Origin of the sequence: Colwellia hornerae, from assembly GCF_007954355.1 — a bacterium.
Classification (GTDB): Bacteria; Pseudomonadota; Gammaproteobacteria; order Enterobacterales; family Alteromonadaceae; genus Colwellia_A; species Colwellia_A hornerae.
This window is the reverse complement of the sequence record NZ_VOLR01000015.1, coordinates 57,672-115,342: the sequence shown is the minus strand read 5'-3', so window position 1 is coordinate 115,342 and position 57,671 is coordinate 57,672. Positions and strand designations below refer to the sequence as shown.

The window sequence follows — 57,671 nt, the reverse complement described above, 5'->3', positions numbered from 1 at the left end:
GCTTGGCTGAAAAAATGTTACCGCAAATATTCCGCACCGATTCCCCTGTATTTGAAGTAAAACTCTCCATTAATCATGTTAACGCCCTCGAAGAACTTATTGCAGCATTGCATCCTGATACCTTTCAGGCATCAGATTCCTTAGGTTGGTGTTACCAGTTTTGGCAAAATAAAAAGAAAAAACAGGTTAATGAATTAGGCGTGAAAATTGGCGCAAAAGAGTTAAGTCCGGTCACTCAGTTATTTACCGAACCTTATATGGTCAGCTTTTTACTCGACAACGCTCTAGGTGCTTGGTGGGCAAAACGTCGTTTAACATCAGATGATTTACAAACAGCAACAAGTGAGAAAGAGCTAAGAGAATTAGCCGCTATTCCTAGTGTGCCATTAGAGTACCTGAGATTTGTTCAGGACGAAAATACGAATGCATGGTCAAATGCTGCGGGTGATTTCGATAAGTGGCCAGAGCACTTAAGTGAGCTTAAAACACTCGATCCTTGTTGTGGATCGGGTCACTTTTTAGTGGCTAATTTTTTGATGCTGGTGCCAATGCGAATGCATCTTGAAGCATTAACCGCGAAACAAGCGATTGATAAAGTGTTATCAGAAAACATCCATGGTCTAGAACTTGACCAACGTTGTGTAGAGTTAGCCGCTTTTGCTTTAGCATTGGAAGCTTGGCGTTATCCTGGCGCTGGTGGCTATCGTCAATTACCTGAATTGCAATTAGCTTGCTCAGGTTTATCAATAAATGAAGCACAAAAAGAATGGAAAGGTTTAGCGAAAGATGATGAAGAGTTACAGGGTGCTGTTAACTGGGTGCATAAAACATTTAAAGATGCTCCTATATTAGGGAGTCTGATTGATCCTCTTAAATATGTTAAAGAGCTTGGGAATACACCTTGGACATTGTTGACAAAACATTTGAAAACTAAGGGACATATAAATTATGAGACTAGGACTACAGCACAAAGTATAGTGAAATCTGCTAGTATATTATCTCAAAAATTTAACTGGGTAATTACAAATGTTCCTTACTTAGCTAGCGGGAAGCAATCTAAAACTCTAATAGATTTTTCAACATCTTATTATCCTGAAGGACGAAGTGATTTAGCAACAGTCTTTTTAGAGCGTTGCTTGCAACTTTGTAACGGTGGTGGAACTTCAAGTATAGTTTTACCACAGAATTGGTTGTTTTTAAGTCGTTATAAAAAATTTCGTGAAAAATTGTTGAATGACAAATTATGGAATTTTGTTGTATTACTTGGAGGGGGAGCTGAAGCTTTTGAAAATGGACCTGGCAATATAACAAATATCTGTATGGTTATGCTGAGTCAAAAAGTGGATGTAGAGAAAAGTAATAGTAATTTAGAAAATATTATTCACGGCATTGATTCTAGTACATTTAGAAATCCAACGATAAAAAGTAAAGCTCTTGTATATATAGATATAAAAGCAGTTAGTCAAATGAAGCAATTAGATAATCCTGATTCAAGAATTACTTTTGAATTAAATGATTTAGCCGAACTTTTATCGACGAAAGCTATATGTCCTCGAGGCATTGTTTCTGGAGATAGCGAAAAGTGGCTGAACTATATATTTGAAATACCGCGAATATTAAATAGCCATAGGACATTTCAAGGCGCGACTAGTGCTAATCAATTTTACTCTGGTCTGAATAAAGTAATCGATTGGTCTACTTTTGGTAATGGGATGTTGCGTCCAGGAAAAGGTAATCTTGCTTTAAATAAAGCGGGCGTAAATATTAGTTTAATGGGGTCATTGACAGCTACTTTATATCAAGGTGATTTCTACGATCAGACCACAGCTTCTATAGTTCCCAAATCACCTAAGCATACTTCTGCTTTATACACTTACTGTGATAGTGATGAGTTTTCAAAAAACGTTCGGATTATTGACCAAAAGTTAAATGTAACTCCCGCCACTTTGATAAAAATACCATTTGATGAAGAAAAGTGGCTTAAAATAGCTAATGAAAAATACCCTAATGGCTTACCTAAGCCATTTTCAGATGACTTAACTCAATGGATTTTCCATGGACACCCTTGTGCATCAGTGATTTGGAATGAAGAAACCAAAACCACCGGAATTGGTGATTTACGCCAAGACGATACCGTTTTACAAGTGGCTGTTGCCCGTTTATTAGCTTATCGCTGGCCAGCAGAACTTGATGCCGATATGAAACTAGCCCCTGAAATGCGTGAAGTTTTGGCTAAATGCAAAGACTTTGATGGCTTGGTTGATGATGATGGCATTGTTTGTATTCCTGCCATTCGTGGAGAAAAACCAGCGAATGATAGATTAGAATCCATTTTACATGCCGCTTATGGTGCTGAGTGGTCTGCGACGGTATTAAACAATCTACTCAAATCAGTAAAAGCTACTAATCTAAACACTTGGTTACGTGATAAGTTTTTCGAACAACATTCAAAGCTGTTTCAACATCGCCCGTTTATTTGGCAAATATGGGATGGTTTAGCTGATGGATTCTCAGCGTTAGTTAATTACCACACGCTTGATTACAAAGGTTTAGAACGTTTGATTTATACCTACCTTGATGATTGGATCAGTACCCAAATACAACTTGAAAAAGATGGCGTTGAAGGTGCAGAACTACGTTTATCAGCAGCCCGTAATTTAAAGGAATCACTAGAAGCTATTCTTGTTGGTGAAAGTAATGGCAAAGAAGGTCTTGATATATTTGTTCGTTGGAAATCATTAGCAGAGCAATCTATAGGCTGGAACCCTGACTTAAACGATGGTGTACGCCTAAATATTCGCCCATTTATGCAAACCAAAGATGTAGGAAAAAAAGAAGCAGGTGTACTGCGCTTTAAACCAAACATTCATTGGAAAAAAGACAGGGGCACTGATGTCGCCACAGCTCCATGGTTTGACCTAGGCTTAGAATACGGCGGCAAACAAGGCGATAGAATAAATGATCATCACCTGTCTTTAGCTGATAAGATTGAAGCCAGAAACATAATAAAAGAGACTAATTAACATGAGTACTGTTAATCCAATAAATCAATTAAGTATTGAGGGATTTAAATCAATCCGTTCGATGAAAAATCTTAAACTGAATAGGCTTAATGTTTTAATTGGTGCTAATGGCGTTGGTAAAAGTAACTTTGTTTCTTACTTTAAATTACTAGGTGAAATGTTAGACAGCCGTTTGCAAGTTTGGAGTCAAAAACAGGGAAAGGCTGAGCGAGTATTAAGCTTTGGTGTTAAAGAGACATCAGAGTTTTCATCATTTGTTACTTTTGGTATTAATGGCTATAAATTTATTCTTGAACCAACTATTGATGGCGGGTTTACTTTTAGTCAAGAGTCTTTGTATTTCGATGGGCCTTACTACGGAGTAAAATGGATTTCATTAGGCTCTGGTCACAATGAAGCTAAATTAAAAAGTGAATTTGAGAAAAGAAATAAAGGAACAGAGGCAGATTATTGTTATAGCTCAATATCAAGCTGGCGTGTTTATCATTTTCACGATACTAGCGATACTGCTGGCGTAAAGCGTAACTGCTCAGTGCATGATAATGAATACTTAAGAACTGATGCGTCTAATTTAGCGGCTTACTTGTATCATTTAAAAACTGACTCCCCTGATGTATATAGTCAGATACGCAAGACAGTAAGATTAGCCATTCCTTTCTTTGATGATTTTGTATTAAAGCCAACCAAGCTCGAGAGTGAAGAAGAGCAAATTCGTTTGCTTTGGACGCAATTAGATAGTGATTATGCATTATGGCCAAGCCAACTGTCTGACGGATCTATTCGCTTTATATGTTTAGTAACGGCATTAATGCAGCCATCTGCACCATCTACGATTATTATTGATGAGCCAGAACTGGGTTTACACCCTTATGCAATTACATTGTTAGGTGCTTTATTACGCTCTGCTTCTCAACGCATGCAAGTAATTATTTCAACGCAATCGGTTCCGTTACTCAATGAATTTGAAATAGATGATTTAATTGTGGTGGAACGAGAAAAAGGTTCTTCAAGTTTTAAACGTTTAGATGAAACCGAATTTGAAAGTTGGTTAGAAGATTATTCTGTTGGTGAACTTTGGGAGAAGAACATTTTAGGCGGGAGACCGTCAAAATGATTAGAGTTCATGTTATATGTGAAGGTCAAAGTGAAGAAGCTTTTGTAAAAGAGTTATTACAAGAACCTTTTTTAGCTCAAGGGATAATTTTGTTGCCAGCTCTGATAGGAAAGCCAGGACACAAAGGTGGTAATTTTAAATTTGAGCGTTTATTACCCGAGATCAAAAATAGATTGCTTGGAGATAGCGACTGTTATTGCACAACTTTCTTTGATTTTTATGGTCTGCCAGCATCATTTCCAGGTAAGTGTGATGTAGTTGCTAATGAATCAATAACGCGAAAGTCTAGCAGGGTAAATGATGCCTTGGTGATCAAGTTGACTGAAAAATTAGGCGTTGATACTATGCGTCGATTTATTCCTTTTATTCAAATGTATGAATTTGAAGGGTTATTATTTAGTGACCCAGAGAAAATGGCATCAGGGATGGACAGGAATGATTTAGTTGAGAAGTTCCAACAAATAGCTAATAACTTTGAAACACCAGAGCATATAAACAATAGCGCTCAAACGGCTCCTAGCAAGAGAATACTGAACTTGATTAGAGGATATGAAAAACCTTTGATGGGTGCTTTAGCTGCGTTAGAAGTTGGTTTGGATTCAATGCGTGAGAACTGCGAATTATTTGACCAATGGCTTTCTAATATAGAAGCTGTTGCCGGAGATGGCCATTAAATGCAACTAATTGATTACCTAGCCGAGCAGCTAAGAAATTCCGCTAATTTTAATTCTGCGGTACAAATTGAACCTGCTGCCATTTTGTGGACTGATATTGAATGCCAGTGGCAGTCTGCTATGCCTGCTATTAAGCAATATCTCCCCGAACTTGTTGAGCTGGGTGAATATAAGCCAGAAGAACGAATAGGCCCTGCTATTTGGATTAAATGTGCCATAGCTGGCGTATTAGAAGAATGTGAACTGCCAAAAGGTAGAATACCGATAATATATTTGCCTGGGGTTGGCCGTAAAGATTTACGTGCGATAGAGCAATGCCCTGATCATTTAAGACCTTTAGCTGAATTACAATACAGAGGTTGCTGGTGGGCATATAACACGGCAGGTAGAGATTGGTCGGTTGGTTCCTTTTTAACTAACCCACGTGTTGGTTTAGCGCTTGATGTTGCTAAAGACAAAAAGACTCAAGCGGCTATTTTAAAAATATTACCTGACTTATTAGAAACACCTGATGAATCGTTACGAGGTAAAAAACTAGAAGCCCAAGATTTCATTAATATTGTAATGAATGATCCGGCTAAAGATATTCTAGGTTGGTTAAATAACCCGGCAGATAAAAAGGCTTTATGGAAAGACAGCAAGTGGCCTATTTTCAAACAAGCTTGCCTAGATAACTATGGTTTTGATCCCGACAAAACTCCGTTAGACGCTGTTTTGTTTAAATTGTGTGAGTCAGAAGGCGAATGGCAAGCAGTTTGGCAACGCTTTGAAGATACCGCACATAACTTACCGTTATTAGTAGAGTGTTTAACTACGATACAGCCAGATGGACTCGCCTTTAATGCCAGTCACTTTTTAGCTGAAAACGACAAAGATGAAAATGAACTAGCCACGGCATTACAAAATTTTAGTGATAAAGACGTCAACACGATTAAAAAGCAACTAGTAAGCTTATTTGAACTTCATGCGGATAGAAAGTCATGGCTATGGTACACATTAGATTTAGCCCCTTGGTTGACTATTTTAGAGCAGTTAACTTTAGTGGTAGAGCATACTAGTATTGCCTTTACCGGGCCGACTGTTGAAGTGATGGCAAATACGTATCAAGAACGTTTTTGGCAAGCTGATGCTGCTGCGATACAAGCGATGGCTGTTACCAAAGATATTAATCAGCAACAAGTTGTCGCTGATATTTTGGCAGTTATCTATTCCCCATGGTTAGAGCAGGTAACGTTGAATTTTCAAAACTTAGTAAGAGCAGAAGGGTACCCAGGTAAAACAAGTGGTAGTGGTGAAGTTCAAGAATCAACAGCACAATATAATGTTGGCAGTCAGGTGGTTTTCTTTGTTGATGGTTTACGTTTTGATACCGCAAAAACATTACAGCAAAAATTAAACAAGCTTTCAGTTTCTACCAATTTGAAAACCAATTGGTGTGCACTGCCTTCGTTAACGGCAACGGCAAAAGCGGCGGTTACCCCTGTGGCTGAATTACTCATCGGTGCACAAGAAAATGATAACTTTACGCCTATGGTTGCTAGCTCAGGTTCTGAATTTAGTTCTTATCATTTGAAAAAGTCGTTAGCTGATAAAGGCTGGCAATATTTAGAGGGCTTAGAAACAGGAGAGCCGACAGGTACAGCGTGGGTACAAACTGGCGACTTAGATAATATGGGCCATAAGCAACAAATGAAGATGCCGCTTAATATTGATGCTGTATTGGAAGATGTTGTTGCAAGAGTTGATGGGCTGTTAAAAGCAGGTTGGAAAAATATTCGTATCGTTACTGATCACGGTTGGTTATGGGTACCAAATAAATTAGCTGAAGCCAATATTTCAAAAAATATCGTGAAAAAACGATTAGCTCGCTGTGCTATTTTGAAAGATAATATTGATACCGCAGAATTAAAAGTACCATGGCATTGGAACGAAAATGTGTCTGTAGCCATGGCTCCGGGTATATCAGGTTATGTTGCTGGCGATTATTACAATCATGGTGGTTTAAGCTTGCAAGAGTGTTTAACGCCTGTGATTAATATTTGTAGTAAAGGTTAGGCGTTTTTTATGACCGATGATGAAATAACTGCGAAGGCAACAACTCATGCCAAAGCAATGAAAAAAAAGTTAGCTAAGGCGATGATTGACCACTTGCCCGAAGAAGAAAGTGCTGTTTCTGTGTTCATGGCTGGTTCGCCCGGTGCAGGTAAAACTGAAACAGCTAAAAGTATTATTTCTCAGTTTAAGCAAGAACATGGTGTTGAAGTCGTTCATATTGAAAATGATGAATTACGTAAAGAGTTTGAAGATTACCAAGGTTTGAATTCTCCTCTTTTTCAAAGGCCAGCTACACTTTTAGTAGAAGCAATACATGATAGGGCGTTGAGGAAAAAAGTAAGTTTCTTACTTGATTCAACACTTTCAAGCTTTGAAAAAGCTAAATCTAATATCGAACGATCATTGAAAAGAGATCGATATGTTTTAATCATATTTGTTTATCAAGACCCTGAACAAGCATGGTGTTTAGTAAAAGCACTGGAGATTGTTGAAGGTAGGCGTGTTCCTCCAGAGGTTTTTGTTAATCAATTTTTAGAGTCACAAAGAGTCGTAAGTGAACTTAAAAAATCATTTACTAATCAAATAGATATAATTTTTATGGAAAAAAACCTTGATGGCACAAGAGAAAAGCCTTACTTTAATGTATCAGATATTGACGTATTACTTGGCAAAAAGTATAATCGCGCCTCGCTTGAAACCATTGCTGGTATAGATCAGTTTACATAATTTAATAAGGAGTAAGACATGTTTAATTCACGTGAAAAAGTTAAGTCTACGCCCTTTTCTGAATTTGTTCGAAACAGCTCAGCTAAAGATAAACGTAAATTCTTTGATAAAGTAATTAAAGAAACGGTTGCTGTACAACGCGCTATGATTGAAGAGTCTAAAGTTTGTAATTAATTTTTATTACAGATATTGTAATTATAAGCCGCCTTTTTAGAGCGGCTTTTTTGATCTTAAAATATAGAGTTATTTCTAATTTTAGTCGATGCTATTTGAGATGATTCCTCTTGTTTGATTGAGGTTATCTCGCTTGAATAACTACCTCTCAAGTAAAGTAAAATTACAGTATCATCGAATTCACTATTCAGTAATTGGCAAAGATCTTCCATATCCTCTTCATCCATAGACCGCTTGAATGCATCCATTTTTTTTGAAAGATTATACATACTAAAAATACACGCCATTACTTGCTTGTCTTCAGTTGCTTCACCACCGCCAGGATTTACAATTTTGTTAAACTCAACGGTTTCGTTTTGAGTTAATTGTGATGTGAATTCTATAGCTCTACTCTTTGCACAGCTAGGGGTGTGATCATCATAAGTTACGCCGTTTACCCATTGAGCCTTGATCCAATTTTGATGTTCACCTTTTAAAGCTCGCCCTTGTTTGCGATGAGGGCCATCATCTTTAAGTAACTCTGCTCTAATAAGTTTAATGGCTGCAAGTAATATAGGATTCTGAGTATGTTGGCTATAATCGTATTCTGTTTGTTTTAACTTACCAGGCACAACTAAAAAACTATCGGTGAAGTACGTTTGACTATCATCCTTTTTCTTTGAAACTTTATATTCTACTTGCGGTGCTATAGTGGTTCCTCGGTCAAAACCTCTCACTTCATATTTTATGCAGATGTCTTCAAAAACTTGCTGGAGACCATCGAAGTTGTTGGTATCTGAATTACTTTCTAGGTGGTTTAGTAAATCACTGTACGCTTTAATGGCGTCTAAATTAGTATAGTGCTTGGCATTGGTGTTTGTATGGTAGCCACAAGCTCTACCTATGTTAGCTTGAACTATTGCGGCAATATTGGCTATGGTGCTGTCCCATGTGTTAATTAGCGTGTTCTTCATTTCATGACCAAAATTAATGCCAGCCCTAAATCCGGCAACAGTTATGGCAATTAACTTATCGTCAAACATGGCTGCTGTTTGATATTCACGTTTAAAGTCATCAATACTAGCCAGATCAGCTTCATCAACGCCTACCAATTTCTGACCGATAATTATTATTTGTTCCTCAGCAATACCATTCTCTAATAGTATGTTTTTAGCTATCTTGGCTTGGCTACTTGGTACTCGGATTAAAGACCAACCAGATGAATCATGCTCTTTGAATTGACGAATGAACCGTCTTCTTAATAATGAATCATCACAAAAACTCCGTTGATCTTCGGCTAGTTTTACTATTTGGTTGTTGCGGTGCATTTCTCTAATACCATGATATTCACTACTGGTTTCATGAAAGACAAGGCTAGTTTTAAAATTATGACGCAATATGGAATCAGAGCCTGCTGAATACAAGGCACTAAAAGGTGTCGCTGATATAAAAGCTACTTTACACAGGGTATTTTCTTTTTCTAGGTACTCAAATATTTTGGAGTACCGAACCGCCTCTGAACTTCCACCGTAATGACATTCATCAATGATAATAAGTTTTGGTGGTTGGTGCTTAAAATGGCTAGCCAATGCTGATGCATAATTAGTGAAATTACTAACTACAACATTATTGCATGAGGCTAAGTCTTGTTTAGCTTGCTCTAATAAAGACAGATCAGCCATGGTTACTAAATAAAGCGTATCTTTTAACTGCTTACGGTCACATATTGCGATATCGTTTAACTTTTGTCGTTGTAGACCTGAAAGGGCGAGAGCAATACCTGATTTGCCAGATTGCATTTCAGCAGCGATGACAACAGCTCTGCTATCTTTGTCGAAATGTGTAAAAGCTCTATGAGCTGCTTTACGCTGATGTTCAAAGGTATTTTGTGATAATACCTTTGCTATTGCATCTCGGTGTTTATTTGCGATATTTGTCATAAACTATTGCTTCATTGAAAACTGTGATTCATCTCTTAAATCACCTGTTTTTTCTGGCAGTTTATTATGTTCTTTTTTCGCTAAAGTTTTATCTATATCGTACTCGCCACGTTTATAAAGAATAAACATGGTATCGTCGTGAGCAATATTGAAATGGTCACACATATCCCAAACGTCATGCTCTGTCATCATTGTTTTGATGACTTTACGGCGTGAAATGTTGTAAATACTGAATACGGTCGCAGTGATAAGCTTATTTTCTGATAACTCACCAGAGCCAGGTGCGACAACCCGATTAAATTCAACAAACTCTTTATTATTAAGCATATCCGTGAGCATGATAGTTCTGTCTTTTTGTGGACCATCTACACCTGCTTTTTCACGGTTGTCGTAACTATCTCCGTTGACCCACTGAGCTTTGATCCAGTTTTTCTTTTTGCCTCGCATAGCTCTATTGCCTTTAACCGAGGGTGCTCCCTTTTTAGTGAACTCTTCTCTTAAAATAGTAATGGCTGCAAGCATATGCTTGTCTTGGGTGAATAGATTAAAATCGAATTCGTGATCCAATAATTTTGCAGGTACTGCTACGTAGCTATCGGTAGCGTATGTTTCAACATCACCAATAGGTCTGCGTCTTTTATATTTAATCGTTAAGCCCACGTCTAAACCATTTACTTGATATTCCTGGCAGATATCGTCAAAAAACTCTTTTAGACCTTCGAAATCAGAAGCTGCTTGATCAGAGCATGTTCGCTCTAGGTAATCGAGAATTGCTCCATATGCTTCGGCTGCATTACTATTGGTATAATGCATTGATGTGTTGTTGTCATGATAGCCACAAGCTCGACCGACATTTGCTTGTACTACGGCAGCAACACTCGCTACGGTACTATCCCATGTTGATATAAGATTATTTTTCATCATGGCACCGAAGTTGATACCTGCTCGGCAACCTGCAACGGTTATAGCAACAAGCTTGTCACCAAATAACTGAGCGTCTTCAAATTCTTTCTTGAATCGATCTATTGTTGAAAGTTCATCTTCAGGTACACCGGATAAAGAATTACCTAAAATGAATATGTTATGCTCTTCGATGCCTTGCGAAATAAATAATTGCTTTGCATCCATAGCATTTCCAGCAGGGACACGGACCAAAGACCAACCCATCCCCTCATGCTGTTTAAATTGATTCATGAAGCTTAATCTTTGGTCTGAATCAATAAGGAAGTTACGACAGTTATCATCTAAATGTTTAAGGCGACCATTTAAGAGCATTTCCCTAACACCATAATATTCATCACTTGTTTTGTGGAAAACCAAGCGTGTACCAAAATCTCGGCGTAAAATAGAATCTCTTAAGGCATCATTAGCTGCTTGTTGTGATTCATGGAGTAATTCATCGTTATGTTCTTCTTCTGCTTCAGTGCAAATTTCTAGCGCTTCTTGATATTCAGTTTCAGCACCATACAACGCTCCAAATGGAGTAGCAGAAATAAACACAACTTTACAGGTATCATTTTCTTGTTCTAGGTAATCAAAAACACTGCTATACCTTATACCACTGACATTTGAACCATAGTGGCACTCATCTATAATAATAAGTTTTGGTGGATTACCTTTAAAGTCAGCTTCTAATGCTTTTTCAAAATTAACAAAGTTACTAACAACGACATTTTTGGCGAGCTTAAGATCATCTTCAGCCTGGTTGCGCAACGCCGTGTCGGGCATTGTCACCAAGTAGAGGGTATCTTTTAGCTGTTTACGATCACATATATCGGTATCTGATAAATTGAGTCTTTGAAAACAGCATAGGGCTAGAGCAATACCAGATTTACCAGCCTGCATTTCAGCAGCAGTAACAACAGCTCTCACATCATTATTGAAAGCTGAGTAGGTTTTTTGAGCAGCGTCAATTTGATGTTGATGAAGTGCGTCGCTTGAGAATATATCTGCAATGCGCTGGCGGTGTTTATCAGGTTGGTTCATTTGACAGTTCCATTATCATATTATTAAGGTAACTTATCATAAACGTTAAAGAAATTGTAACTGAACCGGATATATTTCCTTAGCAAAAAAATTATGTCATATTAAAAGAACATCAGTACTATTCAAACTATCATTGCTCGAATTTATATAGGTGTACTGATGTTCCGTTTTATTAAAACAACCCGCTGCTGATGCAGAAAGCTATTTTGTTGGATTAACTTCATTGTATAAAACAACTTTTTAAGTGTATTTGCTGAGTAGTTTTGACACAACACTCTCACTAAGGAGTAAAAGTGTTTTCTTCAACGATTTCACTTGGAGGATCAAACCTTTTAATAAAAGGCTTAATCCTTTCCCACGCTAGATTTTTCTCCTCAGATCTAACCTTTAACCATCTGAAATATAGTGACAAAATAGTCCTCAGCATTTTATGAAAATTTATGTCACTTTCAATTTGTTCTTTAGTTTTACCTTTAAACGATAATGGAATTTTTATCCATAAACCCCACAAAGAATTTCCCTTTTCAGCATAATGGGATAAGCGGATTGATTTTGAAGATACTTTTAATCTAATAGTTTTAATTAATAAGTTTTTAGAGCCTTTGCTAGGCTGTCGCGGCAGAGAGAAGTTTTCTATTTCATTCGTTATTTTTTTCTCAAAATTGTTTGATTTTTCAACGCTCGATTGATGCTCTTTTGAATCATAATAAATGCCTCTTTCTTGAAGTGACTTCCAACTATAACCTATACCAAGTTTTGAGCCTGTGACTTTAAATGTACCTAATGTAAATGATAAACCTCTAACCGCGTCACTTCGAGTTTGAGCAAAACAACCGATCCCTTTATTAGTTAGCTTTTCGATAAATTTTGGTAGAGATAACTTCCCTTCCTTATCTTTTAAAATATTATCAATCGCATGGCGAATGGATTGCTTTTTTGTTTTATATTTAGCGTTATTTATCACTTTTCCCGGTCCATCTGAATATGGGTTATGATCGTGATTAAGGTTATATTTTTTCTCCAATTCATTGCGAATAAGTGCAGAACTTTTAAAATTATTACCAAAAACGAGTCTTTGATGAGGAGGTGAATTACAAATGGTTGAGCAAATTATATGGCAGTGCTGATGAGCTGTGTCATTATGTCTTAGACTGATCCAGTGATGATCAGTTAAACCTAATTTTTCAGTTAAATCTCTGATTAATAAATCCCACTGGATAAGATTTAAACTTTCACCTTTTTGTAAAGAAATAACGATGTGCTCAAATGGTAATTTTACTCTAGTATTTTTAGATTCAGCTTCTATAAACTCATTAATTATTGGTTCTAAATCAGCTTCTTTGCCACTGAGTTTTATTTGTTGGCCATTTTCAAAAGCGATTAATGGATTTAAGACAGGTAAACTAGTACTACTTCCAACAAAATCAATCTTTTCTTTTGTGATCTCAAAATTTGAAGTTTCTCGTATATGCTTAATTTCACCACAGACATACTTGATTAGAATTTTAACCCTTCCTCGATTACAGCCTTTTTTGTGTTTAATGAATTCAATAATCATTTTCACCCTCTTTTTTTCTAAGAGTGAATGCCATCTCTTCAAGAGTATCTGGTGATAATGTGTTTAAAGCTATTGTTTCAATAACGTTCCTGTATTTACCACCAAAAAATTCAAACCAAATAATTGACTGACTAGCAGTTACTTGTACTAAATCAATTGAATTTTTTATATATTCATCTCTTAAATCAGTGCTTAATTTATGTTCATCATCGACTAATGAAAGGTTTAAATGCCCAATTAGATGATTAAAGTTTTGAAGTGTATGTTGCAGCTTTTGTGCATATTCTATATTTATTTCAGGCACATCAAATGATGTATTTTCTTGAGGAGAAACGGCGGATAGAATTGTGTCACGGTAGAAGTGACCAGCAGTTTTATAATTTGAATCGTGAAACGCATTCAATAATAGACTGAATTCATCCTTATTGACTTTAGTTGTAATGTTAAATTTTCTTGTATTATTTTTTAATGTCATAACTGGACCTTATCGTTATGACGAAATCAATCATTCCTATTTTTAAACCTGTTAAGGTGTTTCTCCATAAGACTTCGTCTTATTTTTCTTGTTATTTGATAGCTGCATGAGCAGCTTGTTAATAGTCGCCTGAGCGACTAACAGGGTTAAATAGTGACGATTATTGCGAAAGCAAAAATCACAACTCTTTAACATACCCTGCCTGCCTGCTATTTTTCAAAATTTTTTCTAATTAACAACTCTACATTAACAGTAAAAAAACACTAAAACAATAGCGCAACACTATGTTTTAACTGCACTTTATGGTTTGATATATATATAACCAAGAATAAAAAACAAACTAGGTTTGTTTAATTAGTGACTTATATACATAAAAATCCATCAACTATATAAACTAATTTATTTTAATTATTTTAAACATGCCTCTGTTTTAGACTAAATATATAAAAAAGACTAAACGGGAACATAAACTAGCAATAGAGTCTGAGTTTGCGAAGCAAGCGGGAAAACATACAAGGGGTAATGACATCTAACTTTCATATATGAGGATATATCACGGCAATTTATTTCCCACCGCGCAAATGGCTTTGCGCAACTCTGCCATCTCAATTGACTTACCGTAGCGATCATAAGTAATACTTCCATTTGAATGTCCCATTATTTGAGCTGCATATTGAACAGGAATACCACCTTGTTTTAGCTCTGTTGCAACAGTGTGTCGTAACGAATAAAAGTCAACATAGTCTACAGCGTTCCTTTTAAACGGATTATTACGACTGAACCAACGACTAGCCGAATGACTGAATGAACCTTTTACGGGCCTCCATTCATGAAACAACCTTTTACTACTATCACAACAACTAATCCAATGAAGGATGCCTAGTTCTATTAATTTAGGGTGAGTAGGTATGGTTCTAAGGGCATTACTTGTTTTTAGAATATCTCCTTTAATATGGATACTGTCAGCGGTAATATCTGATGGCTTCAGTTGACATATTTCATTCATCCTTGCCCCTGTATATCTGCCAATCATAATCAACCAATATCTGCGGTCAGTTTTCCCATAGGATTCGGCTAATTTAAAGACTTCTTTCAACTGCACCGCTGAATAAGCATTTCGCTTAGATGAAATATTTTCTTTCTTTAGTCTTATTTTTAAATTATCGAAAGGGTTAACACTTGAAACTGCCGAATAGTTAGCCATTATCCAATGATAAAAAGCATTAAAATATTTTAGATAACGATTGAAGGTTGTGGGTGTTTTCTCTTCCAATAGCGATTTTTTCAGCTCTATTGCATCGTCACGTTGTGGTAATAGCTCAGGGAGAAATTTAAGAGAGTTAGTCACACGTACAGCTTCTCTTGCACACCAGCGCGGAGAGTTTTCTAATAGATAAGCTTTGACGAGTTCAGCCGTTTTATGACGCTCAATATGGCGTACGTTTGATGATAAGGTGATTTTTTCAGAAAGGTTGGACTTATCTTTTAATGACTTAGCTGCTGTCTCAGTTTTTCCTGTTGAAACAAACTGACAAAGCTTTTTAAATGCTTCAGCTTTACAACCCGTTCGAAGAGATTTCCATATATTCCTATTACGATAGTAAAAAATACCATTGCGAGAATACAAATAAGGGATATTAGTTGACTTCAAATGTAGCACTCCATGTAGCAAAGCGTTGCTAATGTGGGTAACTAATTGAATCGTAAGGGATTGGTGGCAACCCTAGCAGCCACACCTCGGCACATGAGTCGTCTGCTGCGGTTGCTTCCTTCCGGATCTGGCCGAGTTCACAGAGTATCATTGCGAGGGGACCGAAAGGGTCACCATAGAAAGTTGTCGTTCTCACTTCAACGGCGCGAATTATGGCTAAAGATTTAGCTTGATGCAAGCGCTAGTTATATAAATAAAATCGTTCGCTGTTTTTTTAACCACACCAGCAGATATATAACTAAAATAACCTTTAAACTTACGGACGCTGGCGTGCTAAGCGTTCGTTAATTTCTAATAATACCGATTTGATCACCAACAAGTTTTCTTTACCTAAACGTAATAGCAGTTTATCGGCAGCATCAAGTGCTTCTATTTTTTCGTCTTTATAGCGAAACATCACACTGGGGCGAACTAAGTCTAGTGATTCTTTTGGGATCTCCATATCCAGTACCTTAGTAATAGCATCATGTAATACTTCAGTAAAATTATCATCTGGGTAGCCTAATTCTGCATAAGCTTGATCTATCAAAGGCTTCATTTCGAAATACCACTTTACTAGTGTTTCACTGTCAAATGAACGCAATAGATCAACATAAAGGGTAAAACGTCGTGTTGCTGACTCATCCCACTTCCAGTCGCTACCTGCCCCGTTGCTAACTTCATTTGCTAAAAACTTAGCATTGGGTTTAATCAATGGACTGTGTGCGTAAGCTAAATTACCTTGCGCAAAATTATCGGTGAATACCACAAAGCGGCGGATCATATCTTTATTAATGACCAGCTTTAACAGTTCTTTACGCCAAGTAAAACTTGGCAGTTTTTCTTGTACCCAAACATCACTTTCATTTAAGCTTGGTAATATTGGTTCAGGCTCAATTGCAACGAGAGGTTCTGTCTCAACCAAAGGAAAAACTTCTTCTTCTGCTAATATTGGCTCTACTATAGGCTCAGGTGGAACTTCAGCTTTAACAATAACCACCGGCGTAACCTCAACAATTTCTTGTTCGGTTGTCGATGAAACATATAACCAAACTAAACCGGCTATCACTATAGCAATAATAACGGCAATAATGCCCCAAGAGGTTTGTTTACCTTTTTGCGCTTGATCTTCCATAGGTACCTAATATTCAATTTATCTAAAGAATGCATGATGAAAAACCATTGCAACCCGTTTTGATCTAAGTTGCAAGGGAAATACGTGATCTAAAATAACTTTTGTCTAAGATTGAGTTTTTAACTTTTTTATCATTACTCGACAATTATAAAATAGCATCGTCTTGATTTTCTGGTAGTGCTTTTATAAAAGCAGGTAACTGATTACAACGCTCAACAATAGCATTAATAAGCGGAAATGCTGACATATCGACCTTGAAGCGATTTGCATTGTAAACTTGAGGAACCAGGCATAAATCAGCAATGGTCACATGATCGCCATAACAGTATTTTCCTGATACCTTTTGCAGTGTTTCTTCAAAAGCAGTAAAGCCAACGCTCATCCAATGATGACTCCAGGATAATTTATCCTCGTCTTCGACACCGAGTGTGTTCACTAGATATTGTTGAACGCGTAAATTGGTTACTGGGTGAACTTCACAAGCGATATCTAAGGCAAGTGCTTGAACTTGTGCTTTAGCATAAAGACTTTCGGGATAAAGTGCTGGTTGTGGGTATTTATTATCAAGGTAATCAAGTATTGCCATACTTTGGCTTAGCACTAAGTTGCCATCAACTGTTTCATCAATTAACGTTGGCACTAAATGAGTTGGGTTAAGTGCAGTATAAGCTTCACTGTGCTGTTCACCACCATTTCTAACTAAATGGACGGGGACAGCTTGACAATCAATGTCTTTCAAATGCAAAGCGATTCTTACTCGATATGCGGCGGACGAACGCCAATAGCCAAAAAGTTTCATCTTATATCTCTATGTTATCGGTATGAGTGATCTATATTTTTACGGTTTTTTTATTAATGTCATATTCACGTAATTTATTGGCAATAGCGGTATGACTTAAGCCTAATTTTTTTGCTAATTGTCGAGTACTTGGATAAGCCGGATATAGTTTTCTCAGTAAGTCGGCTTCAAAACTCTTAACTGCAGCATCTAATGTTCCTTCAAATTCCTGTTCTAAATAACCATATTCACGGGTATAAGCAGGTAATTGCAGATGAGAGGTCATCACGATACTACCTTCCATTAATGATACCGCGCGAATTAATACATTTTCGAGCTGACGGACATTACCTGGCCAAGGATAATGTTCGATAAAATCACGACAGTCATCAGACATAGTGACAATCGTTTTACCAATACGTTGACCGAATTTGACAATAAAAAATTCAGCCAGTGGAATAATGTCCGAACGCCTATCACGTAATGAGGGGATATTTAGGCCAAGTACATTTAAACGGTAATAAAGATCTTCTCTAAATTCGCCGGTAGAAACCATACTAAGTAAATCACAGTTGGTTGAACTGATTATCCTAACATTGACCCTTATCTCTTCCTCGTCATTGACGCGGCGAAAAGTACCATCTTGAATAACACGCAGCACTTTTGTTTGTAATTTCGGTGACATTTCACCCACTTCATCAAGAAATATCGTACCACCGTCTGCTGATTCAAATAGTCCACGCTTGGCTTTATTTTCACCTTTTGAACCCGCACCAAACAGTTCTGTTTCTGCATCATCATCGGGTAATGCTGCACAGCTTAAGGTCATAAAAGGTTTATTGCTACGATCACTCGCGGCGTGACAAGCATGAGCTAAAAGTTCTTTACCCGTGCCCGTTTCACCGACAATGAGCATTGAGGAGTCGAGGAGTGCCATGCGTTTTGCTTCTCGAATAACTTTACGCATCGAGCCACTACTCGCTTGTATACCGGCAAAATTATTTTCATTCGCTTGCTTAAAAGCACTTATTTGCTGGCCTAACCGTGCTTCTGATTTTAAAATTAATACCGCACCCGCTAAAACGGGGATACCGCTCTGGTCGGTCACATGAATAGGCATGATATCAGCAACAAAGTCATCATCTTGAAATTTTAAGCGACGCGTTTGTGCCAGTACTTCATCCGCATCTAACCAACGAGTAAAGTTAAAGCCTTTTAGCCAATTACCGACGTTGTCGCCAATAATCTCATGATCTTTACAGCCCATTATGCCTGCAGCAACAGTATTAACAATGCGTATATCACCTTTTGCATCAATAGATATAAAGGGATCGGGAAAAGTTTTAATCAGCGTGGAGAGTTCATTACGCTCACGTTCAGAAGGCATAAAAGGTGTTGTTTTTACATCATTAACACCTTCAATTAAACGTAAACGTGGCATAAAGGTTTGCAGTTGGCTGAATTCTAAGTCAGGGATATTGATGAAAATCTCGCCTGGCTGTTTTAGTTCGATGCCACGTAAATTGATTTCATGTTCAACAAATATTTCTAATACTTCTCGGGCAATGCCGACTCGATCACAACAGACAATTTCTAAACGCATTTACCTTACCTTAATAGCCAAGTATTCCTATCTGCTATTGTAAACTAATTTGTACAACAAAAAAAAGCCCCCTGAGGTAGGAGGCTGTCATTATCTAATGTAAGCAAATATTACAAAAGTTTATCGGTTTTTGCTGCACAAATGAAATCATTGCGGTGTAGCCCTTTAATAGCATGTGTCCACCAAGTAATTTTTACTTTGCCCCACTCTAATAAGATCGCTGGGTGATGAAATTCTTCTTCAGCTAATGCAGAGACTTTATTTGCAAATGCCCATGATAGTTTATAGTTCTTAAATTTGTATTCACGTTCAAGCATCATAACCCCGTCACGCACTTCTGGGATCCAATCTGGTATTTGTGCTAATAGTACCGGTAACTCTTCATCACTAACTTGTGGCGCGCCTACTTGACATGCTTCACATTTTTGTACAGATAATTGCTCAGTCATTATTTTTCCTTAACTCACATTGTTAATTTCTTTTGCTGGAAATTTCGCTGGGTGCAAGCCTAAGGCTTTTGCTTGCTCAACCAACGCCATAATATCAGACACTTCATATTTTCTTAAATCATCTAAATCACTTACTTTATTCAACATATAATAAATAGGTTGCATAACATCAATTCGATATGGCGTTCTTAGTACGTCAAGTATATTAAGTTTTTCACGTTCAACAATGTCACTTTCTGTCGCGTGAATGGTTTCGCTTGGCGAAGACAAAATACCACCACCATAAACTTTAAAGCCATCTGGGGTATCTAATAAACCAAACTCTACCGTAAACCAATATAAGCGTGCTAAGAAAACTCTTTGTTCCTTGGTCGCATTTAGACCCATTTTTCCATAAGCCTCAGTATAATCGGCAAAAGACTTATTGGTTAATAAAGGACAATGACCAAATATTTCATGAAAAATATCAGGTTCTTGTAAATAATCAAACTCTTCTCTGCTGCGAATAAAAGTAGCCACTGGGAATTTCTTTTCTGATAACAACTTAAAAAATGCACCAAAACCGATTAATGCTGGTACCGGTTCACACTGCCAACCTGTTGTTTCCTTGAGTACTTTACTCACTTCTGCTAATTGTGGAATTCGGTCATGTGGTAAATTTAATAATTTTGAGCCAAATTTATATTCGTCACACGCTTTGTCTTCAACACATTTTAATTGACGAGTGATCAATTCTTGCCAGACACTATTCTCTTCATCTGACCAATGAATGTGACCATTTTCATCAGCAACTCGCGAAATATACTTCGTCGCCATCCCCATGATATTACCTTATTTTAATTTTTATCATCATTCACTAACCAATGAGTGAGTAATGTTGTTTACTGATAATAAAACAAGCTTGATGGGAAAAATACTAAACGCCAACTGACTATTATTTAGCCAGATAATAATAGCGTATAGAAAAAATTACAAAAATGTAAAACACAAAACAATAACCAATTAAATCAATGAGATAAAAGAAACTCATTTAAGCCTAATGAAGAGTAAAACTACCTTATTAATAATTTTTTTACCTGACTGAGTATTTTTTTTCTCACTTGAGCTATTTTTGGGGTGTTTTCTTCAAAAGGAATAGGTCGACAAAGCTTAATGGTTTGAATTCCCAATCGTGACGTTAACATACCTGCACCGAGTCCTTGTGCAATGCGCGCAGATAATTTACCTAATAGCTCTACACCAACCAAATCTGCACCTAAATCAATGACTAACTCGCTAGCGCCAGCATAAGCCATGTTAACGAAAACTTGTTTGATTAGTTTTATTCGACTCCAGTAGCCAATTTTCAAACCGTACAGGCCAGCAATTTTATCAATCATCCGCAAGTTTCGCCAAAACATTAGCATCATATCAACAATGGCAATCGGACTTAAAGCAACCAGTACTACTGCCTCTGTTGAAAACTTAGCCACTTCAGCTAATGCTTTTTCATCTACTTTTGAAAGCACTTCACGGGAGTATAATTGCAGTAATTCTTCATCGCTGTATTCTTCTTTAATCAGCGATTGCCAACTTTTTTCATGCTCTGACATCAAATCACAAGGTAAATTTGCTGAGATGCTTTCACATAAGGCTTTTGCGTCAAGATGACGAGGGGAAGCTAATTCAGTTGCTAATATATTTTTTGCTTTAGCTTGCGTACGTTGTTGGCGTTTGAATTGTCTTAACGCTGAATATTCTCGTATTGCCGTTGAACCAACAATGACTGATAAGCCAAAGAGTAACACACCATACATTGCTGCTAAAATTGGAGATTGCGCAAAGCCCTGTTGAAAAAAAGTAAAGGTTTCTACGATAACAACGCCAGCAAAAACAGTGCCGACAACCCGCCATAACCAACGAGGTCTTGTTTTTTGCTGAGGGTTATCATCATTTAAATAACCTTGCTTAATTAACGATAAATCTTCTGATTCCTGCCAATCGTCATTACCGACAATGACTTGTTGGCCATTTGAAGGTAAATTACTTTTCTTTATAGTTAACTCATCATTTTCAAAAAGAATTTGTTGTTGATATTTTTCATCGAGTTCATTCATCTATTTTATCTCCAAGCAAAATGGTATTACTTGCTTCATTCTTATATTTATCAAGATCGGTCATTTCATTTTATCACCCAGTAAAAACTGCATTACTTGCTCCATGCGTATCTATTGCTGGTAAACACTTTGCTTAGCAGCTAATACATCAAGGCAGATCACTTCATTTTATCACCCAGTAAAAACTGTATTACTTGCTCCATGCGTATCTATTGCTGGTAAACACTTTGCTTAGCAGCTAATACATCAAGGCAGATCACTTCATTTTATCACCAAGTAAAAACTTCATCACTTGAGCGGTCATTTCATTTTATCACCAAGCAAAAACTTCATCACTTGATTGGTCATTTCATTTTATCACCCAGTAAAAACTGCATTACTTGATCGGTCATTTCATTTTATCACCCAGTAAAAACTGCATTACTTGATCCATGCGCAGGTGTGGTAAACATTCGTGTTGTCCAATCGGATTCATTGGAGCAAAACTTATATAATTAAAAGGCTCTCGCTGCCAAAAATTTTGCTCGGGTAGTTTACTTGGCACCGCCCCCGGAAATACGGTAATAAGCTCACCATTTTCACTACGTTTCCCACGAAGCACCGGAATGTCCTGCCCCTGATAACGACTTGTTCCTGCTTGGGTTGTTTTAACTGATGCTAACGCCAGTGTTTTCATTTCAATCACATCATAATTTAACTGATGCTTAGTTTGATAAACAAGCTGGTCGAGTAATCTTACCAAGTTATGGTGTTGCTCTGGTGTAACATGGTCAGCTTTGGTGGCAGCAAATAATAATTTATCAATTTTTGGCGCAAACAATCGAGAAAACAAACTACTTTGACCATAACTAAAGCTTTCCATGATCATGGTCATCGCCATTTTTAAATCAGCAAAACTTTCTGGGCCGTTGTTTAAGGGCGTTAAACAGTCTGCCAATACAATTTGTCGATCGAAATTAACAAAGTGTTCTTTATAAAAAGCTTTAACAACACGTTCTTTATATTCAATGAATCTGGCTCTTAACATACCGATTAAACAGTCATCACTGGCATTTTGATAAGCGTTTTTATCCATTTGCTCAAAATCAGTAAAGGGAAAAAATTGTAAGATAGGCGCATCTGCTAATTCTCCAGGTAAAATAAACCGTCCTGGCTGAATAACTGACAATCCAAGTTCATAGCGAAAGTGCAATAAAAGATCGGTATATTCTTTAGATAAATCAGCCAACATCTGCTCATCAACCTTGGCAAAGGGATCTATTTGATTAACCTTTTCAATAAAACTTTTCGCTGATTTAAACCTGGGTTCGGTAAGTAACAATGCTGTTGTTTGTTTTGACCACTGTTCGAACGTTTGATTTAACATCGGTAAATCAAGCAACCATTCTCCTGGATAATCAGTAATATCTAAGTATAAGGTTGCTGTATCACTGGCATATTTCAACAATGACTCTTTTGGCTTATAGCGAATAGCTAAGCGCATTTCACTAATACCATGGGTTGGCTCGGGCCATGTCGGCTCGTTTTGTGAAAAAGCTAACATCGCTCGGTCATATTCAAAACGGCCAATGTGTAAGTGTTTTTGAGGAACACGTTTAGCGGCAATGAAGCGCCCTTGATGAACGACATTAAAAAAACCGAGTTGTGAATTATTGCCTTCATTGACCAGTTGGTTGACTAAAGAGGTAATAAAGGCTGTTTTTCCACTGCGACTAAGGCCAGTAACAGCTAAAGTAACATGTTGATCGAGCGTTCTATTTAATAAATCGCTCGCTTTTTGTTTTAATTTATTCAGCTTTTTTTTATTTATAAATGCCATGAATTATCTTACTGAAAGTTATATTAATATTTAATGGTTACACTTAATCACAAAGACAAGTCGTCTGCTTAACTATTTAGCGGTGAACAATAAAAAAAAGCGGCAAAGGCCGCTTTTTCATTTTTGCTGATCACAGCTTATTGATTTCTCGAGAAACAGTAAACTCAGGTGAGGTAACATAATGCTCCATCGCTCGAACTTCTCTTTCTAGTGATTTAAATTTATGCCTAATGTCTTGAAAAGCTTGCTTAGGTGGCTCTCCCGATTGCCAAATACGCGATTTCACCTTAATTGATTCAGACGAAAGCTCTTCTTCTGTGTGCTTGGTAGCTGATGCATATGGTGATTGTGTTGGTTGAGATTTTTTAGCGGTTACGCCTGGTTTTTTATCTAAAATAAACCAACCCGCTATGTAAATAACGACAAACCACCCCATACCTAGTAAGACACCCGAAACCACTAGAATACGCACTAACCATGTTTCCCAACCAAAATAATCGGCTAAACCCGCGCAGACGCCAGCGATTTTTCCTTGGCTCGAGTTTCTGTATAATTCACCACGGCGCTTGTCGGTCATACCTTACTTCTCCAGTCAGGTGTTTCAGCATCTAAGATAGCCTCAAGGGTTTTAATTCTATCGGTCATCTTATCTGCTAATTCAGAAAGTTCAGATAATTGCTTGTACTCTTCTTCACTAAAACCTTGCGTTATCTGGCGCTTACTACGGTAATGTAAAATCAACCAAATAGGGGCAACTAACAACATAAAAATGATGACAGGAACCATTATAAGTTCTTCCACAATACTTCTCCTTATAGGTTATTCAACACAAACTGAGTTATTTAGTTTTGTTAGCTGATTTCATTTTAGCTTTTAATTGTGCTAATTCATCATCAATATTTTCATCAGATTCTAAATCAGCGATTTCATCCGCTAATGATTTACTCCCTAAATCAAGAGACTCAACTTGTGATTCAATATCATCAATTTTACGTTCGTAGCTGTCAAAGCGGCTAAGTGCGTCATTAACACGGCCACTGTCGATATTCTTTTTCACCTTTAAACGAGAAGTTGCTGTTTTTTCTCGCATGATAATCGCTTTTTGTCTCGCTTTAGCATCCGCTAGCTTTTCTTGTAACTGAGAAATTTCACTTTGTAATTTAGCAATGTGATCATCAACATTGTTCAACTCATCTAAAAGTGACAGCGCATTCTCACCACACTTTTTCTTTTCAACGAGCGCAGCTCTTGCTAAATCTTCACGGCCTTTGCTTAAAGCTAATTCCGCTTTTTCTTGCCATTGTTGCTCATCTTTTTCAAAACGAGTCGCTTGACGAGCTAAATCTTTCTTATCCGCTAAAATTTTAGCGGATGACGAACGTACTTCAACTAAAGTATCTTCCATTTCTTGAATGATCAATCGTACCATTTTTGCAGGATCTTCTGCTTTATCTAACAGGTTGTTAATATTCGAATTTATAATATCTGTAAACCTAGAAAAAATACCCATAACAACTTCCTCATTCAATTATTTTATTTAATGTTACTGCTATTCTTTATTCATGTTCTGCGCCAAGTTTTCCTATTAACTTAACTCCATGTTTTAAATAAAGTTATTATAATTAAAAAAAACACTTCAAACCTGATGATTAATAAAATACACTATTTGTTAGTGAAATAAACCAATTATTAGGTCAAGTAATGTCGCGTTTTAACCAAAAGGATAATCTTCTTGGACAAGCAAATAATTTTCTTGAAGTTTTAGAGCAAGTCTCACAAATAGCACCTTTGAGTAAACCCGTGCTTATTATTGGAGAAAGGGGCACCGGTAAAGAGCTTATCGCCGCTCGTCTTCATTACTTATCTAAACGTTGGGATCAAAGTTATTTAAAGCTTAATTGTGCGGCATTAAATGAGAATTTATTAGAAACAGAATTATTTGGCTATGACAGTGGTGCATTTACCGGCGCGAGTAAACGCCATGAAGGTCGTTTTGAACGTGCGGACAATGGCACTTTATTTCTTGACGAAATAGCCAATACTTCGGGTCTTATTCAAGAAAAACTATTAAGAGTTGTTGAATATGGTGAGTTTGAGCGCGTCGGTGGTTCAAGAACCATTAACACCAACGTTCGCTTAATTGCCGCAACCAATGAAGATTTACCCACCTTAGCCGATGCCGGTGAATTTAGAGCAGATTTACTTGACCGACTTGCTTTTGATGTTATAACCCTACCACCACTTCGAGAACGTATTGAAGATATTATGATGTTAGCCGAAAGCTTTGCCATTAATATGGCGCGAGAATTAGAATTTGAGCTCTTTAGTGGTTTTACTGAAAAAGCAAAACGTGCCATGCTTGAATATCATTGGCCGGGTAACGTCCGTGAATTAAAAAATGTCGTTGAACGCAGTGTGTACCGTTGTAACAACCCACATTTACCGGTACATGACTTGGTTATTGACCCTTTTGAATCACCTTATCGACCTTCTCAGCGCATTAAAACCCAAGATAGAATCTCGGTGTCCGTGCCAAGTATTGACAAAGAAAATAACGAAGAGAAACGTCAAGAAATCATTCAACAACAACTGCCAGTGAGTAAATCACTGGTCTTTCCTTTATCATTAAAAGACCTTTCTCAAGATTATGAAATTGATTTGATTCAATCAGCTTTAGAAAGTTGTCAATATAATCAAAAGAAAACTGCCGACGCACTCAAATTAACCTATCATCAACTAAGAGGTTACTTGAAAAAGTACAACTTATTAGAAAGTGCAGTAGACGAAGGGTAGTTAAGTTATATGTCGATATTCGCTGTTAACAAACATTTATTGAAAATAATGACATTGCCCTTTTTATGCTGGGTAACGGCATGTAATAGCGATAATGATCAATCATTAAGTGACCATAGTATTGTCTATTGCTCAGAGGGTTCTCCTGAAAGTTTTAACCCGCAAACGGTGACCTCTGGTACCACCATTGATGCTACGTCTAATCAACTCTACAACCGATTAATTTCATTTCGAGGTGAAGATAATACTATCGCACCCTCGCTAGCAAAATCTTGGCATGTGACACGTGATGGTAAAATGGTTACTTTCTATTTGCGCAAAAATGTCGCCTTTCATCAAACAGATTATTTTACCCCAACACGCTTTTTTAATGCTGATGATGTACTGTTCAGTTTTAACCGTATTTTATTACCCAAGCATCCGTTTCATCAAGTTTCGGGAGGGAAATATCCTTTTTTTCAAAGTGTAAGTTTTTCAAATGTCGTTGAAAGTATTGAAAAAATCAATGAGTACACCATACGTTTTAAGTTTAAATACGCGGACAGTTCTATATTGGCTAACATTGCCAGTGATTTTGCGGTGATATTATCAAAGGAATATGCTGACACCTTAGTGTTAAAAAATATTAAGCGAGAAATAGACACGCTGCCTATTGGTACGGGTCCCTTTAAACTAAAAGATTATCGCCCCGGCGCTTATATTCGCTATGCTCCCCATAAGCCATATTGGGATGAACCGAGTACCTTAGAGCAACTTATTTTTGATATAACGCCGAGTAATACTGGGCGATTAACAAAATTATTAGCCGGTGAGTGTGATGTTATTGCTTTCCCCATTGCTCATAACAAGATAAAAAGTAAACCTGAATTAAAGCTACAAGCGGTTACTTCGTTTAATGTCGGCTATCTTGGTTTTAACACGCTAAAGCCGCCTTTTAATAATGTAAAAGTTCGACAAGCCGTCGCATTAGCGGTTAACAAGCAAGCCATTATTGATACGGTATATCAATCAAAAGCGGATATAGCACACAGTCTCTTACCGAGAACATCTTGGGCTTATGATAAGCATACTTTGCCACAAACCTATGACTTAGCGGCTGCAAAAAAACTATTAACTGAAGCAGGTTTTCCAAACGGTTTCACCATGAATTTATGGGCGTTACCTGTGCAACGGGCATACAATCCTGACGCGGTTACCATGGCGAAATTAATTCAAGCAGATTTAAAGAAAATAGGGATCAATGTACTGATTGAAAATTCACTCGATATGGGCTCTTTTCTTGAACAGCTTTCAAAAGGTGAGCATCAAAGTGTTTTATTAGGCTGGTCAGCCGATCACCCAGACCCTGATAATTTTTTCACGCCACTATTGAGCTGCTCTTCGGCTAAAAGTGGTAACAACAGAACATTCTGGTGTCATAAAGAGTTTGATAACTTGATACAGCAAGCATTAGAAACCACCAATGTCGCTCAGCGCAAAGAATTCTATAGCCATGCGTTAGCGATTATTTCTACTGAGGTACCGCTAATACCCATTGCCCACTCTAAACGATTTCAAGCAAGGAAGAATATTGTTAAAGGAGAATTATTATCTCCCTTTGGTGGTATCGATTTTAGTAAGGTGAGTAAAAACTAATATGCTGATATTTACCCTACGCCGCCTAAATTTATTTATTTTTACAATGTTTTTACTGACCTTGCTGTCTTTTAGTTTGAGTTTTTTGTTCCCCGGTGAGCAATTAATTAATATTTCTGGGCAAGTCAATGCGACACCTAAACAACTGATGGTTTTAGCTGAGCAGTATCAAACAGATAATAATATTGCTCAACAATATATTGCCTATATAAGTCATCTATTTCAGGGTGACTTAGGTATTTCAATGGCCAGCCAATTATCTATTAGTAACGAGATCATGAGCTTTTTACCGGCCACGATTGAACTCACCTTAGTCGCGCTTTTTATTGCCATGATCTTTGGTATTCCTATTGGCTTTATTGCTGCCATTAAACACCGTAAAGCCACCGATAATATTATTTTAACTGTCTCGATGCTGGGTTATTCAATTCCTGTTTTCTGGTTAGGCTTATTAGCCATTCTTGTTTTTTCTATCCAATTAGGTTGGCTGCCATCAGCAGGACAGCTTAGCTTAGTGTTTGAAATAGAACATGTTACTGGTATACAGTTTATAGATATTTTATTAAGTGACAGTCCTTATAAATGGCAAGCCTTTCAGGATGCCAGCGCGCATATATTTCTACCCGCTTGCGTTATTGCCCTTGCACCAGCGACCATCTTTGTGCGCTTAGCCCGTACGGCGATGATGGATGTGCTCGACAGCCAATACATACGTGCGGCTAAAGCAAAAGGGTTAAGCTTTAGGCAAATTATTTATCATCACGCGATACGAAATGCTATGGTGCACGTTATTCGTGATGTTGGTTTACAGTTTGCTAACTTAGTGACTATTGCCATGGTGACTGAAGTTATCTTTAGCTGGCCAGGTATTGGTCGATGGCTAATAGAAAGTATATTTCAGCGTGACCACACCTCAATTCAAGGTGGGCTGTTAGCGCTTTCTAGTTTTATTTTTATTGTGCATATTGTCATCGATTTTATCTATGCAGCACTTAACCCGTTAGCAAGAGAGAGTCGTAATGGCGCGTGATAAAATATATTTAGAGGAAGAGTTTCCCTCGCCATTACTGCAACTTTGGCATAATTTCAAAGTCACACCGGTAGTGATGATAGGTTTTAGCTGTTTTATCTTCTTAACGATTCTCGCGTTATTTGCACCGTTTATAACACCCTACACCTCGGTCGAAAATCACTTAGATTTTTTATTACTGCCGCCAGCATGGCACGAAGATGGTAATGTCAGCTTTTTATTGGGCACAGATAACTTAGGTCGTGACATGTTGTCTCGCTTAATGCACGGCACGTCACTGACCTTTGGCTTAAGCTTTGTCGTGGTGCTTATTTCTTTAGGTATTGGCGTTGTCATTGGCTCGGTATCTGCTTTAACATCAGGGATAAAATCGAGTTTTCTTAACCACTTTCTTGATGTAATTTTATCCATTCCTTCTTTATTATTGGCAATTGTTATTGTTGCTATTTTAGGGCCAGGGTTGAGCAATACCTTATGGGCAATTATCATCGTGCTTATCCCGCAGTTTGTCCATATAACCCGTAATGTCGTTACCCAAGAGTTCAGAAAAGACTATGTTCTGGCTTCTCGATTAGACGGTGCGAGTTCATTCAGAATTTTATATCACTCGGTTTTCCCCAATATTCTAGAGAAATTAATTAGCCAAGCAACGTTAGCCCAGTCGGCCGCGATACTCGACATTGCCGCATTAGGTTTTCTTGGACTAGGCGCACAAATACCCATGGCTGAATGGGGCGCGATGCTAAAAAATGGTATTGATTTATTCTATATTGCTCCGTGGACGGTTTACCTGCCCGGTTTAGCGATTCTTTTTGCCGTGGTGGCGACCAATTTAGTCGGTGAAGGTATGAGACACGCCCTTAAAATCAGTAAGGAAGCTTAATGAACCTTCTCGATATCAGAAATTTGTCTATTGTACTGAAATCAGCGACTAACCCTATTTTAGCGGTTGACCGCGTCAGTTTAACCATGAAAGAGGGTGAAGTTCGTGGTTTAGTGGGAGAGTCTGGCTCAGGAAAGTCTTTGTTGGCTCAAGCTATTATCGGCGTACTTGATGAAAAATGGCATGTCGATGCCGATAGGTTTCACTGGCGAGGTAAAGATTTGATGCGCTTATCTGTTGATGAGCGTAAAGCCATTATTTCAAAAGATGTCGCGATGATATTTCAAGAGCCAATGGCGTGCTTAGACCCAACAATGACTATAGGAATGCAACTTACCGAGGCGGTTGATGGTGAACAATTAACCGGCTATTTTTGGCAAAAGAACCAACAACGTAAAGAAACCGCCATTAGCCTATTACACAAAGTTGGTATTAAGCAGCATAAAATTTGTTTAAAAAAATACCCTCACCAGCTTAATGAAGCGTTATGCCAGCGAGTCATGATCGCCATGGCACTCGCCAAACGCCCTATCCTGTTAATTGCCGATGAGCCAACAGCAGCAATGGAAAGTACCAATCAGGGCCAAATTTTTCGTCTATTGGCCAGTTTAAATCAGCTAAAAAACATGTCGATATTGTTGATAAGTCATGATCTTGAGAATGTCACACATTGGACAAATACTATTACGGTGATGTACAGCGGACAATTTGTTGAAGCGGGTACTACCAAGCATATATTCGAACAACCTTTTCACCCTTACACCCGAGCACTGGTCGACAGTAGCCCAAAGTCGAATAGTGGCTTACCGGCAAAATCACGGTTAATGGCGCTGCCCGGCAGTATTCCTATTTTACAACATTTGCCGATAGGTTGCCGATTAGGACCAAGATGCCCCAGAGCTCAACAGGCCTGTGTTATTGCGCCTAAAGTAACAAACTATCATGGACATCAATTTAGTTGTCACTTCTCATTAAAGGGAAGTTATTAATATGCCCATATTATTGCAGGTCAACAACTTAAGTAAATCGTTTAGAATAGGCCGAAAATGGTTTAATCAAAAATATTTTACCGCACTCGAACCAATCTCATTTGAGGTACAAGCTCACCATACCTTGGCTATTGTTGGAGAAACTGGCTCTGGTAAATCAACCTTAGCAAAATTACTGGTTGGCGCTGAATTGCCTTCAACGGGCAGCATAAAACTTAACGGTCAAACATTACAACCAGGAGACTTCAAGCAAAGATGTCAGCATGTACGGATGATATTTCAAGACTCGGGTACAACATTAAACCCAAGCTTAACCATTGGGCAATTGCTTAATGAGCCTTTGCAGATCAATACCAAATTAAATGAAGAAGACCGCCATTGTTTAATTCGAGAAACATTACAAAAAGTGGGTTTGCTCGCTGAACATATGAATTTTTATCCACACATGTTTTCTGGTGGTCAAAAACAACGCATTTCATTAGCTAGGGCGATAATATTACAACCTCAGGTGATCATATTAGATGAGGCTTTAGCTTCACTCGACCCCTCGTTACGCTCGCAGATGATTAACTTGTTGCTCGATTTACAAGAACAAATGGGACTCGCTTATATTTTGATTTCGCATAACTTAGGTATTGTTAGGCATTTTAGCGATAAAATAATGGTTTTAAGTAAAGGACAAGTCGTAGAGATGGGCGATACGGCAAAAATTCTCAGTCGACCAAAACATCAATATACCAAAAAGCTTATCCTCAACCAAAGATTCCAACTATTACACCGCTAACAACTAACCTAATGGTTAGATCAATAAAGCCAGCATAATGCTGGCTTTATAAGCGTAAAAATGTAGTGAAACGCGGTACTTTATTTCTCAGCGCGTCCCATAAACTTACGTTCTTCGGTATTCACTTTGATTTTATCACCGATTGAAATATGTTCAGGTACTTGTACGGTTAAGCCCGTAGATAAAATCGCCGGCTTAGTACGAGCTGTTGCCGAACCGCCTTTAATTGATGGGTCAGTTTCAGTAATAACCAATTCAACACTCGGTGGTAAATCAATACCAACCGCAGCACCATCAACAATAATAATGGATAAACCTATGGTGTCTTCACAAATGAACAGAACTTCGTCGGCAATACTTTCTTTATTAAGGTTGTATGGCGTGTAGTCTTCATTGTCCATAAAGACATATTCATCACCGTCGATGTAAGAAAACATCGCCGGGCGTCGGCTTAAGTCAGCAAAGTTAAGCATATCTGAGTCTTTAAACGTCTCATCAATCTTACCGCCAGTGACAACATCGTACATACGCATACGGTATAAACTACCACCAGCGCGACCTTGAGGAACTGAACGCTCTATATCTCTTACAATAAATACTTTTCCGTTATGCTCTACCGCAGCATTTTTCTTTATATCACTGGCCTTTGGCATGGATAATAATTCCTAAAATTAAATGTTAGAGAAAAATAGCACGAACTTAACATGATGAAAATGTTTTAGTGTGCTAATTTTTCGGTTTTTATAACGTTATTCACTTTTTAAAATATAATCTAAACCACCCGTTATAGCAGCCACTTGCGCAAGGATGCAATTTTCATCATCAACTTTTGGGCTATCAGGATAAACTTCGGTGGTGGTCAGGTATGTAGCATTTGTTAAGCCCATACATAAACCTAAATCACGCGCAGCATAATTAATAACGCCTGGCTGTTCAAGTGGTACACCGATCAATTTACCGCTCTCGTCAGCGGGTGCTATATGAGTAATTTCTTCAACTGCATCAATAATGGCTTTTTGAAAGTCCGCTACGGGCTTAACGCTGTCGGCGACTAAATAAAAACCATCCGGTATTTGCCACTCTTTTTCTTCTATCGCGTCTCGAGCACAAAGTGCCGGTCGAAAGGTTGAATTATCGGTATCGGTCGTTTCGTGTAAATCGATATGGACAAAAATATCAGTCTGGAGCTCGGCAACATACTTCATTATCGCTGCTGATTCTTCGGCTGGGCTATGTTGATAAAAAGAACGATTAGGGTCTAGCGCTTTACAATTCCAACGGTTAACCGTTTCATAACCCCAAGGGCTAATACAAGGTGCAACAACAACATTAAAGTGTTCTGCGTATTTGCTCGCTTGTGTTTGGGCAAAGCGCAATGCACCTTGCACACCGCTGGTTTCATAACCATGAACACCACCGGTCACTAACACTGTTTTTTTATTGTCTTGCCAGTTTTTTGTTTTAATCACATACAAAGGATAACGACTTTCATCAAGTGATAATGCACCATACTGTTGAACGTCGAAATCTTCTTTTAACGCACTTATCTTTTCAAGCACTTCATCTTGATATGAACGTTGCACCGTTTGTGCTGCAAACCACTGAATATTTTCTTTTTCAGTCCATTTTTGGCCCGGCGTTCCAATAGGGTAATTTTCTACTTGATTCATTTAATTGTCTTTTGATATTTTAAATTAAGGTCAAGTTTACACGCACACCAAGACAACAGTTAGATCATTATCAATAAATACGCTGATTCGACCAGAAATAAGGACAAAGCTCAATAATCAGCTTTATCCTTTTAATTAAATGACTACTGCGGGCACTTAAACGGCGCGCTAGCCGCCTTATCTTCCACTAATCGAATATGGTTAATAGACAAATTAACCGCACCCGAGGTACTCAGTTCAAAAGGCACAGCAATTTTACTCAGTAGCAGACCTTTTTCAGCAAAGCAGTGCAAGCTAATAGCGACAGTTTGCCATTCGCCTTTTTTAGATACGGCTAATTGTGCTTGAATATTATAACTTGCCTGACAACTCGCACTATCACCAGTCGTTTCACAATTCATAGTGATATAAACGGGTGCGTTAATATCACTGTCTCTTTTTACTGAAAATGTTAAAGCGGCGTTCATTTGAAGCTCCTTAGAAAGATCTTCTCTAAAGCCGTTAGTGTTGATAAATTTAACACCCGCAGTTGCTGCACCTGTTGTCTTAAGGCGAAATGAATCTTCTTGAATATCTTTATCTACGGTTCGATAAAAAATTCCAGCAAGCGATTCACTACTCGACTCAATTTCAATATTTTGTTGTTGAGAAAATAATAACATTGACCAAGGCGCTATCGCTTTACCTAAGAAAACATCAGTAGTTAAATGCGTATTAAGCACGACAGTAGACTGCTCAGATAAGTCAGCTAATAAAATATCATCGTCTTGGTAAGTCAAACCATAGCCATATGAAAATAACGCTTGGTAGTCATCGTCAAAACGATTAACAATTTGTGTCGGTGATTTAGGCCATGAAAAAGACAATTTGCCGGTAAAGTCGTGTTGGACATTATCAGTTTGGCTTCTCAATAAAACATCAGCGATCGCCTTACCTTCTGAGCCCGGCAGCCAGGCAGCGACAAAAGCATTGCTGGCATTGAGTTCGGCATTGACCCATAGAGGTCGACCACTAATGAAAACTGCAACAACAGGTATCCCCTTTGCTTTGAATGAGTTAAGTAACGCTAAATCTTTCTTATCACCGCGTTGATACTCAAGGTTATCAATATCACCATGCCCTTCAGCATAAGGTTCTTCACCAAATACAACAATCGCCACATCGGGTTTGTTGGTGTAACTACCATCAACACTCAAGGTTACTTGACCACCTGCAGCACTAACTTGTTGTTCAATTCCTGAATAAATAGAAGAGCCACCAATAAAGTCTGCATTTTTATTACCGGTTCCTTGCCATGTAATACTCCAGCCCCCTGACTGTTTACCGATATTATCAGCGGCATCGCCCGCCACTAAAATATCTTGCTTAGGTGATAGAGGTAAGAGCTGCCCGTTGTTTTTTAACAGCACTAAGGATTCACGAACCGCCTGACGGGCAACTTCACGATGTGACTCGGCGCCCATTAAAGCGACGTTCCCCGATAAAACCCGCTTAGCAGGACTGGGTTTTTCAAAAAGTCCGGCGCGGACCTTTACCCGTAAAATACGCGTTACGGCATCATCAATACGCGACTGCAAAATATCGCCTTGCTTTACTTGTGCAATGATATTGTCATAAAGTGGTCGCCACGCTTGTGTTGGCACCATAAAAATATCTAAGCCTGCATTAACCGCCTGAGCGCAATTTTCTTTAATACAGCCTTTAACTTGTCCGTGACCATTCCAATCACCAACAACAAAGCCGTCAAATCCCATTCTATTTTTCAAGACATCGGTTAACAGATATTTATGACCATGCACTTTATCCCCATGCCAACTATTAAATGAAGCCATTACCGACTGAGCGCCAGCAGTTAAACCGCCAACATAACCTTGGGCATGCACAGTAAAGAGTTCTTGCTCGCTCGCAATATTATCACCTTGGTCATCGCCATCTTGCGTGCCGCCGTCACCGATAAAATGTTTAATGGAACTGATCACGCGTTTATCACCTAAAAAATCTTTATTAGCATGACCTTGTAAACCTTTGACGACTGCCGCTGAGTAGGTGCGAACAATTTCAGGGTCTTCTGAATACCCTTCATAACTTCTTCCCCACCGATCGTCTCGAACCACGGCAACGGTTGGAGCAAACACCCAATCAATACCGGTAACCATGACTTCGGTCGCGGTTATTTCTGCTATTTTTTCAATAAGCTTGGGGTTATTTGCTGCGCCCAAACCAATATTATGAGGAAAAAGCGTTGCCCCGATAACATTATTATGACCGTGCACCGCATCAGTGCCCCACATGGTTGGAATTGTTGAACCATCGAGTGAATCATCAATGGAGGCTTGATACATTTTTTCAGCCAATAAAACCCAATCAGCAGGCGTTGAATGCTTATTATTATTGGGGAAACCCCCACCACCATTTAAATAAGAGCCAAAACCATAAGTACGCATATCCTCGAGGGTAATATCGCGAATTTCAGGCTGGATCATTTGCGCCACTTTCTGTTGCAAGGTCATTTCGGCCAGTAAGTTAGCCACTTTTTGTTCGACTTGCGCATCTTTTTTAACGTCGCTTTCAAGCTTAGGCCAAATTTTATCAGCTTTATTGCTAGCAATCGCTTGTATCTCTTGCCCCGTTAAAGTTGAATTTTCAGCAGGGCTGCAACCAAGAGTCAATAAAGAAAGCGTAATAAGAAAGCAATTTTTTTTGTTAAGTGTTAAGTATTTGATTACGTTCATATTCATTATTTTGTTGTAACTACCTTGCTACCCTTCAAACCGTAAAAGACGATATAGACGTAACAAAACAAAGGTAAGATAAAAGCAAATTGCACACTGATACTATCCGCTAACAGGCCCTGTAATACTGGAATAATTGCGCCGCCGACAATCGCTAGACAAAGGATACCCGCTCCTTGGCTGGTATGTTTTTTAAGTCCACTTAACGCTAAGCTAAAAATAGTTGGAAACATAATAGAATTAAATAATCCGACTAAGAGTATTGCCCACATCGCTATGTTGCCAGTGCTTAAAATAGTAATGGCAATTAACATCACTGAACAGAGCGCATTAAAGGCTAAGGTTTTGCCGGCATCAACTTTTTGCATAACTGCAGCGCCAATAAAGCGCCCAACCATAGCTCCACCCCAATAATAAGTAAGATATTTTGCCGCTTGAGTTTCTTCTAAACCGGCGATGTCAGCTTCTCCTAAAAAGCTGACTAAAAAGCTGCCGATTGACACTTCAGCGCCAACATAAACAAAAATACCGATAGCACCCAGCACTAAGTGGCGATAATGCCATGGCGAGCCTTCAATTTTTTCACCTTCAACCACTTCGGCACTTTCAATATGTGGTAGCTTTAAAAAAGCAAAAATCGCAGCTAGCGCTAGCAAGGCTGCCATCAGTCCTAAATAAGGCAGTTGCACTGATTCAGCACTGTTTGCTGACATTGAACCCGTAACTTCATTTAAAATTAATAATGCGCCAAAATATGGTGCGATAGTTGTGCCTAATGAATTAAACGCTTGGGTCATGGTTAATCGTGACGAGGCGGTTTCTTTTTTGCCAAGTAAAGTTACATAAGGATTTGCAGAAACCTGCAAGACGGTAATGCCACTCGCCAAAACAAATAAAGCCGCCAAAAATACCGGATAGCTATGTAAAGAAGCGGCAGGATAAAACATTAAACAACCCAAGGCCGCAATCACTAAACCAACAACTATGCCCTTTTGATAGCCCATTTTTTCGACAAACCACCCGGCAGGTAGAGAAACCAGAAAGTAGGCGCCAAAAAAGCAAAACTGCACTAGCATAGACTGCGCGTAACTTAACGAAAAAATCGCCTTTAAATGGGGGATCAAAATGTCATTTAAGCAGGTGATAAAACCCCAGATAAAAAACAATGATGTCAATGAAATTAACGCAAAGCCGGTTGAGTTATCACCGCCGAGTCCATTAGATGAATTCGCCTGTACAGTTTTGCTTTGCTCTAAGGTAAAAGATGTTCCAGCCATTTGGTTAGATCCTATTGCTTAAAATATAAACATAAAGAATTTAGCCACTTAAGCTAGCAAGCGTGTTCTTTATATCACTTAAAATTGGTGTTTTTGATAACAAAATAAACTTTACTGAGCGTTGTTATTTAGCTATTTTCATTATCGTTTGGCCGTAAAAGCGCGAGGTTGCTTAACGGCCTACTGTCATTAATTTATCTTGATTGAAACGACTAATAGTTGCAATTTAAATGAGGTGTAGTGGGTATTGAACGCGTTAAAAGCGAATTTAAACAAGGCCGTAAGTTGAATCGATACCACAGCAGCAGATTAAACCTGTCAGACGGTTTAATCTGCTGCTGTGCTCTATTTAGATGATGTCAGTACTGTGCTGACAGCAAAGTGACTTTATATAATGATCAAAATAGTGTGTCGGTGTGTGTTAATTGACGGTTTAAATAGTCTCGTTGTTTACTAATTTTCAAAGCTTTAGGTTTCACTTTTTGTACTTGTTTGACAATTCTACTGACTGGCCAACCTAGTGCTAACAGTAATAAAGCAATAACAGTTCCTGTTCGCCCAGTACCGCCTTTACAATGAATAGCCACCACACCTTTGTTCTTCAATTCATCGACTATGCTGGTTTTATTTATTGCCCATTGCGCTTCAAAAGCACTACTCGGCGCTTCATCATCAACAATCGGCAATTGTAGCCAACTAAGCTGATGCTGGTGACAGAGTTCAGGTAAAGAAAGTACCTTGTTACTGGCCATTTCCTCAGTAAACATCAAGGTGATCAGCATAGAAACGCCCTGTTGCTTTAACTGCTTTACTGATTGTTCAAGGTTGACTAATTTAGTACCTGGACAAGGGGTAAATATTAACTGAGCACCGTTATCCAACGCTATCACTTCAAAAGGATGTTTATTCACTGAGTTACTTTCTTTTTATAAAGTTAATTGTCATTTATCTACAAAGCTTAAAGCTTAACACGCACTGTTTGTATAGCATTAGCGGCAATAGAGACTTGCGCATATTGACTGCCAATTTGTAATGAATAGTTTATTGGCGCTTTAGTGGTATTGAGTAACTGCACACTGACCAAACCATCATCATTAATCGCAGCGCTGGCGTGCAAGGCATCTTTATCTAGACCGTCTAACTGTTGATTAACCTGTAGTGCCGTATCACCGGGTCGAATGGTTTTACTAAATTGCGCGAGTACATAATAAATTGGGGTGTAGTAAACCTCACCTGTGTCAGTATCTATCATAATAGGTGCACCACAAAAGTTACCTACGTGATTAGGCCCACCCTGTTTATCGAGAACGATATTCCAATCTATCCAGCCCTCTAACCAATGATCTAAACTAACAATAATATTACGTGCGTATCTATGAACGGGTGTATATATCGGATGATCCTCAGGTTTAGGTGCCCAAGTTGCCGTGTATGCCCAGTCGGTCGCATTTTCATTCCACCAGAAATCATCATTTTTGAACCAGTTACTTTCTTTAAAGCGAACAGGATCTAAGATACCTTGTGGTGCATCTTTGCCTAAATCATCAATCGTGCCTTCGGTATGTATAATTGAAAACTCTGGAAATTTTTCATGAACCCGATCAAAGACCTCTTCATTAACTTGATTACTGCTCTCGTACCAATGAACTGCTGTGCCATAAACATATTCAGACGTTGCTTTGTCGCCTAATATTTCATCGGTCCAGTGCTCCATTTCATCACGATTTTGGTCATAAATAAGTAATTTAACGTCTTTATGTGCACTGGCTTTTAATTTTGGCCCTAAATGGTCCTTAATAAAACTACGTTGGGTTTTAGGTGTAAAATGCATACTTTCCCATTGACCACTGTTGCCATGCGGTTCATTTACTGGCGTTAGTGCCCAAAGTTCAATACCTTCTTGCTGATATGCATCAAGGTACTTAATAAGATAGTCTGCATAAGTAGCAACATACTGGGGTTTTAATTCGCCGCCCGTGCCTTGGTGATTATTTTCAGGCGTTGGCTTAACATAATAGTCTTCAATCGTTTTCATCCAAGGTGGCGCAGTCCATGCGGAAGCGACAATTTTTAAATCTTTGTCAACTTGTTGGTTTTTTATCGCGTAAGCTTGTTTTATCATCGGCAATAAATCAAATTGCTCATCTTTAATACCTGGGTAATGTTGAGCGCTAAAACCATCACTATCTACAGCGATACTAAACGAGGTTAAGTTAGTGTCATCTTTAACTTCAGCATATGAATAGCGCCCGTGCACAGCAAAGTCGGTTGCGCCAATATGGGTGCGTGCTATGGAAAAATTAGCGCCCTTTTCGCCGTAAATATTTTCCATTACCTCGGCTCGCTTATCTTTAGTTAAGTGGGCAAGCACAAAAGCGGAAGATTCAGTGAACGAAGTGCCAATACCAACTATCTTTTGTTTTTTAATATCTGGTCTTACAACAATAACCTTGCCCGTCGCTGTACCTTGTTGAAAGGTTAAGTTCTGCTGTGGCGCTATTTTATCACCAGCTTCACTAGTCAGTAATATTTCTTGGGTCATAGAAAGTTGGTAATTAATATCGGTAGTATTTTTATTCATTTGAGTTGCCTGATTTACCGGTGCACAACTCATTATGGTTAGAGAAGTGATTGTTATAATAAATAACTTATGAATGAATGTTTTTTCAATATTGTTCATTTTATAATACTCATGTCTAGCAGAAGGAAAAGAAAAAATTAACGCTTATCTAAGCGGTTATTTAGCTAAGATTAACTTACCGAACATACCGGCATCTATCCAACCACGGTCAGGCGCGCCACCTTCTGCAGACTCAGAGCCAATAAAATTCTCACGTAATTCACTGCCGTCGTTGTCGCAATAAGCCACCATAAGTCCCATCACTTTGCCCGCAAACAAGGTGACGGGTTTGTTAATGCTGCTTGAATCAGTTGTGTCTTGATACTCATCGTTATAAATATCTATGCTTAGTTCCCAAATAACCGTATTACCTTGTTGTTTCCAATAACTTTCAACATGATGTGAATAGTTCTGCGGTTTTTTGTTGGTTCCTATATCTATCGCTTGATTATCAAGAGACATATGGTAGGCAAGGGCATTGTGATTATATTGGTGATCACCACCAGAGAAGTCTTCATCAATAAAAATCTCTAAACAATCATCATCCCAATATTGGCTGAATGGGTTGCGATGGCTATCAATGAGAATGTCATCAACAATTTCAGCCATAATATATAATTTAGCTGGCGTCCACACCACTTTATAGCGGCCTTGAAAGTCTTCCTTTGAAAACTCAGGACCTAACCAACGTTGATCTAAATTCTGCCACTGTGCTAATTGCCAAACAGTTTCATTGGCAACACCGTCAACTTTTGGCGCTTTTTCAGCATGGGGTGCATAGTAATTAAGTCGATTAGCCGCGTGGCTATCAGCGGCATAGGAGGGCAATATCAATGCCATAAAAAAAATGGACGCAATAATTATCTGTTTAATACTTAACATTCAATATCCCTTAATTGACAATGATTGTTTACCCAAGTGAGTAACATCTACTGTTATATTAATCATCTAATGAGCGGCTATTTATAACAACCGTATTACGATAAAGGGGATTTGAGAAGCGGTAAGCTGGTCAATATAAGGTAATAACAAGATTACCATTATAGATGAAGTGTGATGTTGACCACTTATCGTCGTCAATATACTACATGTCAGTTAAAAAACTCTTGATCACTTCTCGGTAATTACGACTGACTTTAACTTGGTCATACTCACCTAACTTAAGAAAAAATTCACCTTTGGTATGAGGAATAACTTTTTGAATATAATTAAGATTAACAATGGTTGAACGATGCACGCGTTTAAACATTTCAGAGTCTAAATCTTCTAGCAAGTTTTTCAAGGTACAGCGTTTGATATGAGTAACCCCTTGCGCATGAACACAAACATAATCTCCTGCTGCGTCAACCCATTCAATGTCGGTTTGTTTTAACAAGGTTATATCGTCTCGGTCTTTAATGACGATTTTACGCTCAACTTTATCGGTATTAAGCTTAGGGAGACTCATACTTTGCGTGGCAGCACTCTCAGGATTTTTCCTTTCATTGATCGAATCTATCGCACTAATAATACGAGATTTATTTAAAGTATCTTCATCACTTTCACAACGGACCAACGCACGTTGAATGGCACGCTGAATACGTTCGTCATCAATAGGTTTAAGAATATAGTCAACGGCATGCACATCAAACGCGTCTAAAGCATATTGCTCAAATGCTGTGGTGAAAACCACCAGAGGGACAATATCAGATTGCAATTTTTTAATAACACCAAAACCATCAATGCCTGGCATCTGTATATCTAAAAAGAGTAAATCAGGCGCTAAAGCCATGGTCGCTTCAATCGCTTCTCGGCCATTTTTACATTCTGCAATAATTTCTATTTCAGGAATTTTATTTAACTTAGCACGTAAGAGATTAAGCGCTAAGGGCTCATCATCAACAATAATTGTTCTTAACTTAGTCATAAATTTAACTCACCGTCATTGAGTTTGGTACTGGCTAGCAGGTGTTATTTCATCAAGCGTTTCAAAAGGCAGCTTAATGATAGTTTTCAAACCACCTGATGGGATAATATTAAGGCTAAATACGTAGTCATCTGCATATAACACTTTAAGTCTTTCATCTATATTACGCAAGCCGACACCTCGACTCCTTTTTCCTTTCATTTTACTACCATCAACCGCTGTTCCAGAGCCGGTATCACTTAATTCTAATACCAACATTTCATCAACAACATCAGCCCATAAAGTGATAGTGCCACCCTCTTCATTTTGCGCGATAACATGTTTCATTGAGTTTTCAATAATAGGTTGTATTAATAAACTTGGTATTAAGGCTAATTTTGCTTCATCAGAAATTCTAAAATCTAATTTAAGTCGCTCGCCAAACCGGGTTTTTTCTATTTCTAAATATAAGTTAAGGGCGATAATTTCAAATTCTAACGCTATTTTAGTATCGGGGTTATTATCCAATGAATAACGTAAAAACTTACTTAGCTGAACGGTCATCAGTTGAGCTTTCTCAGGAGCCTCACATTCAATCAGAGAATTAATGGCATTGAGCGTGTTACAAAGAAAATGAGGATTTAGTTGATAACGTAACATTTTTATTTTTGCATCTCGCGCCACAGATTGCGCATTCACCCTTTTTAATTGCTCTTCTTTCGCTTCAGCTGCTTTTGAAAGCAACATTTTATGCTCAAATTGCAATAATTGGTAATAGCGAATACCATGAAAAAAACCGGTCCAACAAAAGAAAATAAAGATACTACTAAAATACCAGCCGCCAAACTCGTCCCAATTACCGTCAGAACTGGTCAGTTCTATATAGAGTTCGACTCGTATAAGTGTCCAAATAAAGGAAATACAAATCACTGAAATGATGCTTATCAGCACTCGGATAAAAATAGGTGAATTCCAACACCTCATAAAAACCCAATAAAGTGGCAATGAGCAGAAGATACCAACAACAGACTGCCAAAAAGTGTGACTTAGGTGCTCGACATCGATTTGAACATACCAAAGTGTTAGCGAAATCAGACTAATTAATGAAACGAAAGACCAAAAGCAGATTTGTAAAACCCAAAATAGATACTCTGGCTTTTTTGAAATTAATTTATTGAAACGTAATAATGGGTTGTCAGACATATTTGCTCCGAAATCATCTGATATTATACTACCCGTTCCGGTGCTAATGGTCGAATAAAAACTTCCCTACTATCGTTACTAAAGACCGTTTCATCTCATCGAGGTAAAAAACCGCTCAATTTAACCACATAGGTAGCGCACCTGACCGAGAGTTTATTATCAATAAAAAGTATGTGTTGGTATTTAAGTAAAAGGATCGTCTTTATTTAATCCACTGAATATATTAGCTATATTTAAAAACAGCTGAATTATTGTTATTTTAAATGGTGAGATTACCGGGATATGTTAAGCTCAAGCAAATTGAGAGCGAAAGTATATTAAAACCTTATTTAAAGGCTTCTATGCTCAAATCGCCGCAACAGCAAAGTTTGTAGAAAACTTGCACATAGGATCTATTTAATGAGATTTTTGACCACCCTTTCTATCCGATCTAAATTGGTTATAGCCATGCTAATGGCCGTTATCATATCGACCAGTATTGTCGGCTTTGTCGGTCACTCAAAAGCCAAAGAACTCCTCATTTCTAGACTGCAACAATCTGATTTACCTAACCTACTGCTGCGCGTTCGTAATGCCGTTGATGGCGAAATTTCTGAAATGAAAGTGTTAACAAAATCAATTGCCACTAACCCTTTTCTACTTGATTGGATAGGATCTGGTGCCAGCAAAGATAATGAAGCTAACGTTATTAATATGCTAAGTAACATCGCTAAAGATAACAATTTGAGTAATGCCTCCTTTGCCGATCGAAAAACAGCTAAATATTGGAACCAAGATGGCTTTCTCCGTGTACTTAAAAATGACAGTCTTGATGGTTGGTTTTTTGCGTTCACCAATGGTAATAAACAAGAGTCGGCAAGTACTTACGCTTACCCAAACGGTAATGTAGATGTTTTTATCAACTATCAACAACTTAATGGACGAGGTGTCTCTGGATTATCCAAATCATTTAATGACATGGTTAATTACCTAAACAGCTTTAAGATTGAAGAGTCGGGCTTTGTATATCTTGTTGATCACTCGGGTTTGGTAAAAATTCACCAAGATAAAGCAAAAAGTGAAAAGGCGAACCTTGCTGATATATATAAAGATATAAATTTTCAAACACTGTTATCAAAAGAACAATTTGCTTTTCAAGAAACAGAAAGTTTAATTGTGGCGACAAGCTATATCTCAAGTTTGGGTTGGTATGTCGTTGCAGAGGTGCCAAAAGCTGAATTGTACTTAGCGTTGAACGAGTCACGAAATTATATGTTGATTTGGTTTGTTATTATCGTTGTGGTATTTATTTTTATCAGTATCGTATTTGCAAAAAGTTTAACGCAACCTATCAATGATCTTGCTGGATTATTTAAAGCCTTGGGTGATGGCGAAGGTGATCTTAGTTACCGACTCAATGAAAGCGGTAGTGAGGAAGTCTCACGTTTGGCTCATGGTTTTAACACTTTTATCAGTAAAATACACTCGGTGGTTAATGATGTCGCTAAAACATCAAAAGATGTCCGCCAAGCATCATTAGATGTTTCTCAAGATGCAGAGCAGTCAAAACTCGATGCTGAAGATCAGCGTGATATCGCCACACAAGTTGCAACCGCCATTAGTGAAATGGGTTCAACCATTACAGAAATTGCAGCAAACGCCGCACATGCGGCTGACTCGACGAGTGAAGCGATAACCCAAGCTAAAAATGCACAAGTTGTTGTTAAAGAATCAACTGAGAATATTTACCAGATGGCACAAAAAATGGATTCAGTCTCTGTCACTATTGAATCTTTAGCGAATAAGAGTAATGCCATTAGTAGTGTGCTTGATGTTATACGAGGAATTTCAGAACAAACAAATTTGCTGGCCTTAAATGCCGCTATTGAGGCTGCTCGTGCAGGCGAACAAGGTCGTGGTTTTGCTGTGGTCGCTGATGAAGTACGAAATTTGGCAAAGCGCACCAGCGAGTCAACCGATGAAATTAATAAAATGATCAACCTCTTACAGTCTGAGTCTCAGCGAGCCGTTGATAGCGTAAGAGAAAGTAAAGCGACCGCCGAAATTGGCGCTACTGATGCTCAACAAACAACCGAGGCACTTAATGAAATTGTTGCTAATATTCAACTCATTTCAGATCTAAACACTCAAGTGGCCACGGCAACAGAAGAGCAAGCAGCCGTTGTCGGTGAAATTAATATTCATGTACATACGATTAGTGATAGTACAGAAAATAGTGCGCAAATATCAACCCGTATAGCCTCTTCAAGTGAGTCTCTCACCGCGATGGCAATGAGCCTTGATAGCTTAGTGAAACGCTTTAAAATATAAAAAAAGGTTAATCGATTGGGTCAATAAGCGGATTTTAATCTTTAAATTAGGCCAATAAAATAAAACCCAACGACTTTGAGCGAGCAATATTTGCTGACAAAATCCTTGGGTTATTACTTTTATCGATTGTTAAACGTTAAGGAAAACTAAGCAACCGCATTGTTTTTGTTAATGTTTATAACCTTATTTGGATAAATATCTTTCATCACTAACTTAGGCGTACGGTCGACTTTAAAGAGTCCCCAATGTTTTTCAGGTTCTAATTTATCTGGAGATCCTTTCCATGGTTCATCAAAGGCTTCAAAAACAAAGGTCAGAATTTTTTCTTCTGTCGTCCAAGCAAGCAGCTGCTGATAATATTCTGCCTGTAGCGCTTCGTTAGCATTCCAAGGCTCTATGCCCCGTCCATTTGATGCCGTTGTCCAGCCAGCTTCGGTGATGATCACCGGTTTGTCAGGATAATGATGGGCAACACTGTAATAATTTTGTTTGGTATACTCGAGTGCATCTTCCATGGTTCTGTATTCCCAGGCGGGATAAGTATGAATGGAAATAAAATCTAGTTCAGCAACCAAAGGCTCAAGTTTATAAGTCCAAGGGACATAATTTTCACAAAAAGTGACCGGTTGATGAATTTCTTTTTTTATTTGTTTTACATAGTTTACTAAACTATCGACAGGTACCATATGGTCTGTCCATTCGACACTTGCTTCATTGCCGACAGAAACTGAAAATACGATGTCGTCAAACTTTTTGGTCAGCGCGATCATACTATGAATTTCATCACAATTTTTCTGGCGATTAGCATTAATAACTTCTTGGCTAAAATCGGCACCCCAAGGGCAATTAGGATTACTCATTTCTGCTGCCATATCGACACCCAGCATCACCTTAAAATGTAACTTTTCAGTATTGATAACATCGAGAACAAGTTCGGCGTGTGGTCCACAATCGTAAAGTCGCAGGTAGCGCCAGTTTTCTTGCAAAATAAGTAAGTCTTCTTTAACTTCATTATAACTTGGGTAAAGACCTTCTCTTGGGTTTTGCCCGTCACGATAGCCCGAATAACAAATAGCGTTTTCATGAACCAACTTCATCGAACTAATGGTTGCGACTTTATCACTGTGATTTTTAAACATATTTTAATTTCCCGTTTTTATCCCAAAGGCCCCAATGCGCGCCAACACCGCCTTCATCTTTAACTTTCCAAACCTCATCAAATGATGAAAAATAGAAGACCGCTATATGCTCTTCTTCTGCCCACTGATAAGTACCTAAAAAGTACTTAATGGCGTTTTCATAAGATGGTACAGCACCCCACTCTGCTGGACCTTCGTTCGGCCAGCCAGTTTCAGTGATAATAACTTTTTTACCCTTACCAGCTTTAATTGCACGGCGATACATGTCTTTCATGTAGAGGATGGAGTACTCAAGGGCACAGCCTTCCCAAAAAGGATAACAATTCGCTAAGATCAAGTCGCAGGCATCGGTAACATTAGGATGTTCTTCAAATTCATAGTAAGCGTCTACATAGCCCACTTCGATACCCGGTAATGCTGCTTTGACACGATTTATGTAAGCGATTAATTGCGCTTCGGTTAAATCTTCACGCAGTAATACCTCATTGCCAACGGCAACAATATCGGCATAGCCTTGCTGCGCAACTGCTATCAGATTATTAATCTCTTTTTCATTATTTTCTAAATCATCATCTAACCACGCACCCACTAAGGTTTTTAGGCCTTGCTGCTTGGCTATCTTGGGGATATTTTCATTACCATCAGTACAAGAAAAAGAACGGATCCAGTTAATGTTGGGGGAAATAACCGCCAAACGTGCCGATATCTGTGCTTCACTTATAATAGTACCAGGCCCTTGTCCTTCGGTATAAGGGCTAAAGGAAATACCATGAATTTTATTATCAAGTACCCCAGTAACGGCACTTTGTAAGTCTTCTCGAGAAGAATGACCAAGATTCATTCCAGCCAATGACATATGCTTATTGTATTTACTCGACATGCTCGTCTCCGATATCCATCGTTATATAATTGACGGGGTATTAACACCCCGTCTTTAATCGAACCACCAAAAAATTTATGCTAAATAATGCTTAGTAGAATAAGTTATCGGTTGATATCGTTAGGGTTAATTGCTGTATTTGACCGCTTCTAAGAAACAGCTCATTACTCTCTTTAGCAGGTAGACACAACGCTGAGAATGTTTGCGGTTTACCTTCTTTATAGGTCACTGTTAACGAAGGTTCGACTTCATCGTTAAGCTGGTAAATAATTGGCACCTGACACCAAGTAAATGCGAGTCCCATTGCTGGCACCGTTATTTCTTGCCAATTTTTGTTAACATCTAGGTAGCGAAATGGCTTGGCTTGCTGAATAAATTCACATGATTGCAACAAGCTTGGTTCAAACGAGACAACACCGGCGTTAACGCGAAGACCTAACTCGCCAAAACGTGAAAGTATTTCTTCTTTCACTTGCCCTGTCATACCCGGTTGTTGCGCACCCGAATGTTTAGGGGTATGAGAGTAAGGGTCCATTGGAAATGCCCCGTATTCAAGGGGTGTTTTGTTAAAACCAATACCGTCACGAACTCGATAGTATAAACTGGCAATTTGTCGCCTTACCTCGTCACTTTCGCCTTGCTCAACACAGCTAAAAAAGTTTTCTTCTACCGCTAACATCAACTTAGAAACCATGTGCCAATAGATACAGCCCAAACCTTCAAAACCAAACATGCCGCCAGAGCGACCAGTAAAAGCTTGATGATTAAAGGTTTGCTCATAAAGGTTAAATATCGCGGTTTTATCAGTTGTCAGTGCGCCAGGATATTCTTGACTAAGCTCTGTTAATTTATCTTGTAGAACATTGCTATTAGTCATATCAGCATTGAAACGATATTGACCATCAATATCTTGCAAAATGATGCGTTCATCAGCCTGTTTAAGCATCTGTTGCAACGAAGTATTTTCTTGTACCTGCTGGGCATTAACACAATTTTTTTCTAAAAAGCTTGGCAGTTTTCTGTCGGGGTAAAGCATAAAGCTTTTTTGATCGGGGCGATAAACATCACTGGCAAAAAGCGCTTCGAGTACATCAACCACTTGCTTTGGTTTAAGTGCACCAGAACTTAAGGCTGCAACTTGCCCTTCAAGCATCGGGTACAAATTTTTCACTGTAGAGGTCTTATTTTCTAGGCTCAATAAATTATAAGCGTTATATAAGCCGTCGGCGCGTTCGTTGGTGTCAATCGTATGTTCAATCGTTTGTAAGGCATCACTTAACATTGAACTGATCTGACTGATCTGCTGATGCGTCTTACCACTAAAACCTTCTTGGCGATAAATAGCTTGACGGTAATGGCTTGCGGCCATGCCTAGTTCGGCAGTACTTTGGTAGCGTACCTCAACCGTTACTGGCTCAGGCGTTAACGTTGAAACTAAATTATTTAATGCCGTTGCCGTCTCAGTCAACCATACGTTAACTTCAACAGACAGCTCAATATCTTGCGTTTCATTAGCAATTAACTCTTGGAAAAAACAAACATAACGACGCAAGTAACATAAAGTCACCATAGATAAACCTTGCCCAACTAAGGCATTGTTTGCATCATTCCATTCGGGCCTTTGGGTATTTAACCAAATGCCGCCATCAACCACTAAATTACCGAGTTTAGATAACAAGGGCACTAATAATTTTTCCAGCAAGTTAACTTGATAAACGTCACCCTGTGAGTCGAGTACCAGTTTACCATCAGCGCCTATTTTCTTAACACGTTGTTCAATGTTAAGCGCGAGCGATTCATCATAGGTAACGGTGCTTTTAGCATCTTTAACCAAGTCATCAAATGACTTAATGCGATAAGGGACATTGGCATAACTGAAAAGTGTTTGGCGTAGCATCGCCGTCAATTTTTCTGGGTGAAATTGCTTAGACAGCTCGAGCATCTTTTGCAAGTAAATAATTTGATGATCACCCCAATAGCCAATATAACTCCATGGATCATCAGGCTCTTCTACTTCCCAGTCGATGCCTTCTTTGGTGATTCTATAAGGATTGTAACCATCCATCGTTGAGGCATTAACAAACTTGGCAACAACACTTTCAATAAATTGCGGGTAGCTATACGTTAAGGCTTCCCAGTTTTGAAAAATATCTCGCCAATTTCCTTGATAAGTTAACAAACGCTTATTGTTTTCATCAACCAATTTAATCGCAAACTGGTTCCATGGACGACTCGGATCGCCATGACGACGACCAAATGAAATCGGCAGGTATTCAGAAGTTAAGCGCTCAAGTTGGCTATCGCCAGAGGCTTTAATTTCTGTCAGTAATTCCGCAAAATCTAACTTTTGTGGCAAACTATCTAACAGCGCTTGATTACGTTGATAAACCTTGTGGTTAAATAAATTAATCGTCTTGGTAAAGTCATCTGCAGAGATCATATATTGATCGTCAAAAATACCACCACGCAAGGCATTAAATAAAACATTGGCATAATGATGCTCAGCAACGCTCTCTTCACCGGTTAATTGAAAACCATCAACACAAGCCATAATACGTGCTAGTGCATCAGAGCCATTCGCTATAGAATCGTTGATATCTTCGTCAAGTTTATTTCGTTCGCCTAGCTGACGACGCAAGACAACAGATTGACCTTGAGTCTGCTCAACATTAGCAATAAATTGCCACTTTTTATCACTGCGCGGCTTAAGTTCAAGGGTGGTATGCACTAAAAATGCACCACGAATACCCCGTTTTGTTGTTTCTTGTTCAACCTGCTCGCCACGTCGAAAAGCGCTTAATTGCTCAGATGAGAGTAAAATATCGGTGTTATCTAAACCCAGGCAAAAGACCGTATTGGCTTTTAATGACTCACAAGGCTCTGCTCTATCGGTGATCCCCGAAAACAAAGTAAAAAAGGCAAGACCTGAACTTTCATCTAGCTCAGTCCACTTATAGGCATCAACTAAATTGCTTGAATTTGTCTGGGTAAAACGCGGTGTACCTGCAGGTAAAACATTCTGAAAACCATCAATAATTTCAACACTTAAAGGTTTATCTGATAAGTTCTCTAATTCACATTTTCTTACAAAACCATAGGTGTCGCTGGTTGCCCAGGTATAGCGAAAGGCTAACTGCAAATCATGATGAATTTCTTCAAAACACAGTTTATTGCCTAATACGTTTTTGTATAAGTTTCTGGTGATATTAAAACGAAGTTCATGTTCACGATTGAAGGGTTCCCAATCAACCTTTTCACTACCTGTGTCAGCCCGTAGCAGGGTTTTACAACCGGTATTTAACTCACTTTCATGAATTTTATCTACGGTGACATAAGGAAATAAAGGCGTCTCTGGCGATACTCGACCCGCGGTCAAGCCGCCCGTCGATGAAACAAATAACCAATGGTCACTATTAGAGATAACGCTAACAAAAAAAGGAGCCATCTTATTAACATTGTTGATGGCATAAAAGCGTTCGTCAGCGATAGTGACAAATTCACCAGTCACTTGATTGTTGTTATTACATATTTTCATTTTTAATTCCTACCTAAACTCAAGGTACTATGCTGTTCTAAATAATTGAATAAATTGATAGATAAACGTTTAAATTCATCTATTTCTAAAATTTACGGTTTACTGATTTAAGGGTTTAAATATTCTGACAAAGTCAACTTCCATTGATACCGGAAAAATACTGTCATCTATGGGGCCACCTGCTTTGCCCCACATACCGCCAATCGCGAGATTTAAAATAACGTGGTAAGGATGATCGTAAGGCCAAGCGCGCCAACCGCTAGATTCATTGCTATAAAAGAAATAAGGCACATTATCAAACAATACGGTAATACTCTCTGGCGTCCACTCAACGGAGTAAAGATGAAAGGCCTTTTCAACATTTTGACCTTCGATACTGCCCTTTCGTTGTTGCCAATTCGCCCAATAATAAGCTTTATTATGTACGGTGCCATGAATGGTTTGCATGTCGTAACCAACGTGTTCCATGATGTCTATTTCACCCGAGTTGGGCCAAGCATCACAGGTTGCACTGCCTTGCCAATCTTCATCTTCTTGACAGGTGCTTGAATATTTAAAAGCATCACTAGGCAACATCCAAATAGCTGACCAAGTACCTTGCCCTGCGGGTAACTTAGCTCGAACGTCGACACGTCCGTAAAGAAAGTCGCCTTTACCTTGTGAGTGAATACGGCCAGAGCTATATTTTGCATCGCCCAAATTTTCTTTGTAGGCGGTGATCACTAAATTACCGTCTTTTACATGGACATTTTTAAGGCTGTCAGTATAAGTTTGGTCTTCACTGTTCACCTTACGAGCAGGCCAAATATCATAACTCCATTTATTTGGATCTGGCTTACCTTGATAATTAAATTCATCACTCCAAACTAATTGCCATTGCTTTGACTCAATTTCTTTTTTTCGGACAATTAGGGCACTAAGGATTGGCTGCCCATTAATCGCTTGAAAGTTTATATCTAGCTGTACATCTGTCACTTCAACATTATAAACAGCTCGTGCTAAGGCCGAGATATGCTTACCATCTCGAGCAAGCCTGACATTTAAATCGCTAATAACCAGCTTGTCCTCAGCAAAAACATTGAAGACTCGGGCATCCATGGCATTATCTTCAGGTTCAGCAAATTTAAAAATGATATCGTACAGGCCATTTTCCATCGGTTGCTTAATACCAATATTACCAAAGCGAAAAGATTGATAAATAAAACTATCTTGTGAGCCTTTGATATTTTCAATCGTACCTATATCACCAGTAATTATCGATTGATCTGCTTGATAGCTTATACCGTCAACGCCAACATATTCACTGCCACCAACATTAATGGCCCAGACGACCGTGTTATTTTTTTCAAGATGATCACTTTGCTGGTCGCCCTGATGAGCAGAAGCTAAATGAGCTTCATCGGACTGATAACTTTCATCGTCGCTTATCAGTGCTTGGCCAATAAGTAATACGGGGATTAAGATTAAGACCAAGACCAACAATGATTTTTTGTTACTTTGTTTATTCTTCATGTTATTGAAGCTCCAAATTCATAACGCCATGTCAGCTAGGTAGCGTTATTTATTAGCAATATATTAGCAACAATAAGGGAACTAGAATGTATCGCAATCAAAACAAGGCAAGATGGACTAGCCTTGCGGTAAAAACGACACTGCTCGCATAGCGGCTAAGCCCCGTGAGTCTTTAAGGCTAAATGTATTTGTTCAACTTTTTCTTTATTAAGCACGTACTTTCGCATGACCCAAGCAACAAGTATTGAACCTAATGCAGGGTAAACAGTGAATGATAGTAATATCCCCTCTTTAGCTGTTTCTGTTTGTTCAACGTCTGCTTGATAGCCATAATAAGCCAGTAACCAACCGGCGAAAGCGCCACCAAAAGCGACACCTAATTTGATAAAAAACACCACCGAAGAATAGACCATGCCGGTTATGCGCACACCCGTTCTCCAATGACCATAATCTATGGTGTCAGCCATCTTTGCCCACAACAAAGGCGTTGCCATTTGTAAAAAGAAGCTCCATAAAAAAAACAAAGCAAAGGCGGTAGTCACTTGATCTTTTGGGACAAAATAACTGATCACACAGATAAAAGCGGCGATGAGCTGTAAACTAATATAAGCCTTAATCTTGCAGACTCTTTTCGCAAGAGCTTGAGCACAAGCGCAGCCTAAAATACTACCTATCATGCCCAGCGACATAAATAAAGTAATTTGCGCTTCGAGACCGAGCACATATTTCACATAATATATCGCTAATGTGGCTCTTAATACTTGGCCTGTTAATAAAAATAAACCTGCCAGAGACAATATTCGCCATTGATCATTTTGCCACAGTGCTTTTAAATCGTCGAAAAAGGAGGTTTGCTGATTTTCAGGTACGCAAACACGTTCTTTAGTACCACTAAAGCATAATAGAAACATCGCCACACCTAAAAGGCTCATCGTGACCATAGTGAACTGATACCCTTTGGCTTTATCACCACCACCAAAATACTCGACTAAAGGCAAAGTGCCTGCGGCAACAATTAATCCACCGAGCATCCCTAAGACGAATCGATAAGTTTGTACTGATACACGTTCAGCGGGCTGCGTTGTTAAAACACCACCTAACGCAGAATATGGGATATTAATTGCGGTATAGACCATCATTAACAAGGTATAGGTAACAAAGGCATAGATAATCTTAGCATTACCTGTCAAGTCTGGTGTCGTAAATGCCATAATAGAAATAATGCCAAACGGCACAGCAAGCCAAAGTAGATAAGGTCGAAATTGTCCAAAACGTGTTTTAGTACGGTCAGCCAATGCCCCCATCAGGGGATCAGTTATCGCGTCAAATAAACGCACCACTAAAAACATAGTGCCAACAACAGCTGGCGAAATACCCACCACATCAGTATAAAAAATTAACAGGAACATCATCACCGTTTGGAAAATAATATTACTGGCGGTATCACCTAAGCCATAAGCAATTTTTTCGCGAATTGTTAACATAAAACGTCTCTTTTGATTATTGACTCAACTAACGAGCTTAGACATATAAGGTTATAAAATAAAAAACCTATAAACAAAAAAGGCCTATATCGCAAAACAATATAGGCCTATTCATTGAACTTAGCAGATCACCGTTTTACTTAAAGCTGTAACGAACACCTACAGTATATCTAGTACCGTATTGTCTAGCAGATAAAAACTGCTCTTCGTAACGGCCAAAAGATTGCTCGGTTTCGTTATTAAGGTTTAAGCCTTCAACAAATACCGTAAAGTTTTCATCAATGTCGTAGTTAATACTCATATCGACTTGACCAAACTCTTTCGCAAATTGTGGTGGCGCATCAGAAGAACCTTGAGCTTGTCCGACACCAATAAGGTATTCGTCACGCCAAGCGTAAGTGACTTTTACTGACAAACCTTCTTTTTCATAGAACAATTGAAAGTTAGCCGAATCACTTAAACCGGTTAGAGGTGTTTGCGGTTTTAACTCAGCAACACTGTCAACTTTAGTTATATCATCCACATCAAATTTAACATCTCCATCAACGAAGGTCGCATTAGCACCGAAACCAAAACCACTCTCGCCAAAGAAATGTTGAACAGCGACTTCTATGCCGTCAACCATCTTATCATCGGGGGCATTGAATGGACGGGTAATATCCCATTGCATTAAAGGATCATCGCCTGCGGGCTCAATAAAGCCTTGAGCATTTAACGTGGCTCCATTAGCTTGCATTTGCGCAAAAATTTCATCACTCGTCGGGGTGCCGCCTAAGTCAGTAACCGCTTGATTCCAACGTGGCCCCTGATAAATATCACGGATATCATCAACGGGTGTCGTAATTGTTTGGCTACTAATAAAATTCTTTACATCTTTTCTAAAGTAACCAATAGCAGCATAACTACCTTCTGCGTAATAATATTCTAAAGAAATATCAAGATTAGTAGACTCATAAGGGTCAAGATTAGTATTACCTTCACCACCTATACGAGAATTAGGACGGGTACTTGCTCCTAATGAACGGCCACCAGCTAAGCTACCTAAAGGAGCTCGAGCGATAGTTTTACCCCAAGAAGCACGGGCAACAAGTTCATCACTAAGATCAATTTTGGCGTCAATCATAGGTAAGAAGACATCATGCTCACCTTCAAGTGACAAGATAGTATTTTCACCTGGTTGATATTGAGTTAACCACTCACTGCCACCTTTCCACCAAACTTCGGTAGGGATAGGTTGCAAAACATTACTGGTTACATCGGTTTGCTCATATCTAAAGCCAACACTGACCTGTACTGGTAATTCAGCAACGTCAAACTCAAATAAAGAGGAGGCATAAACACTGGTGGTATCTTCATCTACTGAAGATTGTGACTGAACACTGCCAGCACGATAGGCGTCGGTACTAAAAAAGTCGTCACCTAATACGTCACTGTTTAAATAGGCCGTTGAACGAGCAACCGCTTCATCAAAATCAAAACTATAGTAGTATCCAGCACCCATAGCGTTGTCGCCGTTTGAAAATTCATCCAAAAAGCCATCGGTTGTGTTGTATTCAAACATGCCATCAGGAAATGCCGCTGAATAATTGGGGTTAAATAAGAAACCACCAATCAGACCACTCCATGAACGTGAGCCACCCATGGTTTGCTCAGTACGAGCAACACCAAACTTAACTGACATTAATGGCGAGTCATCTGGGTTTTCCCATGAACCATCGATTTGCAGTTGATCAATTTCAGACTTTCCAGGAGTATGCTCAAATTGGCTAAAGTGTGAATCCATTTCACTAGGTGCAAGCGTTGTAGAGCCATTTTTCCAGAAGATTGTCCCTTGTGGAATATCACCTTGTCTGAAGTCATAATGTTTATTAACCAATTGATCTGAACCGAAAACTAATGATCCCGTGCCATTCATGCCTTTATCTTTACCGTTGTCAGCTTTGTTTTCTGAGCTGTGGTAATCGACTGAAAAAACAAAATCATCAGACGGACGCCATTCAACGTTAAAACCTAATGAACTCTCATTAGTTTCAATGGTATTTCGATTGGCCGTATAAGAACCATCGTTACCCGACAAGTCGGCGAACATAACCGTGCCATTTTCATCTAATTCGTAAGCATCAATGTTACCGCCAAAATCATGCCATTGACCCCAACCAATAGAATTAGTGCCCGTTGTTGACTCTCCCATCGTATAATCAAGTGTCATAATCACACTTTCTGTAGGCGCATATTGGAAAGTAACATTGGCATTGGTTCTTTCACGCTCAACATTAGCAATACCGTAGTTCATATCACGAGGGAAAAAAGCACCCGCTGCGGCATTCGCATCACGATTATCAATGACTTTGTCATCATCTAAAGTCGGTAGTTGTGCGTCTGGCTGAAACTGCCAACCTTGAATATTTGCCGATTGTTGTTGAAAGTCACGTTGTTGATGAGAAAACGACAAAGCAAAACCAAAAGTGTCATCAGCAAAGGTATTACTGTATAAGCCTGAAAACTCAGGTGTAACATCATCACCTTCGACATTAGACGAGTCATAAATGCCTTTTCCTGAGATAACAAATTTCTCACCTGGGCTAGCAAAAGGTTTCATAGTAATAATATTAACGGTAGCACCAAGACCACCACTTGGGTTTTCTGCACGCACAGTTTTATGTACTTCAATAGCACTGACGCCATCAGAAGATAAATTTTCTAAACTGTATGAACGTGAATTACCCGTACCCGGCATTTGACGGCCGTTAAGTGTAATTAGGTTAAATTCTGGACCAAAACCGCGCACGGTGATCTGGCTGCCTTCACCATTAGAGCGACTGACCGAAACACCGGTAATACGCTGTAATGACTCGGCTAAGTTAGTATCTGGAAATTTACCCATATCTTCAGCTGAGATGACGTCAACAACGCCTGAAGCGTTTCTTTTTACTGACATAGAGCGAGATAAACTGCTCATGATACCAGTCACTTGAATAACTTCAATCGCAGCGTCTTTCTCACTGTTATTGACTTTATCTGTTACGGCTTCTTCGGCATAAAGCTGACTGCTCAATCCAGTTGCTAAAACCGCTGATATACAAACGGCTAAGCGCTTTTTATTAAAAATTGAATGTTTCATGGTTACCCTACTTTCTTAAAATTAGTTTTAATGACGGCGGCTACTTAAAGCCGCTCAACCTTTGCTAATATCGTGGTTATAGTGCTGTTATCATCACATTGTCAAGACGAAAAACAGCCCCTTCACCCGTTCCCCAAGCAGGGAAAATCATTAATACATCTATCTGACTAATATCTAAACCGGCATCAAATAATGTTTGCAGTGGGAATGTGTAGGTTTGCCATTCACCCGTAGTCGGTGCTTTTCCTTCGGTGCTGCCTGTTAAAGGAAGCTCTGCAAAAGTATCGGCTTTATTTGACTCGATTTTAAACATCCAAACACTCGCTGCATCGTTTGGTGGTGTAACAACTTTAACATCAAATTTCACCACACCATTGGCTAAGATACCTGATGCATCAACAAAGACGCCATCTTCAGCATCAAGCCCAACAACCGTTGGCTGTGAACCAATAACATATTCAGCCGTTACGCCATGAGCGGTGTCATCGTTTTCAAGTGTTGGTGTTGTGCCACCACAACAATCCCACATTGACCAACCGGTAGCAGGTGCATCAGCAAATAAAACATCATTGTTGACAGCTGTAGCTGTTGGGTCATAAATTTTAACGTTATCTAGACGGTAGATTGCACCTTCGCCAGCACCCCATGCAGGGAAAACCATTAAGACATCAATCGCACTGACATCTAAACCAGCATTCGCTAAAGCAGATAAGTTAAACGTATAGGTTTGCCATTGATCTAGAGCCGGTGAAACACCTTCTACAGAGTCAGTTAAGGTAAGTTCGGCGAAAGTCGCATTATTGTCTGCTTCAACTTTAAACATCCAAGCCGCATCACCAGGCATAGCGGTTACTTTCATTTCAAATTGAATAACCCCGTTAGAAAGAATCGCAGAAGCATCAAATGGCGCAGGTG

Annotated in this window: 44 protein-coding genes and 1 other RNA gene (2 of these 45 cut by a window edge); 13 read left to right on the top strand and 32 right to left on the bottom strand. The window is 38.7% G+C overall.

Going from position 1 to position 57,671, the window contains the following annotated elements; all coding sequences use genetic code 11:
* The 6 genes in view from ESZ26_RS11980 to ESZ26_RS19245 are tightly spaced (at most 18 nt apart) and all read left to right on the top strand, a layout consistent with a single transcriptional unit that may run on beyond the window.
* Window positions 1-3,023: the 3' portion of an Eco57I restriction-modification methylase domain-containing protein gene (locus tag ESZ26_RS11980; protein WP_146799746.1), read on the top strand. It extends 424 nt beyond the left edge of the window; the window shows 3,023 of its 3,447 coding nt (coding positions 425-3,447); the start codon falls outside the window, past its left edge; its stop codon occupies window positions 3,021-3,023.
* Between the two features lies 1 nt (window position 3,024).
* Entirely contained in the window at window positions 3,025-4,137 is a 1,113-nt protein-coding gene (locus tag ESZ26_RS11975; protein ID WP_146799745.1) for an AAA family ATPase, read from the top strand.
* Window positions 4,134-4,811: a DUF4276 family protein gene (locus tag ESZ26_RS11970; RefSeq protein WP_146799744.1), complete on the top strand. Its 678-nt coding sequence runs from the start codon at window positions 4,134-4,136 to the stop codon at window positions 4,809-4,811. Before ESZ26_RS11975 ends, ESZ26_RS11970 begins: the two co-directional genes overlap by 4 nt.
* Window positions 4,812-6,866: a BREX-1 system phosphatase PglZ type B gene (gene pglZ / locus ESZ26_RS11965; RefSeq protein WP_146799743.1), complete on the top strand. Its 2,055-nt coding sequence runs from the start codon at window positions 4,812-4,814 to the stop codon at window positions 6,864-6,866.
* Between the two features lie 9 nt (window positions 6,867-6,875).
* The gene (locus ESZ26_RS11960) at window positions 6,876-7,592 is read left to right on the top strand and encodes a zeta toxin family protein (RefSeq protein ID WP_146799742.1); all 717 of its coding nucleotides are present in this window, start codon (window positions 6,876-6,878) and stop codon (window positions 7,590-7,592) included.
* A gap of 18 nt (window positions 7,593-7,610) precedes the next feature.
* Entirely contained in the window at window positions 7,611-7,766 is a 156-nt protein-coding gene (locus ESZ26_RS19245) for a hypothetical protein (protein ID WP_170246370.1), read from the top strand.
* A 56-nt stretch (window positions 7,767-7,822) separates the two neighbouring features.
* Here the strand turns inward: ESZ26_RS19245 and ESZ26_RS11955 are convergent, their stop codons facing one another.
* The 16 genes from ESZ26_RS11955 to pspA all read right to left on the bottom strand — a co-directional run bounded on the left by ESZ26_RS11955 (window position 7,823) and on the right by pspA (window position 24,784).
* A complete protein-coding gene (locus ESZ26_RS11955; RefSeq protein WP_146799741.1) occupies window positions 7,823-9,685 on the bottom strand; it encodes a DEAD/DEAH box helicase family protein in 1,863 nt (620 codons plus the stop codon).
* 3 nt (window positions 9,686-9,688) lie between these two features.
* Window positions 9,689-11,671 carry a DEAD/DEAH box helicase family protein gene (locus tag ESZ26_RS11950; protein WP_146799740.1) on the bottom strand — a complete coding sequence of 661 codons (1,983 nt, stop codon included), beginning with the start codon at window positions 11,669-11,671 and terminating at the stop codon, window positions 9,689-9,691.
* A 280-nt stretch (window positions 11,672-11,951) separates the two neighbouring features.
* On the bottom strand, window positions 11,952-13,229 hold the full coding sequence (locus tag ESZ26_RS11945; protein ID WP_146799739.1) for a relaxase/mobilization nuclease domain-containing protein: 1,278 nt from the start codon (window positions 13,227-13,229) through the stop codon (window positions 11,952-11,954).
* Window positions 13,219-13,704, bottom strand: coding sequence for a hypothetical protein (locus ESZ26_RS11940; RefSeq protein WP_146799738.1), 486 nt, complete (start codon window positions 13,702-13,704; stop codon window positions 13,219-13,221). Before ESZ26_RS11940 ends, ESZ26_RS11945 begins: the two co-directional genes overlap by 11 nt.
* A gap of 553 nt (window positions 13,705-14,257) precedes the next feature.
* Window positions 14,258-15,355, bottom strand: a complete 1,098-nt coding sequence (locus ESZ26_RS11935; protein WP_146799737.1) for a site-specific integrase — start codon at window positions 15,353-15,355, stop codon at window positions 14,258-14,260.
* A gap of 70 nt (window positions 15,356-15,425) precedes the next feature.
* An RNA gene (gene ffs, locus ESZ26_RS11930) (signal recognition particle sRNA small type) lies at window positions 15,426-15,522 on the bottom strand.
* Window positions 15,523-15,671: 149 nt separating this feature from the next.
* On the bottom strand, window positions 15,672-16,529 hold the full coding sequence (locus ESZ26_RS11925; protein WP_146799736.1) for a DUF3014 domain-containing protein: 858 nt from the start codon (window positions 16,527-16,529) through the stop codon (window positions 15,672-15,674).
* A 145-nt stretch (window positions 16,530-16,674) separates the two neighbouring features.
* Window positions 16,675-17,328, bottom strand: coding sequence for a maleylacetoacetate isomerase (maiA, locus tag ESZ26_RS11920; RefSeq protein WP_146799735.1), 654 nt, complete (start codon window positions 17,326-17,328; stop codon window positions 16,675-16,677).
* Window positions 17,329-17,359: 31 nt separating this feature from the next.
* On the bottom strand, window positions 17,360-18,910 hold the full coding sequence (gene tyrR, locus ESZ26_RS11915; protein WP_146799734.1) for a transcriptional regulator TyrR: 1,551 nt from the start codon (window positions 18,908-18,910) through the stop codon (window positions 17,360-17,362).
* Window positions 18,911-19,020: 110 nt separating this feature from the next.
* Window positions 19,021-19,359 (bottom strand): 4a-hydroxytetrahydrobiopterin dehydratase, encoded by a 339-nt coding sequence (locus ESZ26_RS11910; RefSeq protein ID WP_146799733.1) that lies wholly within the window; start codon window positions 19,357-19,359, stop codon window positions 19,021-19,023.
* 9 nt (window positions 19,360-19,368) lie between these two features.
* A complete protein-coding gene (phhA, locus tag ESZ26_RS11905) occupies window positions 19,369-20,181 on the bottom strand; it encodes a phenylalanine 4-monooxygenase (RefSeq protein WP_146799732.1) in 813 nt (270 codons plus the stop codon).
* Between the two features lie 230 nt (window positions 20,182-20,411).
* On the bottom strand, window positions 20,412-21,455 hold the full coding sequence (locus ESZ26_RS11900) for a YcjF family protein (protein ID WP_146799731.1): 1,044 nt from the start codon (window positions 21,453-21,455) through the stop codon (window positions 20,412-20,414).
* A gap of 388 nt (window positions 21,456-21,843) precedes the next feature.
* On the bottom strand, window positions 21,844-23,274 hold the full coding sequence (locus ESZ26_RS11895; protein ID WP_146799730.1) for a YcjX family GTP-binding protein: 1,431 nt from the start codon (window positions 23,272-23,274) through the stop codon (window positions 21,844-21,846).
* Window positions 23,275-23,404: 130 nt separating this feature from the next.
* Window positions 23,405-23,851 (bottom strand): envelope stress response membrane protein PspC, encoded by a 447-nt coding sequence (gene pspC, locus ESZ26_RS11890; protein WP_146799729.1) that lies wholly within the window; start codon window positions 23,849-23,851, stop codon window positions 23,405-23,407.
* Window positions 23,848-24,060, bottom strand: a complete 213-nt coding sequence (gene pspB, locus ESZ26_RS11885) for an envelope stress response membrane protein PspB (RefSeq protein WP_070376993.1) — start codon at window positions 24,058-24,060, stop codon at window positions 23,848-23,850. Before pspB ends, pspC begins: the two co-directional genes overlap by 4 nt.
* 52 nt (window positions 24,061-24,112) lie before the next feature.
* Window positions 24,113-24,784 carry a phage shock protein PspA gene (pspA, locus tag ESZ26_RS11880; protein ID WP_146799728.1) on the bottom strand — a complete coding sequence of 224 codons (672 nt, stop codon included), beginning with the start codon at window positions 24,782-24,784 and terminating at the stop codon, window positions 24,113-24,115.
* Window positions 24,785-24,975: 191 nt separating this feature from the next.
* Between pspA and pspF the strand changes: the two genes are divergently transcribed.
* From pspF to ESZ26_RS11850, 6 genes are read left to right on the top strand one after another with little or no spacing between them, the layout of a single operon-like run.
* Window positions 24,976-26,067, top strand: a complete 1,092-nt coding sequence (gene pspF, locus ESZ26_RS11875; protein WP_146799727.1) for a phage shock protein operon transcriptional activator — start codon at window positions 24,976-24,978, stop codon at window positions 26,065-26,067.
* 9 nt (window positions 26,068-26,076) lie between these two features.
* Entirely contained in the window at window positions 26,077-27,702 is a 1,626-nt protein-coding gene (locus ESZ26_RS11870; RefSeq protein ID WP_146799726.1) for an ABC transporter substrate-binding protein, read from the top strand.
* Window position 27,703: 1 nt separating this feature from the next.
* Window positions 27,704-28,732 carry an ABC transporter permease gene (locus tag ESZ26_RS11865; protein ID WP_146799725.1) on the top strand — a complete coding sequence of 343 codons (1,029 nt, stop codon included), beginning with the start codon at window positions 27,704-27,706 and terminating at the stop codon, window positions 28,730-28,732.
* Window positions 28,722-29,615, top strand: coding sequence for an ABC transporter permease subunit (locus tag ESZ26_RS11860; RefSeq protein ID WP_146799724.1), 894 nt, complete (start codon window positions 28,722-28,724; stop codon window positions 29,613-29,615). The genes ESZ26_RS11865 and ESZ26_RS11860 overlap by 11 nt, the downstream gene beginning before the upstream one ends.
* Window positions 29,615-30,604 carry a peptide ABC transporter ATP-binding protein gene (locus ESZ26_RS11855; protein WP_070374109.1) on the top strand — a complete coding sequence of 330 codons (990 nt, stop codon included), beginning with the start codon at window positions 29,615-29,617 and terminating at the stop codon, window positions 30,602-30,604. The genes ESZ26_RS11860 and ESZ26_RS11855 overlap by 1 nt, the downstream gene beginning before the upstream one ends.
* A gap of 1 nt (window position 30,605) precedes the next feature.
* Window positions 30,606-31,388, top strand: a complete 783-nt coding sequence (locus tag ESZ26_RS11850; protein ID WP_190278402.1) for a peptide ABC transporter ATP-binding protein — start codon at window positions 30,606-30,608, stop codon at window positions 31,386-31,388.
* Window positions 31,389-31,468: 80 nt separating this feature from the next.
* Here ESZ26_RS11850 and efpL read toward each other — a convergent pair whose 3' ends face one another.
* The 9 genes from efpL to ESZ26_RS11805 all read right to left on the bottom strand — a co-directional run bounded on the left by efpL (window position 31,469) and on the right by ESZ26_RS11805 (window position 42,775).
* The gene (gene efpL / locus ESZ26_RS11845; RefSeq protein WP_146799722.1) at window positions 31,469-32,041 is read right to left on the bottom strand and encodes an elongation factor P-like protein EfpL; all 573 of its coding nucleotides are present in this window, start codon (window positions 32,039-32,041) and stop codon (window positions 31,469-31,471) included.
* 96 nt (window positions 32,042-32,137) lie between these two features.
* Window positions 32,138-33,058 carry a M14 family metallopeptidase gene (locus ESZ26_RS11840; protein WP_146799721.1) on the bottom strand — a complete coding sequence of 307 codons (921 nt, stop codon included), beginning with the start codon at window positions 33,056-33,058 and terminating at the stop codon, window positions 32,138-32,140.
* Between the two features lie 143 nt (window positions 33,059-33,201).
* On the bottom strand, window positions 33,202-35,796 hold the full coding sequence (locus ESZ26_RS11835; protein ID WP_223813311.1) for a glycoside hydrolase family 3 protein: 2,595 nt from the start codon (window positions 35,794-35,796) through the stop codon (window positions 33,202-33,204).
* On the bottom strand, window positions 35,796-37,067 hold the full coding sequence (locus ESZ26_RS11830; protein ID WP_146799720.1) for a sugar MFS transporter: 1,272 nt from the start codon (window positions 37,065-37,067) through the stop codon (window positions 35,796-35,798). The genes ESZ26_RS11835 and ESZ26_RS11830 overlap by 1 nt, the downstream gene beginning before the upstream one ends.
* A gap of 398 nt (window positions 37,068-37,465) precedes the next feature.
* Entirely contained in the window at window positions 37,466-37,978 is a 513-nt protein-coding gene (locus ESZ26_RS11825; protein WP_146799719.1) for a phosphatase domain-containing protein, read from the bottom strand.
* 47 nt (window positions 37,979-38,025) lie between these two features.
* Window positions 38,026-39,648, bottom strand: a complete 1,623-nt coding sequence (locus ESZ26_RS11820) for a glycoside hydrolase family 30 protein (RefSeq protein ID WP_223271633.1) — start codon at window positions 39,646-39,648, stop codon at window positions 38,026-38,028.
* A gap of 156 nt (window positions 39,649-39,804) precedes the next feature.
* Window positions 39,805-40,569 carry a sugar-binding protein gene (locus ESZ26_RS11815; protein WP_146799717.1) on the bottom strand — a complete coding sequence of 255 codons (765 nt, stop codon included), beginning with the start codon at window positions 40,567-40,569 and terminating at the stop codon, window positions 39,805-39,807.
* Between the two features lie 202 nt (window positions 40,570-40,771).
* Window positions 40,772-41,593 carry a LytR/AlgR family response regulator transcription factor gene (locus ESZ26_RS11810; RefSeq protein WP_146799716.1) on the bottom strand — a complete coding sequence of 274 codons (822 nt, stop codon included), beginning with the start codon at window positions 41,591-41,593 and terminating at the stop codon, window positions 40,772-40,774.
* A gap of 15 nt (window positions 41,594-41,608) precedes the next feature.
* Window positions 41,609-42,775: a sensor histidine kinase gene (locus ESZ26_RS11805; RefSeq protein ID WP_190278401.1), complete on the bottom strand. Its 1,167-nt coding sequence runs from the start codon at window positions 42,773-42,775 to the stop codon at window positions 41,609-41,611.
* Window positions 42,776-43,174: 399 nt separating this feature from the next.
* Here ESZ26_RS11805 and ESZ26_RS11800 point away from each other — a divergent pair, with 399 nt between their 5' ends.
* Window positions 43,175-45,085, top strand: coding sequence for a methyl-accepting chemotaxis protein (locus ESZ26_RS11800; RefSeq protein WP_146799715.1), 1,911 nt, complete (start codon window positions 43,175-43,177; stop codon window positions 45,083-45,085).
* Between the two features lie 146 nt (window positions 45,086-45,231).
* Here ESZ26_RS11800 and ESZ26_RS11795 read toward each other — a convergent pair whose 3' ends face one another.
* From ESZ26_RS11795 to ESZ26_RS11765, 7 genes are all read right to left on the bottom strand, one after another.
* Window positions 45,232-46,224, bottom strand: coding sequence for a glycoside hydrolase family 17 protein (locus tag ESZ26_RS11795; RefSeq protein ID WP_211361225.1), 993 nt, complete (start codon window positions 46,222-46,224; stop codon window positions 45,232-45,234).
* On the bottom strand, window positions 46,217-47,104 hold the full coding sequence (locus tag ESZ26_RS11790; RefSeq protein WP_146799714.1) for a glycoside hydrolase family 17 protein: 888 nt from the start codon (window positions 47,102-47,104) through the stop codon (window positions 46,217-46,219). The genes ESZ26_RS11795 and ESZ26_RS11790 overlap by 8 nt, the downstream gene beginning before the upstream one ends.
* Before the next feature lie 91 nt (window positions 47,105-47,195).
* On the bottom strand, window positions 47,196-50,639 hold the full coding sequence (locus tag ESZ26_RS11785) for a hypothetical protein (protein ID WP_146799713.1): 3,444 nt from the start codon (window positions 50,637-50,639) through the stop codon (window positions 47,196-47,198).
* 99 nt (window positions 50,640-50,738) lie between these two features.
* Entirely contained in the window at window positions 50,739-52,151 is a 1,413-nt protein-coding gene (locus ESZ26_RS11780) for a family 16 glycosylhydrolase (protein ID WP_146799712.1), read from the bottom strand.
* A gap of 155 nt (window positions 52,152-52,306) precedes the next feature.
* Window positions 52,307-53,635, bottom strand: a complete 1,329-nt coding sequence (locus tag ESZ26_RS11775) for a glycoside-pentoside-hexuronide (GPH):cation symporter (RefSeq protein WP_146799711.1) — start codon at window positions 53,633-53,635, stop codon at window positions 52,307-52,309.
* A 136-nt stretch (window positions 53,636-53,771) separates the two neighbouring features.
* Window positions 53,772-56,756 carry a TonB-dependent receptor gene (locus tag ESZ26_RS11770; protein WP_146799710.1) on the bottom strand — a complete coding sequence of 995 codons (2,985 nt, stop codon included), beginning with the start codon at window positions 56,754-56,756 and terminating at the stop codon, window positions 53,772-53,774.
* 76 nt (window positions 56,757-56,832) lie between these two features.
* Window positions 56,833-57,671, bottom strand: partial view of a glycoside hydrolase family 16 protein gene (locus ESZ26_RS11765; protein WP_146799709.1) — the 3' end only. 1,831 nt of this gene lie beyond the right edge of the window; the window shows 839 of its 2,670 coding nt (coding positions 1,832-2,670); its start codon lies beyond the right edge, outside the window — the gene reads right to left on this strand; its stop codon occupies window positions 56,833-56,835.

What these genes read in the sequence shown, in the direction of transcription:
- ESZ26_RS11950 (WP_146799740.1), bottom strand. Translation starts at nt 11,671, where the DNA reads ATGAACCAACCTGATAAACACCGCCAGCGCATTGCAGATATATTCTCA.
- ESZ26_RS11805 (WP_190278401.1), bottom strand. Translation starts at nt 42,775, where the DNA reads ATGTCTGACAACCCATTATTACGTTTCAATAAATTAATTTCAAAAAAG.
- ESZ26_RS11780 (WP_146799712.1), bottom strand. Translation starts at nt 52,151, where the DNA reads ATGAAGAATAAACAAAGTAACAAAAAATCATTGTTGGTCTTGGTCTTA.
- ESZ26_RS11835 (WP_223813311.1), bottom strand. Translation starts at nt 35,796, where the DNA reads ATGAATATGAACGTAATCAAATACTTAACACTTAACAAAAAAAATTGC.
- ESZ26_RS11810 (WP_146799716.1), bottom strand. Translation starts at nt 41,593, where the DNA reads ATGACTAAGTTAAGAACAATTATTGTTGATGATGAGCCCTTAGCGCTT.
- ESZ26_RS11820 (WP_223271633.1), bottom strand. Translation starts at nt 39,648, where the DNA reads ATGAATAAAAATACTACCGATATTAATTACCAACTTTCTATGACCCAA.
- ESZ26_RS11900 (WP_146799731.1), bottom strand. Translation starts at nt 21,455, where the DNA reads ATGAATGAACTCGATGAAAAATATCAACAACAAATTCTTTTTGAAAAT.
- ESZ26_RS11795 (WP_211361225.1), bottom strand. Translation starts at nt 46,224, where the DNA reads ATGTTTAAAAATCACAGTGATAAAGTCGCAACCATTAGTTCGATGAAG.
- ESZ26_RS11840 (WP_146799721.1), bottom strand. Translation starts at nt 33,058, where the DNA reads ATGAATCAAGTAGAAAATTACCCTATTGGAACGCCGGGCCAAAAATGG.
- ESZ26_RS11895 (WP_146799730.1), bottom strand. Translation starts at nt 23,274, where the DNA reads ATGGCATTTATAAATAAAAAAAAGCTGAATAAATTAAAACAAAAAGCG.
- tyrR (WP_146799734.1), bottom strand. Translation starts at nt 18,910, where the DNA reads ATGCGTTTAGAAATTGTCTGTTGTGATCGAGTCGGCATTGCCCGAGAA.
- pspA (WP_146799728.1), bottom strand. Translation starts at nt 24,784, where the DNA reads ATGGGTATTTTTTCTAGGTTTACAGATATTATAAATTCGAATATTAAC.
- ESZ26_RS11855 (WP_070374109.1), top strand. Translation starts at nt 29,615, where the DNA reads ATGAACCTTCTCGATATCAGAAATTTGTCTATTGTACTGAAATCAGCG.
- pglZ (WP_146799743.1), top strand. Translation starts at nt 4,812, where the DNA reads ATGCAACTAATTGATTACCTAGCCGAGCAGCTAAGAAATTCCGCTAAT.
- pspF (WP_146799727.1), top strand. Translation starts at nt 24,976, where the DNA reads ATGTCGCGTTTTAACCAAAAGGATAATCTTCTTGGACAAGCAAATAAT.
- ESZ26_RS11910 (WP_146799733.1), bottom strand. Translation starts at nt 19,359, where the DNA reads ATGACTGAGCAATTATCTGTACAAAAATGTGAAGCATGTCAAGTAGGC.
- ESZ26_RS11770 (WP_146799710.1), bottom strand. Translation starts at nt 56,756, where the DNA reads ATGAAACATTCAATTTTTAATAAAAAGCGCTTAGCCGTTTGTATATCA.
- ESZ26_RS11860 (WP_146799724.1), top strand. Translation starts at nt 28,722, where the DNA reads ATGGCGCGTGATAAAATATATTTAGAGGAAGAGTTTCCCTCGCCATTA.
- ESZ26_RS11940 (WP_146799738.1), bottom strand. Translation starts at nt 13,704, where the DNA reads ATGACATTAAAAAATAATACAAGAAAATTTAACATTACAACTAAAGTC.
- ESZ26_RS11865 (WP_146799725.1), top strand. Translation starts at nt 27,704, where the DNA reads ATGCTGATATTTACCCTACGCCGCCTAAATTTATTTATTTTTACAATG.
- ESZ26_RS11970 (WP_146799744.1), top strand. Translation starts at nt 4,134, where the DNA reads ATGATTAGAGTTCATGTTATATGTGAAGGTCAAAGTGAAGAAGCTTTT.
- ESZ26_RS11800 (WP_146799715.1), top strand. Translation starts at nt 43,175, where the DNA reads ATGAGATTTTTGACCACCCTTTCTATCCGATCTAAATTGGTTATAGCC.
- phhA (WP_146799732.1), bottom strand. Translation starts at nt 20,181, where the DNA reads ATGGGGATGGCGACGAAGTATATTTCGCGAGTTGCTGATGAAAATGGT.
- ESZ26_RS11785 (WP_146799713.1), bottom strand. Translation starts at nt 50,639, where the DNA reads ATGAAAATATGTAATAACAACAATCAAGTGACTGGTGAATTTGTCACT.
- maiA (WP_146799735.1), bottom strand. Translation starts at nt 17,328, where the DNA reads ATGAAACTTTTTGGCTATTGGCGTTCGTCCGCCGCATATCGAGTAAGA.
- ESZ26_RS11955 (WP_146799741.1), bottom strand. Translation starts at nt 9,685, where the DNA reads ATGACAAATATCGCAAATAAACACCGAGATGCAATAGCAAAGGTATTA.
- pspB (WP_070376993.1), bottom strand. Translation starts at nt 24,060, where the DNA reads ATGGTTCCTGTCATCATTTTTATGTTGTTAGTTGCCCCTATTTGGTTG.
- ESZ26_RS11975 (WP_146799745.1), top strand. Translation starts at nt 3,025, where the DNA reads ATGAGTACTGTTAATCCAATAAATCAATTAAGTATTGAGGGATTTAAA.
- efpL (WP_146799722.1), bottom strand. Translation starts at nt 32,041, where the DNA reads ATGCCAAAGGCCAGTGATATAAAGAAAAATGCTGCGGTAGAGCATAAC.
- ESZ26_RS11790 (WP_146799714.1), bottom strand. Translation starts at nt 47,104, where the DNA reads ATGTCGAGTAAATACAATAAGCATATGTCATTGGCTGGAATGAATCTT.
- ESZ26_RS11850 (WP_190278402.1), top strand. Translation starts at nt 30,606, where the DNA reads ATGCCCATATTATTGCAGGTCAACAACTTAAGTAAATCGTTTAGAATA.
- ESZ26_RS11960 (WP_146799742.1), top strand. Translation starts at nt 6,876, where the DNA reads ATGACCGATGATGAAATAACTGCGAAGGCAACAACTCATGCCAAAGCA.
- ESZ26_RS11945 (WP_146799739.1), bottom strand. Translation starts at nt 13,229, where the DNA reads ATGATTATTGAATTCATTAAACACAAAAAAGGCTGTAATCGAGGAAGG.
- ESZ26_RS19245 (WP_170246370.1), top strand. Translation starts at nt 7,611, where the DNA reads ATGTTTAATTCACGTGAAAAAGTTAAGTCTACGCCCTTTTCTGAATTT.
- ESZ26_RS11815 (WP_146799717.1), bottom strand. Translation starts at nt 40,569, where the DNA reads ATGTTAAGTATTAAACAGATAATTATTGCGTCCATTTTTTTTATGGCA.
- ESZ26_RS11830 (WP_146799720.1), bottom strand. Translation starts at nt 37,067, where the DNA reads ATGGCTGGAACATCTTTTACCTTAGAGCAAAGCAAAACTGTACAGGCG.
- pspC (WP_146799729.1), bottom strand. Translation starts at nt 23,851, where the DNA reads ATGACCGACAAGCGCCGTGGTGAATTATACAGAAACTCGAGCCAAGGA.
- ESZ26_RS11925 (WP_146799736.1), bottom strand. Translation starts at nt 16,529, where the DNA reads ATGGAAGATCAAGCGCAAAAAGGTAAACAAACCTCTTGGGGCATTATT.
- ESZ26_RS11775 (WP_146799711.1), bottom strand. Translation starts at nt 53,635, where the DNA reads ATGTTAACAATTCGCGAAAAAATTGCTTATGGCTTAGGTGATACCGCC.
- ESZ26_RS11870 (WP_146799726.1), top strand. Translation starts at nt 26,077, where the DNA reads ATGTCGATATTCGCTGTTAACAAACATTTATTGAAAATAATGACATTG.